This is a genomic window from Spirochaetaceae bacterium (genome assembly GCA_009784515.1).
Lineage (GTDB): Bacteria > Spirochaetota > Spirochaetia > WRBN01 > WRBN01 > WRBN01.
The window spans coordinates 1-40,754 of record WRBN01000004.1 but is presented as its reverse complement, the minus strand read 5'-3'; the positions used below and the strand labels follow the sequence as shown (position 1 = coordinate 40,754).

Annotated in this window: 36 protein-coding genes; 13 read left to right on the top strand and 23 right to left on the bottom strand. The window is 41.7% G+C overall.

Annotated features, from left to right (window positions below; translation table 11 throughout):
• The 3 genes from FWE37_01065 to FWE37_01055 all read left to right on the top strand — a co-directional run.
• The coding region (locus FWE37_01065; GenBank protein MCL2519582.1) for a hypothetical protein at nucleotides 1–376 on the top strand (376 nt) is incomplete at its 5' end.
• A 109-nt stretch (nucleotides 377–485) separates the two neighbouring features.
• The gene (locus tag FWE37_01060) at nucleotides 486–1,505 is read left to right on the top strand and encodes a cyclic nucleotide-binding domain-containing protein (GenBank protein ID MCL2519581.1); all 1,020 of its coding nucleotides are present in this window, start codon (nucleotides 486–488) and stop codon (nucleotides 1,503–1,505) included.
• The gene (locus FWE37_01055) at nucleotides 1,505–2,143 is read left to right on the top strand and encodes a Crp/Fnr family transcriptional regulator (protein ID MCL2519580.1); all 639 of its coding nucleotides are present in this window, start codon (nucleotides 1,505–1,507) and stop codon (nucleotides 2,141–2,143) included. Before FWE37_01060 ends, FWE37_01055 begins: the two co-directional genes overlap by 1 nt.
• A gap of 97 nt (nucleotides 2,144–2,240) precedes the next feature.
• Here the strand turns inward: FWE37_01055 and FWE37_01050 are convergent, their stop codons facing one another.
• From FWE37_01050 to FWE37_01030, 5 genes are all read right to left on the bottom strand, one after another.
• Nucleotides 2,241–3,848 (bottom strand): hypothetical protein, encoded by a 1,608-nt coding sequence (locus tag FWE37_01050; GenBank protein ID MCL2519579.1) that lies wholly within the window; start codon nucleotides 3,846–3,848, stop codon nucleotides 2,241–2,243.
• A 97-nt stretch (nucleotides 3,849–3,945) separates the two neighbouring features.
• Nucleotides 3,946–4,821, bottom strand: a complete 876-nt coding sequence (locus FWE37_01045) for a glycosyltransferase family 2 protein (GenBank protein ID MCL2519578.1) — start codon at nucleotides 4,819–4,821, stop codon at nucleotides 3,946–3,948.
• Nucleotides 4,788–6,545 (bottom strand): aminopeptidase P family N-terminal domain-containing protein, encoded by a 1,758-nt coding sequence (locus FWE37_01040; protein MCL2519577.1) that lies wholly within the window; start codon nucleotides 6,543–6,545, stop codon nucleotides 4,788–4,790. Before FWE37_01040 ends, FWE37_01045 begins: the two co-directional genes overlap by 34 nt.
• Nucleotides 6,546–6,686: 141 nt before the next feature.
• Nucleotides 6,687–6,968, bottom strand: a complete 282-nt coding sequence (locus FWE37_01035) for a CopG family antitoxin (protein ID MCL2519576.1) — start codon at nucleotides 6,966–6,968, stop codon at nucleotides 6,687–6,689.
• Nucleotides 6,965–7,228, bottom strand: a complete 264-nt coding sequence (locus FWE37_01030) for a hypothetical protein (protein ID MCL2519575.1) — start codon at nucleotides 7,226–7,228, stop codon at nucleotides 6,965–6,967. Before FWE37_01030 ends, FWE37_01035 begins: the two co-directional genes overlap by 4 nt.
• Nucleotides 7,229–7,417: 189 nt before the next feature.
• On the opposite strand from FWE37_01030, the gene FWE37_01025 reads away from it, so the two are divergent.
• The 6 genes from FWE37_01025 (at nucleotide 7,418) to FWE37_01000 (ending at nucleotide 12,456) form a co-directional block, all read left to right on the top strand.
• Nucleotides 7,418–8,404: a hypothetical protein gene (locus FWE37_01025; GenBank protein MCL2519574.1), complete on the top strand. Its 987-nt coding sequence runs from the start codon at nucleotides 7,418–7,420 to the stop codon at nucleotides 8,402–8,404.
• 175 nt (nucleotides 8,405–8,579) lie between these two features.
• Nucleotides 8,580–8,993, top strand: a complete 414-nt coding sequence (locus FWE37_01020) for an EamA family transporter (protein MCL2519573.1) — start codon at nucleotides 8,580–8,582, stop codon at nucleotides 8,991–8,993.
• A gap of 86 nt (nucleotides 8,994–9,079) precedes the next feature.
• Nucleotides 9,080–9,430, top strand: a complete 351-nt coding sequence (locus FWE37_01015; GenBank protein MCL2519572.1) for a hypothetical protein — start codon at nucleotides 9,080–9,082, stop codon at nucleotides 9,428–9,430.
• 69 nt (nucleotides 9,431–9,499) lie between these two features.
• On the top strand, nucleotides 9,500–10,171 hold the full coding sequence (locus FWE37_01010; GenBank protein MCL2519571.1) for a hypothetical protein: 672 nt from the start codon (nucleotides 9,500–9,502) through the stop codon (nucleotides 10,169–10,171).
• On the top strand, nucleotides 10,164–11,306 hold the full coding sequence (locus FWE37_01005) for a RelA/SpoT domain-containing protein (GenBank protein ID MCL2519570.1): 1,143 nt from the start codon (nucleotides 10,164–10,166) through the stop codon (nucleotides 11,304–11,306). The genes FWE37_01010 and FWE37_01005 overlap by 8 nt, the downstream gene beginning before the upstream one ends.
• 16 nt (nucleotides 11,307–11,322) lie before the next feature.
• Entirely contained in the window at nucleotides 11,323–12,456 is a 1,134-nt protein-coding gene (locus FWE37_01000; GenBank protein ID MCL2519569.1) for an aminotransferase class V-fold PLP-dependent enzyme, read from the top strand.
• Nucleotides 12,457–12,476: 20 nt separating this feature from the next.
• Here FWE37_01000 and FWE37_00995 read toward each other — a convergent pair whose 3' ends face one another.
• The 4 genes from FWE37_00995 to FWE37_00980 form a co-directional block, all read right to left on the bottom strand.
• Complete coding sequence (locus FWE37_00995) at nucleotides 12,477–13,319, bottom strand: UTP--glucose-1-phosphate uridylyltransferase (GenBank protein MCL2519568.1); 843 nt, start codon at nucleotides 13,317–13,319, stop codon at nucleotides 12,477–12,479.
• A 1-nt stretch (nucleotide 13,320) separates the two neighbouring features.
• The gene (locus tag FWE37_00990; protein MCL2519567.1) at nucleotides 13,321–14,355 is read right to left on the bottom strand and encodes a hypothetical protein; all 1,035 of its coding nucleotides are present in this window, start codon (nucleotides 14,353–14,355) and stop codon (nucleotides 13,321–13,323) included.
• A 10-nt stretch (nucleotides 14,356–14,365) separates the two neighbouring features.
• Nucleotides 14,366–16,732, bottom strand: a complete 2,367-nt coding sequence (gene pheT / locus FWE37_00985; protein MCL2519566.1) for a phenylalanine--tRNA ligase subunit beta — start codon at nucleotides 16,730–16,732, stop codon at nucleotides 14,366–14,368.
• Nucleotides 16,733–16,810: 78 nt separating this feature from the next.
• Nucleotides 16,811–17,392, bottom strand: a complete 582-nt coding sequence (locus FWE37_00980; GenBank protein MCL2519565.1) for a Maf family protein — start codon at nucleotides 17,390–17,392, stop codon at nucleotides 16,811–16,813.
• A 248-nt stretch (nucleotides 17,393–17,640) separates the two neighbouring features.
• Between FWE37_00980 and FWE37_00975 the strand changes: the two genes are divergently transcribed.
• The 3 genes from FWE37_00975 to FWE37_00965 are packed head-to-tail and all read left to right on the top strand — an operon-like array spanning nucleotide 17,641 to nucleotide 19,966.
• Nucleotides 17,641–18,570, top strand: coding sequence for a LysM peptidoglycan-binding domain-containing protein (locus FWE37_00975; protein MCL2519564.1), 930 nt, complete (start codon nucleotides 17,641–17,643; stop codon nucleotides 18,568–18,570).
• Between the two features lie 37 nt (nucleotides 18,571–18,607).
• Nucleotides 18,608–19,201 carry a TetR/AcrR family transcriptional regulator gene (locus FWE37_00970; protein ID MCL2519563.1) on the top strand — a complete coding sequence of 198 codons (594 nt, stop codon included), beginning with the start codon at nucleotides 18,608–18,610 and terminating at the stop codon, nucleotides 19,199–19,201.
• Nucleotides 19,202–19,204: 3 nt separating this feature from the next.
• Entirely contained in the window at nucleotides 19,205–19,966 is a 762-nt protein-coding gene (locus FWE37_00965) for a hypothetical protein (protein MCL2519562.1), read from the top strand.
• 172 nt (nucleotides 19,967–20,138) lie between these two features.
• Here the strand turns inward: FWE37_00965 and FWE37_00960 are convergent, their stop codons facing one another.
• From FWE37_00960 to FWE37_00910, 11 genes are all read right to left on the bottom strand, one after another.
• On the bottom strand, nucleotides 20,139–22,559 hold the full coding sequence (locus FWE37_00960; GenBank protein MCL2519561.1) for a glycogen/starch/alpha-glucan phosphorylase: 2,421 nt from the start codon (nucleotides 22,557–22,559) through the stop codon (nucleotides 20,139–20,141).
• 16 nt (nucleotides 22,560–22,575) lie between these two features.
• Entirely contained in the window at nucleotides 22,576–23,571 is a 996-nt protein-coding gene (gene trpS / locus FWE37_00955; GenBank protein ID MCL2519560.1) for a tryptophan--tRNA ligase, read from the bottom strand.
• A 100-nt stretch (nucleotides 23,572–23,671) separates the two neighbouring features.
• Nucleotides 23,672–25,858 (bottom strand): patatin-like phospholipase family protein, encoded by a 2,187-nt coding sequence (locus tag FWE37_00950; protein MCL2519559.1) that lies wholly within the window; start codon nucleotides 25,856–25,858, stop codon nucleotides 23,672–23,674.
• Nucleotides 25,859–25,881: 23 nt separating this feature from the next.
• Nucleotides 25,882–26,298: a hypothetical protein gene (locus tag FWE37_00945; GenBank protein MCL2519558.1), complete on the bottom strand. Its 417-nt coding sequence runs from the start codon at nucleotides 26,296–26,298 to the stop codon at nucleotides 25,882–25,884.
• On the bottom strand, nucleotides 26,288–26,719 hold the full coding sequence (gene fliS, locus FWE37_00940) for a flagellar export chaperone FliS (GenBank protein ID MCL2519557.1): 432 nt from the start codon (nucleotides 26,717–26,719) through the stop codon (nucleotides 26,288–26,290). Before fliS ends, FWE37_00945 begins: the two co-directional genes overlap by 11 nt.
• 65 nt (nucleotides 26,720–26,784) lie before the next feature.
• Nucleotides 26,785–27,213 (bottom strand): response regulator, encoded by a 429-nt coding sequence (locus tag FWE37_00935; GenBank protein MCL2519556.1) that lies wholly within the window; start codon nucleotides 27,211–27,213, stop codon nucleotides 26,785–26,787.
• Nucleotides 27,214–27,218: 5 nt separating this feature from the next.
• Nucleotides 27,219–27,683 carry a chemotaxis protein CheX gene (locus tag FWE37_00930; GenBank protein MCL2519555.1) on the bottom strand — a complete coding sequence of 155 codons (465 nt, stop codon included), beginning with the start codon at nucleotides 27,681–27,683 and terminating at the stop codon, nucleotides 27,219–27,221.
• Nucleotides 27,684–27,709: 26 nt separating this feature from the next.
• On the bottom strand, nucleotides 27,710–29,401 hold the full coding sequence (locus FWE37_00925) for a chemotaxis protein CheW (protein ID MCL2519554.1): 1,692 nt from the start codon (nucleotides 29,399–29,401) through the stop codon (nucleotides 27,710–27,712).
• Between the two features lie 13 nt (nucleotides 29,402–29,414).
• Nucleotides 29,415–31,862, bottom strand: coding sequence for a chemotaxis protein CheA (locus FWE37_00920; GenBank protein MCL2519553.1), 2,448 nt, complete (start codon nucleotides 31,860–31,862; stop codon nucleotides 29,415–29,417).
• Between the two features lie 75 nt (nucleotides 31,863–31,937).
• Nucleotides 31,938–34,088, bottom strand: a complete 2,151-nt coding sequence (locus FWE37_00915) for a methyl-accepting chemotaxis protein (protein MCL2519552.1) — start codon at nucleotides 34,086–34,088, stop codon at nucleotides 31,938–31,940.
• A 57-nt stretch (nucleotides 34,089–34,145) separates the two neighbouring features.
• Nucleotides 34,146–34,751: a thiamine diphosphokinase gene (locus tag FWE37_00910; GenBank protein ID MCL2519551.1), complete on the bottom strand. Its 606-nt coding sequence runs from the start codon at nucleotides 34,749–34,751 to the stop codon at nucleotides 34,146–34,148.
• A 25-nt stretch (nucleotides 34,752–34,776) separates the two neighbouring features.
• Here FWE37_00910 and FWE37_00905 point away from each other — a divergent pair, with 25 nt between their 5' ends.
• Nucleotides 34,777–35,973 carry a hypothetical protein gene (locus tag FWE37_00905; GenBank protein MCL2519550.1) on the top strand — a complete coding sequence of 399 codons (1,197 nt, stop codon included), beginning with the start codon at nucleotides 34,777–34,779 and terminating at the stop codon, nucleotides 35,971–35,973.
• Between the two features lie 56 nt (nucleotides 35,974–36,029).
• Here the strand turns inward: FWE37_00905 and FWE37_00900 are convergent, their stop codons facing one another.
• The 3 genes from FWE37_00900 to FWE37_00890 form a co-directional block, all read right to left on the bottom strand.
• On the bottom strand, nucleotides 36,030–36,314 hold the full coding sequence (locus tag FWE37_00900; protein ID MCL2519549.1) for a hypothetical protein: 285 nt from the start codon (nucleotides 36,312–36,314) through the stop codon (nucleotides 36,030–36,032).
• 66 nt (nucleotides 36,315–36,380) lie between these two features.
• Nucleotides 36,381–38,519 carry a hypothetical protein gene (locus FWE37_00895; GenBank protein ID MCL2519548.1) on the bottom strand — a complete coding sequence of 713 codons (2,139 nt, stop codon included), beginning with the start codon at nucleotides 38,517–38,519 and terminating at the stop codon, nucleotides 36,381–36,383.
• Complete coding sequence (locus tag FWE37_00890) at nucleotides 38,503–40,302, bottom strand: DUF5312 domain-containing protein (protein ID MCL2519547.1); 1,800 nt, start codon at nucleotides 40,300–40,302, stop codon at nucleotides 38,503–38,505. Before FWE37_00890 ends, FWE37_00895 begins: the two co-directional genes overlap by 17 nt.
• Nucleotides 40,303–40,754 lie beyond the last annotated feature (452 nt).

Genomic DNA, 40,754 nt, shown 5'->3' with positions numbered 1-40,754 from the left:
ATTAGAAGAAGCTTACAATAACCGGCATGGTAAAGCTTTAAGATTTTTGTTTGATTACTTAGCCAAAGAAGAAGCCGATGATGAGGAAGAAGAGGACGAAATGAAGTTACCTCCGGTCAAAGTGAATAACAAAGCTAAACCCGCCCCAAGCTCTGCTAAAACTAAGCCGGAGGATAAGAACAATCATCAAGATAGGCCGGAGAGTAAAGATAAGCAGCCGGCCAAGCCGGTTAATGATGACGACGAAGATTGGCTTAATATGGATTATTTAACTGGGGCTTTTAAACAGATGTTAGACGGCGAAGAACCTCCGGCCGGCTTTAGAGAGAAAGTAGCTAAAAGGATAGAGGCGGCCGAATTAAAAAGTAATAATTAAGAATTTTTGCCTTCCCAATTATTAATTTTTTACCCTCCGTTTTTAGCGATTGCTAAAAGATAATTTTTGTGTTATACTTACGCTATCTAAAAGGGCGGGAAAATAAAACGTGTCCAAAAGTCTTTTATATAAAACAAATAGTGTTATTTACTTTAAGGGCGACCGTACTTCGTCTTTTTATGTAGTAAAGTCGGGTAAGGTGGCTATTACCTTTCAAGATGATATTTCTTCGTTAAATGATGATAACTCATCGGGGGATAAGCGTACTTTAGGAGTTGGCGATTTTTTTGGTGTGCGCAGCGCTTTAGGCAATTTGCCGCAAGACGAAACGGCGATGGCTTTAATCCCCAGCGAAATTGTTTTGCTTAATTATGGCGAATTTGAAGAAATAATTAAAAAACACAGCGATATTACGTTAAAATTGCTGCGTAATTATAGCAAGCAATTAAGTGATGTGCATCAACAAATTCAAAGTTATATGCGCCAAAAAGACGAGCGTAATGCCGTTGATACCGAAACCGGTCTTTATAGCGTGGGGCTTTATTTTTTAAAAAACCGTCTTTACCGCCAAAGTAACGAAAGTTTTAAACGTTACCTAAAGGCTTATCCGGCCGGTAAATACGCCGGCGATGCCAAAGCTAAAATAGAATATTCGCAAAGCCGTATCGGCGGCAACGAAGATGCCGAAGAACGTTTTTACTCTAAAATTAAAGGGGTGGTAGCTGCCGGCAGCGCCGTTATTAGCGAGGCCGAGTCTTTATTTAATGAGGCAAAGGTTTTGTTTGACCAAAAAAAATATGCGCCGAGTATCTTAAAGTTTGGCCGTATTGTGCGTGAAACCGATAAAAGCTTCGAGCCATATTTGGCCCAGAGCGAATATTATATGAGTGAGGCCTTTTTTAATTTAAAAAAATATCAAGATGTTATCGAGCACTTGTCGGCGTTTTTTCCTAAATATCCCGAATCCCCCCTGATTAACAATGCCTTATTATTGATGGCGCGCAGTTACGAAGCTTTAAACGATAAAAAGCTGGCCGTAATTTTTTATAAAAAACTTTACGATTTACTGGCAGAAGGTTCGCCGCTTAAGACTAAAATAGGGCCGATTATTAAGGCTTACGGAGGATAATGATGGAAAGTAACTCGTTAAATAGGTTTGCAATAACCTACAAAGCCGGCGATATTATTTTTTGCGAGCACGAAATAGGCGATAAATTTTTTATGCTCAAGGGCGGCCGCATTAAACTGATGCGGGTAATTGGTGATACCGAAAAAACGATAGCCATTTTACAAGCCGGTGATTTTTTTGGCGAAATGTCTATCCTTAACGATAACCCGCGTAACAGTACAGCTATAGCTTTAGAAGAAAGTACCGTGCTTTCTTTTACCAAAGAAAACCTTGGCCTTTTGGTTAAAAATAACCCTACTATGTGTATAGCTTTGCTTAAATTATTTTCTAAACGTATTTACGACCAAAGACGGCAGCTGCAAATATTACAGCTAGACGATGATGTATCTAAGGTGGTAGATGTTTTATTAATGTTAATAGACGGTTTACCGCCGCAATCTGCCAACGAAAATGCACGGGCTATCCCTGTTAATGTAGAGACGGTGGCCAACTGGGCTGGTCTTTCGGTAGATTCTGCACGCCATGTGCTTAATGCTTATGTAAGCCAGCGTAAAATGATTGTTTCGCCCGAGCAAATTATTGTTAATAACATTAGCGAACTGCAAAGGTTTATTAATAATAAAAGAAAGGTTAATTAGGTAATAACTAACAGTTAATAGCTAAGAGGTTGCTTACGGCAACCTCTATAACGGCAAAAAAGTTACGCTTTTGCTAACACTAATTTTTAGTTATTCACTAATAATGAAGTTCTAAGCCAAAAAACATCTCAAATTGCGAGCCGCCTACACCGCGCGGCGGGTTAGCCTCTGGCCGGTAAATTTCGCCGAAGATATTAGAGTTATTAATTATCCCTTCAATATCGGCGGCTATGCTGGCTCTAATCCTAAAGTTGTTAGAAAAAGCGGGGTAGTACACCAGCTCTAGCCCTAAAGCGTTGTAAGGTTTTTGCCAATCGGCCCTATAGTTACGCACCAGCATACCATCGTAGGTAATATGGCCGTGCAGCTCGCCAATACCGCTAAACTGCCATAAAAAAACATTATTAATTAAGGTTAAGTTCCAAAAAAAGAGCATATCGCCGATAATACGGTCGTCTCTAATACCGCGGGCAAAACGCCCCAAATTTTCATCACCATCTTGACGGTCGCGGAAGATACTGTAATTAAAACCGATGCGGCCGCTTATCCCTAATTGCTCGCTTAGCCTAGTAAATCCGGTAAAGGTGGCGTCAATAACAACGTTCCACGCATATTGTTCGGGGCTGCCATCACGTTCTTCGCCCCACAGGCCAAACCGCCGGGCCTTTGAGGAATCGACGCTGGTATTGATACCGGCATTGGCATGAAAGCCATGCCTAAAGTTACCCATGTTCTGTACATTCCAGATGGAAAGGCGGTTATTTGCCCAAGGCACATAACCGGCCCGGCTGTCCTGAATACTGTCTTCCAGCCGGTAGTTCATATTTAACCCGCTATTAAAGGTATACCAAATATGGCCGATAGGTGTTTGCCACAGCGGTACTGGTATGGTAAGCCCAACGGTAGTGGTTAAAAAGTAGGGGTCGGTGGCTTCCGGAAAACTGTCATCAATGGCGGTAGCATTTACCCTTACCTGTTGGCGGACAAAAGTATTTAAACGGATATTTTGGCTAAGCTGCCACCAAGTATCAAGGCCGATACCGCCGGCAGCGATACGGCTATCGTGTTTTAAATCGTTGCTGCCGGTTTCGGGATTTTCGGGATAAAAATTACCGCCGGCGTTAAAACTTAAGGTAAAAAGGCGGTTAAAGGCAATAATAGGAATGTGGTAACGAATATCGCTGTTAAATTGGCGGCCATCACTATTGTTTACGTAGTTAAAATCCCACTCTAAGCTGCGCAGGAGGCCCAAAAAGTTAAAGTGCCTAAGCCTTAGGCCAAAGGTAAGGCCGGTGTTAGAATCGATACGCGGGTAAGGCAAAAGCAGCATATTACCGTCTTCGATGGCCATAATAGTTATTTGCACCATAATGCGGCCTTGGCTATCGGTTTGCCCGGTAATTTGAGACGTAATAGCGGCGCTGCGAAAGGCGTTAAGGCCGTTAAGCACCCACTGCCAATGGTTTATGCGCCCGTTTAAATCGTTAAGGCTGGTAAAGGTACGGCCTACATAAAGTTGGTTGGCGGCATCTTGCCGTCCTTCGGTACGGGCTAACCGTGCTAAAAGCGCTTGCTCGCTGGTGTTACCGCCCATTAAACCGCCTTCGATAACAAAATTAATCTGACTAACAATATATTGTTGTTGCTGGCCGTAAAGCCAACTCATATTAAGCAAAAATAACACCAAAACAATTTGTTTAAACATACTCTCTACCTTGCCTACACTATAGTAGAAACAAGGTAAACAATCAAGAGCAACGAGCTATTTTTAATTATTATAAATCTTTCGATTGCAAAGTATCTTATTGTATATTTAATGCTAATTCATTAAGTTTAGCTAAATTTTGTTTAGCTTTATCATATAAACCACGTTTAAAACAGCCGGCTATGTAGATGGCTAATTTTCGGCATAATTCATTATATAACAATGTTTTGTGTAAGTAATTAAAATCAAAGTGATAATAAAGGCGAGATAAAGCCTCTATTCTAAAACTTTCTATCTCGTTATATTTTTCGCTTAAGTGGTCGCCAAAGCCGGCCCGCTTAATAACCAGCGGTTCATCGATATAAGCCGCCGGGCCGTAACTTAACAGCTTTAAACATAGCTCGTAATCTTCGGCTACCTCCAGCTGACTAAAGCCGCCGGCCCTCCGAAATAGCTCGGTCTTAACTACCATTGTGGAAGGGCCAACGATACATTTTATTAAGGCATCGGCAAAAATATCACCCGCATGCCGATGTTTTTGGCTGGCTTGGCTTATCACTTTATCGCTCCGCCGCCATTCTTCGCGGCAATGAAAGATGGCCGTATTGTCATCACTTTGTTGTATTTGTTTATATTGTTTCTCTAGTTTATTGGGCAGCCACAGGTCGTCGCTGTCTAAAAAGGCAAGGTAGCTGCCGCCGGCTAAGTTAGCCCCAGCATTACGGACAACGCCGGCTAACCCACAGTGCTCTCTTTTTTGATAGCTGACGGGCAGTCCATCAAAGCTTGGCTGCTCCTCTGTACTGCCGTCATCAATAATAATTATTTCGTAATCGTTAAAAGATTGCGCCAGCGCCGACTCTACCGCCTGCGTAAGCAAAACCCGGCGGTTATAAGCAGGGATAATAACCGAAAAAAAAGGCTTAGCTTTGTTTATAATCATAAAGATGGCCGGCAAAGCTCTTTTAGCCACTCTTGTACTTTAGGCTCCACAAAGTTAGCCAACTTAGCGTAAACATTTTGGTGGTAACTAGCCAGCCACTCCAGCTCGGCTTTGCTTAACATATCTTTGTTAATTAGCTTTTCCTCGAAGGGGCAAAGAGTTAAATTAATAAATTGTAAAAAATTGCCGGCGGCGCTCTCTTTAAATTTAGCGCTGTAAACCACATTTTCCAGCCGTATACCATATTGGTTAGCTTTATAAATACCGGGCTCGATACTCATAACGGCGCCGGCTTTAACGGCGTAACTTTTTTTACCATTAATACCTACCGGCCCTTCGTGCACCGCTAAAGCGCTGCCTAAACCGTGCCCGGTACCGTGATTGTAATTTTGGCTAGCTTGCCACATACTGTAACGGGCAATACCATCTAGCTGGGCGCCGGTTGCGCCTTCAAAAAAAGCGGCGCTGTTTAACATAATTAAACTTTTTAATACTAAGGTGTAATCGTAAATTTCGGCGGCGGTAGGTTCGCCCAAATGTAAAGTACGGGTAATATCGGTCGTGCCGCTGCTATATTGGCCGCCGCTATCTACCACGATTAAGCCGGCAGTTAAAGGAGCGCCGTTGTCTTTGCCGGCGCTATAATGAACTATCGCTCCGTTGGCCCCCATACCGGTAATGCTGGCAAAACTCATACCGATAAAGCAATCACTTTGGGCTCTAAATTGTTCTAATTTAAGCACTAAGTCGTATTCGGTCAGGCCGGTTATATCGGTGTGGTTAAGCCAATATAAAAAATTAACCATAGCCAGCCCATCATCTAAATGCGCCTCTTTAAAGCCTTCCAGCTCGGCTTCGTTTTTCCATACTTTAAGTTCGGCAATAATTTCATCGCCTTGCACCAAAATATTTTGCTCTAAAAGTTTGTGGGCAAAATACGCCGAAGTGCGGCTGCCGTCAATAAAAACCGCGCCGTAAAGCCGGCCGGCCGCTTCTTCTGCCTGCTCGTAGCTATTTAACTTAAAGCCGTTATCTTGTAAATAGTTAGCGGCCTCCGCCGTCAGTGGGTTATTGGTAAAAAGGGCAGCGCTTTCTTGAGTAATGAGGGCATAACTATAAAAGAAAGGGTTATAGGTAATATCGCTGCCACGCAAGTTGGTAAGCCATGCTATATCGTCTAGGCTGCTAATAAAATAAGCGTCGGCGTTGGCTTTAACCATAGCGGCACGTACTTGACCGAGTTTTTGGCCGGCGCTAAAGCCTACATAATTTAAATTATGTAAATAAATTTGATTATTAACTAAAGCGGGGCGGGTAGGCCAAGCGGCCGTTAAATCGGCATCGATTAGTTCAATTTTCTTTAGCTCTAATGCCGTCTTAAGCTGATTAAAACCGGTGTAACTATGCACTTTACTATCTAACCCTAAACGGCCGGCGGCCGGGAGGTTAGCCAATAAATAGTGGGCAATGGTAGGGGTATCGGGTAACCCATCTTTCATTAAAGTGATGCCGCTGCCGGCAATTTGGGCTTCGGCCTGCAAATAATAACGGCCATCGGCCCAAAGGGCGGCGCTGTCTTTTAGCACCACTAAAGTGCCGGCGCTGCCGGTAAAGCCCGAAAAATAAGCGCGCGCCTGAAAGTGCTCGGCGGTGTATTCGCTTTGGTGGCTATCGTCTGTAGGGATAAGATAGCCGGCCAAATTATGGTTAGCCATAACTTCTCTTAATAAAGCTAAACGGTTAGGAACGGTCATAAAAACCACCTCTTTGCGGTAATATAATATTAACCCAAACCGGCTAAATGGCCGGTAAGGCTAAGCTTGTTAAATTATAGCACAGCTTTTTTAAATTGGCTATTAAATAAACGGCAAATTTAGCGGTTTTTAGGTACTTGGCTAAAGTAACGGCTCGTTAAGGGTGATACGGCCATCTAAGTAACGTTTTAACACCACGCCTATTAAAGTTTGGTAGGGCATATTGTTTTGGGCGGCAACTTTTTTATAACCGTCTACCACATCGTTAGGCAATTTAATGTTAATGGCTTTGCGTTCAGCTTTTAATCGTTTGTTAAACCTTTTAAAAGCTTCATCAAAATGGCCGTTATCTTCAAGCTCTTGTAACTCTTTTTCTTCTTCTTCAAGTTCTTTAATTAACTCGGCTCTTCTTTCTGCTGTCATCTTTTTCCTCTAGCTTTACTTAATTTACGTGACTCATAAGCTGTTTTTAAAAAATAGCCGTTAGCGGTTGGCACAGCAGGGGCGCCTATTAAGTTTTTTATGTTAGGTAACGTAACAATAAATAAAACTTGACCATCTCTGCTAGGATTAGGTTCTATATCGTACCTGCCGGCGTTAATTTCTTTAGAAATTAACGTTAAAGAAATGCCTCGTAACTCCATTAAAACGGCTTCTTTTTCTTCGCTCCACTCAATTACCATACACTAAGTGTATACCATAGTATCTACTTTGTCAATAATTATATGGTAAATTTTTGTACCGGCACATTAAAGCGGGATATTTTATTAATGCCGCTAAATTACCCAGCTACGTAAAAACATTGGCAACCCTAAATAAAAAGCCGCTAAAAACCGATTACTATAGTAGTTAATTAACAAGCGAGAACCATAATGCCAAAAATTGCTCTCTTTATATTTATCTTTAGCTGCTTTACTGTGGCGGCGCAAAGCGCTAATAATATTGAATTTAGCGTACGTTTTCAGGATAAACAAGTTTATTACCCGCATTCCGATATTAAACTTAGGTTAGCTATCCGTAATTTGTCGGCCGAAGATTTTCTCTTCCAGCTGGCCGATGAACCATTTTTTAATGTCGATATTATGGTACTTACCCTTACCAATCAGCAGCTTAGGCCCTCCGAAATTTTTATGAGGCGCACCCGCTCTAACGAAACGCGGCCGGTGCTGTACCGCCTAAAGAGCTTGCGCAGCGGCGAGGAACATAGCTTTGAGGTTAGCTTGCGCGATTTTGTTGATATTAGCCAGCCCGGTAATTATATTATCAGGGTTAGTTTTAGGCCGCAAGCCGGCTTAGCTGCGGCCGCAGTAGCTAACCCTATAGTTAATTATACCTTGCAGGCCGATGCTTTACAGGCTAATAGTTTATCTTTAACCATCCGCCCGTTTATGCCGGGGCGTACATTTATTGATAGTTTAGATAGCGAAATACCCGAAATACTCCAGCAGCAAAACTTACCGCCCGATGAAATTATGAACTTTACTTTACAGGCAAGGCAGCTGGAACAATGGGACAGGTTCTTTTTATACATTGATTTAGAGCAGCTATTTTTACGTAATATCGATAGAGCACGCCGTTACCAATTTGCCGCCGTCGAGGTAAGGGCGCAAATGTTAGCCGATTTTAGGGCCGAGCTTATGGCCGTTACTACCGAAATGGATTTATCGACCATTCCTTACGAATTTACTATTTTATCTACCTTTTTTACCCCGACTAATGCCGTAGTTACCACGCGCCAAGTTTACCGCCAGCGGCAATTTAACGAAGTACGCGAGTTTAGATGGTTTTTAAGGCGCGGCGATAATGGTATTTGGCTTATTTACGACTACGAGGTTACCAACTTGGGCACCGAGCGTTAGGGCAAGCGCGTACGGCATTTAATATTTTTAAATTTAGTTATTATAGATTTTGCCCGTAATGCTCACGAAGGGGAGTTAGTAAATTGTTTTTATTTTTGGTGTCTATCAAGGGATAGTTACCTTATAAATTTTCCTCTTGACACTGCTTAACTTAACATTGTATTATCTATTTATTATGTGGTTACCTTTCGCTCTGCTGGCTGCTCTTTTTGCAGCTTTAACCTCTATCTTGGCTAAAATCGGCCTTGAAGGTGTCAATAGTAATTTAGCTACCGCTATTCGTACCGCCGTCGTACTCGTGATGGCATGGGGTATGGTCTTTATTACCGGCAGCGTTAAGGGCATTAACGATATATCCAGCCGTTCGTGGTTATTTTTGGGCCTATCGGGGCTAGCTACCGGGCTGTCATGGCTTTTTTATTTTAGGGCTTTGCAGCTTGGCCCGGTAAGCCGTGTTGTGCCTATCGATAAACTAAGCGTCGTTATCACCATTGTGCTGGCTTTAGTTATTTTTGGCGAAACCGTTAGCTTAAAAGTGGTGCTGGGGGCTTTACTCATTACCGTCGGCACTTTACTGATGGTACTATAAAAACTATTAAGTAACTTATTAAATAAAAATTTCCGCCGGCCTTGTCAAAAAATTATTATTAGGCCATACTAGTAGTTATGCCTGCTATGCTGATAGATAATTTAAATTTTAGCTACCAAGAGCTGCTAAGCCTGTTTGAAAAACGTTACCAAAAAGGGGCTTACCATAGTAAAGCCTTTTTTAAAGGACTTTATAGCTTAGCGCACTCTAAAGTGAGCGCTTATCCCGGCTTTGAGGCCAACCAAAGTTTTGCCCGGCAGCTGGAGGGCGATTTGCCTTTTGCCTTGCCCAAGCCCGATAAAATTTTTGGTGATAAAACACATATTAAGTTTAGCTTATTATTTGAAGATAATGTATTTAGCGAAAGTGTGATTATCGCTATGCACGGTTACTATACGTTGTGTCTATCCAGCCAAAGCGGCTGTAAATGGGGCTGAACCTTTTGCGCTACCGGCCAGTTAGGCTTTAAAGCTAATTTAACTACTGCTCAAATTGTAACACAACTGATGGTTGCTAAATTTATTTTAAAAAAAGATATTAAAAATATTGTGTTTATGGGTATGGGCGAGCCGCTTGATAACTTTGATAATGTGATTAAAGCTATAGATATATTTACTCACCCTTATGGGCCAAACATAGCCGCCAGCAACATTACCATCAGCAGTGTGGGCAGTGTTGATAACATTAATAAATTTGCTAATTTAATTAAAATGGATATAGAGCGCGCCAAAACTCCCCCAAAAGATGTAGTAAGCCCTACAGCTTACCGGGCTATTCGTTTTGCCGTTAGTTTAACTGCCAGCAATAATGATATTCGTAGTAAATTAATGCCGGTTAATCATAAGTGGAATTTGCAGGCGCTTAAAGGGGCGTTACAAGAATTGCCTTTAAAACGTAAATCGCATAATTTATTTATAGAATACATTTTAATCGCCGGTCTTACCGCTAGTACTGACAATGCCCGCGAGCTGGCCGCTTACCTTAGCGATTTACCCAGCGTAGTTAACTTAATTAATTATAACCCTTTAGCTAACTCGCCCTATCGGCCGGCAAGCCGAGATGAACAAATTGATTTTGTTAAAAATTTAACTACCGATGGACAAGTTTGCCGCTGGCGTGACGAACGCGGGGCCGACATTGGCGCTGCTTGCGGCCAGTTAGGAGCTATGTATGCTTAGTTTTGAACAACTAGAAGACCTTTACAGCAAATATTATTTAGAGTTAGAGATAACTTTGCAGGCCTTTATCGAGCATTTAAAAGGGCAGTTATCACTTTTTGCCAGCCCCATTACCTATAAAGGACGCGTTAAAGAACTAAATAGTCTTTATAGTAAATTGTGTCAAAAAGGAAATTATAATAATAAAGCTATTATGCCGGTTAGCAGCGATTTATTAGCGGTGCGTCTTATTGTTCCCTTTTCGGGAGAAGCTTTACTGCTGGAAGAATTTATCGAAAAACGTTATCAAACCCTTGAAGTAGAGCGAAAAGCTATGAATTTAACTTTTAAAGAATTTGGTTATGACAGTACTCATTTACTTATTAAATTACCGGAAGAATATCAAATAATTGATTTTACCGATTTATGCATAGAAATACAAATACGTACTATCCTGCAAGATGCTTGGGCCGAGGTAGAGCACCAACTTGTTTACAGCGATAGCTATGCGCCGCAAGACCAAAACTTGCGCCGTAAAATGGCTGCTATTAATGCCAGCTTAACTTTGGCCGATATTATTTTTCAGGAGACACGCAACGAGCAAAAAGAGGTAAAAAACCAAAGTAATTTGCGCCAAAGCCGCCTTGATGCTCATATCGAAGAGCTGTTCACGGTAAATTTTGAAGTTTTACCAAATAATTTATCTGCCGGTAATTATTTACTGCTGGGGCTAAAAGCTCATAACGCGGGCCACTATCAAGCGGCCATTAATTTTTACAGTAAGTTACTTAACGATAAAAATATTTCGGCTAAAACAAGCGGTTTAGTGTTAAGTCATCGAGCAGCAGCTTATCTTAGCTGTAATAAAATAGAGGAAGCCTGTGCCGATTATCAAGCAGCTGTAAACATTGAAGCCGGCGCCGAAAATTTTTACTATTTAGCCATTTGTTTGCTATTAAAGCAAAACTATCAAAAAGCCGTTGATAATTTTAACCATAGTATTAATTTAAAGATTAGCGCTCATAGTTATTTAGGCCGTGCTCGTGCTTATTACCAATTAAACGACCATTTAAATGCTTTAGCCGATTGCGAGCGAGCTTTAGCCCTAGAGAAGCTACCGGGAGCCCAAAGCTTAAAAGAGCTTTTAACAACTTAACATAGGTTAAAAAATTATGCATTATTTTGATTACGCTGCCACTGCTAAACCCGATGAAGCTATCTTTAAAGAGGCCGGCCGGTTAGCTTTAAGCCACTTTGCTAATCCTTCCAGCAGCCACCAGCTGGGGCGGCAAGCCAAAATTCTTATTGAAGAGCTGCGTAATCGTGCAGCAATGGCGCTAGGTGTGGCCGGCCACACCATCACCTTTAACAGCGGCGCTACCGAAGGGAATGGGGCCGTAATGTTATCTTTTATTAATAATTTAAGTAAAGGTGAAATACTGCTTAATGCCGGCGAGCATGCCGCCGTCTACGAAAACTTTAAATTATTAAAAAACTTTGGTTACACCGTTAAAGAATTAGTTGCCGCCGGCGGTTTAATTACTCCCGAGCTTTTACAAAAAAAATTGACTAAACAAACTAAACTGGTAGCTATTATGCTGCTTAATAACGAAACCGGGTTAATTAATAATATAACCCAGCTGGCCGCCACCATTAGGGATTACGAAGCCGCCGAAGGCTGCCGTATCCACCTGCATGTAGATGCTACACAAGCGTTAGGTAAAATTAACTTTGACATAACCAAATTAGATACCGATAGTTTAGTGCTGGCCGCTCATAAAGCCGGTGGCCCGCGCGGCAGCGGCCTGCTTTATCAAAAAAAATGGCGTGAACCTTTTTTAGGCGGCGGCGGCCAAGAGTTAGGCAATCGCAGCGGCACCGAAAATTTACTAGCCATCGCCGGTATGGTTTTAACTTTAGAAAAATACTATAATGTAAAAGAAAGCCGCCATAACGAAAATTTACTCATAAACGGGCTGCAAGATTTAGGGGCTACCGTCCTACCTAACTTGCGTTTAATTAAACCTGAAAATTTTTGTCCTTATATTGTTAGCTGCGCTTTTAGCCCGCTTCCCGGCGAAGTAGTGGTACGCATGGCGAGCGAGCACGGCCTTTATATCTCCACCGGCAGCGCTTGCAGCAGCAACAAAAAAACCGATTTGCGTGCCTTAACTACCGCCGGAGTAAGCGAACAGCTGGCTAAACAAGCCGTGCGTTTTTCGTACAGCCCAGCTACCGGCAAAGAGGAAGTAAAAGTTATGCTGGCGGTACTAAAAGAGGTATTAGAAAAGTTAAGAATTAAATAAATAAAAATTAAGAACCGTCCTTAATTTTTATTTATTACTTTATCAATAACAGCTTTATAATTAGGTTGCTGTATAGCATAATACAGCACGGCCTCTAGGTAACCTTCCGGCTCGCCGGTGTCTAAGCGTTTACCGGTAAAACTCACGGCATCAACTTTACCGGCTTTAATTAAAGGGGTAAGGCCGTACACATGGTAAAACTCGCCATCACTTGGTTTGTAATTTTTAAAAGCGGCCTCTAATTCTTTAAAATATTCGGCGGTAAATAAATACCGTCCTATCGATACCTCATGGCTGGGCTCTGTACCTACCGCCGGTTTTTCTACTAAAGCTGTTACTAAATTATCTTTAGTAACATCGATGCCTAGCACCCCATAGCGGCTCACATCACCGGGCACATGCATAGCGGCGCATACGCTGCGGCCGGTTTTATTGTGCTGCTGGATAAGTTGTTTAGCCAGCGGCACTTCGCCAAAATGTAAATCATCGGGGTAAGCCACTACGGCGCTATCGCCGCCCAGCCACGGCATAGCCGTTAGCAACGCATCGCCGCTGCCAATACTTTGTTGCTGGCGCACAAAACAAATATTAGCCTTGTAAGGTTTTATTTTATCCAGCTTTTTGCCGGCCCCTTCACGGCTAAAAATAGCCTCCAGCTCGGCCTCGCTGTCAAAGTAATCGTCCATTACTTTTTTACGGCGGCTGGTTACAATAATAATATCGTTAATACCGCTGTTAATAAACTCTTCGACAATAAAAGCAATGGCCGGCTTGTCAATTAACGGCAGCATTTCTTTGGCCAACGTTTTGGTGGCCGGTAAAAAGCGCGTGCCATAGCCGGCGGCAACAATTATCCCCTTCATTTTATTCCTCTCTTATGGGTGCGTCATCATCGGCCGCCGTTACTTCCGGCTGCGGAGCCGCAACCGGTGCCGGAGCAGGCGGAGGAGCCGTAAAGGTAAGATTAATATTACTGGCCGGCACAAAACCAAAATTGGCATCGCGCACCCAGATATTGCCCTGAAAATCGGCCAGCTCTTCTACCAAATTAAGATTGGCTAAACTGGTAGGCAAAATGGGGGTAAAGATGGTGGCCAGCTGCAAGCTGTACGGGTTAGGCTCGGCAAAAAAAGTGGTAGCGCTTCTTTCGCGTAAGCTGGCGGTATTGGCGGCAATAGGGTTAAAGACAGGCCTTTGTAAAAACTCGTGGAAGGCAAAAATATACGCCGCACTAAAAAGATTTTCGTTAGCCAGCGCCAAAGCCTCGTTCATATAACGGTCTCTTAAAGTTGGGTTACGTTCGTTTAAAGCCAAATAATAAAGAGTAGCTAAAGTAATGTCGGTAGGGTTTAAACTAACATCGTTTAAATTGATGAAGTGATTTTGCACCCGCAGCCAAAAGTGCGACATATATTTAACCTCGACAAACCCGTTACGTTCGCTGTTTGGTACAATACCCACAATGGCCATAGCCGGTATGGTTGCATCGGCGATACGGATATTATCGGGATTTTGCCTTAAGGCAACATTAGGGATATTGACTACTGCTAGTACGCCATGTCTTAAAATGGCGTGCGGGCTGATAAATCCCGATTCGCCGCTGGCTAAATCGCTGGCGCGCACGTGGCCGTTACTATGCGGCGGGGTTTCTTCGTCTAAAATGACGGTACTGCCGATAGGCAAAGCAAGGCCGTTAATCAGGCCGCCGTTGGCGTTTACCCCTCTAAACAAAAGAGTATCTTGCTGAATAACCACCGCAGCCGGTATCTCGGCGATAGGGGTAACCGGCGTAACAAAACTTTCATCGGCGGCCGGCGGCACATAAACCTCTACGGTATTATCGTTACCGCAACTTACAATAAACAAGGCGGCCGCTAATAATAAAATAATTTTTTTCATTTTCATACCTCTAAATTTTAAGCTTATATCCTGCTTTGTCAAGTAAGTTGACAATTAAATCTTCGCTTTTTTTAATTTCATCGCTATTTAAAGTTTTATTGTCGCTAGCTAAAGTAGTGCGAATGGTAACGGCCCGGTTACCATCGGCCAAATTAAAAACACTTTCTATTAAACTTTGCTGCCAATAAGGTACCGTTTCTTGATTAAGTACGGCTAATACCAAGTTGGCTTCGTGCCCGCTGACAATAACTGTACAATCGAAAGTGCTGTGCGGAAATTTGCTCAGCGGTTTAAATTGCACTTTAGGTTTAGCTTGCTGGCGGTAATTAGTTAAATTTAACTCGGCCAGCGCTAAGTTGCCCTTAATTTTATAGCTATTTAATAATGATGGGTGAACGGTGCTGACAAAGCCTAAATTTTGCCCCCCGGCTTGGATTGTAAAGTTTTCGTAGGGGTGCAGCCCATTCCAATTTAAGTAAGGTAAATTAACCAAAGTAAAATTAAGATTAAAAGTTTTATAAAAGGTTTTTAATAAATTAACGGCTTCTATAAACCTGTTGTCTTTACGGCTAAACAAAGCTAAAGCCAATTTGTAATGGTCTTCGGCAAAGTTAGTTTCGTTAGCGGCAAAGGCACGGCCGTATTCGTATAAGGCAAAACTTTCGTAATTACTTTGGTTGTATTTAGTTATCTTTAATATAGAGGGCGTTAAGGCCGGCCGCATTAAGCCGTGCTCCGGCGAGATAGAGTTAGCTAGCTTAAGCGGCTCACCTTCGCTGGGCCACTGCGCCTCGTTAAGTAAAGCGCTGCCGATAAGCGGGTTGGTATAAACTTCGTACAAATTTTTACTACTAAAAAAATCCTTTAAATTTCGTTCAAAAGTAAAAGTTAACGGGGTATCTTCTATTTGCAGCGGCCACAAAGCCGGTTCGGGTTTTATGTTGTGGTACCCCAGCATACGGCCTAATTCTTCGTAAATATCGGCCTCCAGCAGCCGGTGTTTGGCGCTTCTAAAACTAGGTGGATACACTTGCAAAGTATTATCAGCGTTTAAATCAACTTTAAAAGCTAACCGCTCTAAAATAGCCGTCGCTTCGTTAGCCGCTACGTTAAAACCTAAAAGTTTATTAAATCTGCTTAAATTAACTTTAACCGAGTACGGTTCAAAGTTACCTTTTAGGCCATAACTTATAGCATTAAAGTTAGCCTGCGGAAAGATTTGTTTAATTAACTGCGCACAGCGCAACAAGCTGCGCTCTACCCTTGTTACATCAAGGGCTTTTTCGTACCTAATCGAGGCATCGGTGCGCAGCCCCAGCCGCAAGCTGGTCTTACGAATGGCTTCCCCTTTCCACACCGCTACCTCTACAAAAAGGTTGGTGGTAGCGTTATTAACCATACTGTTTTGGCCGCCCATAATACCGGCAATAACCAGCGGTTTTTCCTCATCGGCAATAACGGTATCACCGGCGGTAAGTTTACGCTCTTTGCCGTCTAGCGTGGTAAAGAGTTTGTCTTTATCCAACTGGTAAACCTTAAGGCTGCCTTTAATAGCGGTTTCATCAAAAAAGTGAGTGGGGATACCCAGTTCCAGCATCACAAAGTTAGATATATCTACCAAAGCATTAATGGGCCTAATACCGGCGGCCATTAAATTATCGGCCAGCCATGCGGGGCTAGGTACAGCTGCCACCCCGCTTACATTAAAGCCGGCATAAGTTAAGGCGGCGCTTTCGTTTACTTTAATATCAAACGAGTTTTGCTTAGTAAAAAGCTGCCGCTGTTGCTCCGTCCAGTCTTGATTAAAATTATTTTGATAAGGAATATTTAACAAAGCCGCTATCTCGCGGGCCAGTCCCTCAAGGCTCCATAAATCGCAGCGATGAGTGATTGATTTATTATCGATAATTAAAATGTCATCTTCGGGTAATAACTGGCTTAAGCTTTGGCCAATTACCGCAGCGGACGGCAGTACCATCAGGCCTTCGTGGTTATCGCTTAAACCCAGCTCGGCTTCGCTGCATAGCATACCGCTGCTAACAATGCCCCTAATCTCTTTAGCTTGCAAAGTTATACCATTGGCTAAAGTAGCCCCTACTGGGGCATAAGGCACAATTAGGCCAATGGCCGCATTGGGCGCGCCGCAAACTACTTGCTGTTCGTTTTGACCGGCGCTAAAACTTACCAGTTTTAGGTTATCGGCCTGCGGGTGCGCCTGAATGGCGGTAATTTTAACGGCAATAATTTTATTTAAGTGCCGGTAACTTACATGTTCTACTTCGCACTCACAAACGGCTTCGGTAAGTTGTGCCGCTAATTGTTGGGCGCTAACGGGGATTTTTACATAATTTTTTAAGGTATTTAACGAAATATCCATAACTAAGTATAGCTTACTAAGGTAAATGTTGCAAGAGCGGCTTAACTACTTTAAAAGCAAAAGCCGCTTTATTTTAGCTTAAAATTTATAGTTTAATTCTTTTAAAATAGCGTATAATCTATGCAAAGGCAAGCCCATAACGTTACTTACGCTGCCATGCACGGCTTTAATAAAAACTTGCGCTTTGCCTTGTATTTTGTAGCTGCCAGCAGCATCTTGCCACTCGCCGCTATCTAAATACCAATCTATATCTTCTGGGGTTAAACGCAAAAACTCTACTTCGGTAACCTCTACCGTCGTTACCGTACGGCCTTCGCCGCGATTATAAACGGCAAGACCGGTATAAACCTGATGCCGGCGCATAGATAGTTTTTTTAAAAGCTGCTCGGCATCATCACGGCTATTAGCTTTACCATAAATGGCGCCGTCTAAATAAATAAAAGTATCGGCCGCTATTACCCAATGGCAGCCAATACTGCGTTCGTTTTGTAAAAAAGCGTTAATTTTACCGCCGGCTAACCTAAGAGCGGCCTCTTTGGGGCCTTCGCCTTCATTAATAGTTTCATCAATATTACTGGGTGCAGCCCTAAACGGGATACCTACCGTTTTTAAGAGCTCTTGCCTGCGCGGCGATGCCGAAGCTAAAATTAATGTTTCCATAAGTTAAACTATTCCTTGCTGTAAGCCATATTATACCATAATTTAAATTGCTATGTAAATAACAAGCTGCAATTATTACACAAATTTAATAATTTTATAAAGCATAATGTTTAATTAAAGACTTTTTTAAGCTAAAGCCAATAATCAAAACTTGCCGCTTTAAAAAAAAGTAAAAAAAATACTAAACTTTTTACTTAAGATGACGATAAAGGTTAAATTTTATGGTTTTTACAGACGAAAAATTAATTATGAAATTGCTATTACTTTTTGCCCTTATTTGTATGGCTAGTTTTAATGCACAGGCTCAATTACAGCACCGTTTAGAGAGGGGAGAAACTTTATTTAGCTTATCCCGCCGTTTTAATGTCTCTGTAGCCGATATAATGCAAAGCAATAATCTTACTAGGGTAGATAATTTACCTGTGGGTTTATTATTAACTATTCCACAAAATCAAAATAATAACAATCAGACTGTACCCGGTAACTCTACCTTGCCGGCTACTTACTTAGTTAATAGGGGCGATACCTACTTTAGCATAGCCCGTAACTTTAACATTACAGTAACCGAGCTACTGGCTTTACTTGGCCGTACGGCCAGTACTCCTTTACGTGCCGGTGAGGTATTACATTTTAACCGGCAAAATAACCAACCTCATAATACCGCCGCTTTATCACCGCCGATAACTCCGCCGGTTACCCCTAACCAACAACCGGCCGTACCACCGGTTACCACCGCCGTGCCGCCGCCCATTACGGTAACGCCACCGCCTAATAATAATAATAATAATAATAATACTCCGGCTACTACTAGGCCCAATGCCACTTTGCCGGTAGTTAATGGCTTAACTTGGCCGGCCAGCGGGCCGGTTTCGCCCAATAACGGCGTGCAAGGCGGGGTGCGCATTGCCGTTAACGGCCAAAGCCCTATCCTGTCTTTGGTGGCGGGTACGGTTATGTACACCGGCATTTACCGCGAACTAGGCCATGTAGTGCTTATTTTACACCATGACACCAATTATTTTTATGTTTACAGCGGTTTTGATACCGTACTTGTTAGCATAGGCGATAACGTACAAAGCGGCACCATACTTGGTAATACCTCGCGTAGCAGAGATATATTTTTTTCGGTCTTTAACAACGGGGTTTTTATCGACCCGCATTTAGCCCCTCGCGCTTAGTTGACATTTTTAGAAAAAAAATGTAACAATACTAAAAATGCCGCGAATTATTGACCACAGCGAAAGAAGAGAGCTTATCTTAAAAGAGGCTCTTAATATCTTTAACGAATTAGGTGTAAAAGACACCACCTTAGCCCTTATTGCCGAACGTTCGGGCATTAATCGTCCTATTTTGTACCAATATTTTACCGATAAAGGTGATATTTTTCATTATGCCGTTAAAAATGTAACCGATAAAATGTACGAAGATTATAAACAAATTGTCGCCGGCCCTGCCGCTAAAGAAGAGCAGCTGCTTACCATTTTAGATAGCTTGTTTACCACGATGCTTAACGAAAAATCGCTGCTGGGGGCTATTGTACATTATTATTTTGAGCTATGTAGCAGCGGTAACGAAAAAAAATTTAAATATTACGCCAAACGCCGTACCATTAAATTTAAACGCTTAATTTACTCTGTTTTAATTAACGGTGAAAAGCAAGGCGAATTTGTTAAAAACGCCAGCAAGCAGCTTAACTTTTTATTTACCATCGGGCAAACCAGCCTTTTGCAGATAGCCCTTTTTAAAACCAACGCCGAAGAATGTCAAAATATTATCCGGTTAGCCATTAAAAATATAAAGGTAAATTAACTAATGCAGAGCGCTCAAGAACCATCTAATATAGAACAAGAATGGCCGCTTAACAGCTTGCAAGATATTATAAAAATAATGCAAGCCGTTTTAAGCCGCGAGCTTAAAGTGGTACCGCTGGATAACGCTCGGCCCATTAAAACCAGTATTCACTCTCAAATTCATATTCCGCCCGACGATGAACGGGCTGCCATTTTGCGGATAGGCGAAGAAGGTTTTAACGCCGCCAGCGAACACCTATGGACCATCGGCTTTAACGAAAACTTTGAATTATGTTTTTTAGATTTAATTGCCACCGGTGATAAACTTTCGGTAAAGTTCCCCATCTTAAAAGCTTTTAGAGGTTTTGTTTATTACAAAGCCTACTATGCCGTATTTGTGCACAATCACCCGGCCGGTGAACCGCTACCCTTTAGTAAAACCGATAAAGATACCACCACTAAACTGATACGTGCCGGTAACATGCTGGATATTATAGTGTATGACCACATGGTGATAGACCCGCAATTAAAAACCATTAGTATGTTAGATGAAGGTATATTTGAAGCCTTAGAAAAAGATGCCATATGGGCCGACCTAGAGGCCGAAGAAGTTGCCGAAGTTATTAGGCTAAAAGACGAAATTATTGCTAAACGTGAAGAAGAGTTAAAGAAACAAGCCGAAAAGATGGGCCGGTTAGCAACCATAGCTCAAAATCAAGACCAGCTGCTTACCAAGCAAGCGGAAGAGATAGCAAAACTTAGGGAAGAACTGGCCAAAAAATAATCTACTCAATCCTTTTCGCCGGCGAAGAGGATTGAGAGTGATATGTATAAATAATTAACTTTTGGTTAATTGTTAAGCTTAAAGTACCGCTCGATGCTTATAAAAGGCTGGTTCAATTAATAAATCGTTTTAAAAAAGCCTCTGCTAAAACACAGAGGCTGCCTATAAACACTTACTTAAATGGTTTTATATTCCAAATTTCGCTGGCATATTCCTTAACTGTACGGTCGCTACTAAATTTACCGGCGCTAGCCACATTTAAAAAGGCCCGGCGCGCCCATTCGTCTTGGTTACGGAACAGGCTATCCACCGTTTTTTGGGCGCTAACATAGCTTCTAAAATCTTTTAATATCATATAATAGTCGGCCGGGCTGCCATTAACGCCATGCACTAAGCTGTTGTAAAGCTCCCTAAAATCGCCATTAACGGTTAAAGGGCCGCTCACCAGCATATCAAGGATTTGCGCCAGCTCGGCATCTTTAGCCAGCAGCTCGCCTACCGAGTAGCTGGCTCGTACCGCCGTTACTTCATCGGACGAAAGGCCAAAGATAAAGGCATTTTCGGCGCCGGCTTCTTCCACAATTTCTACATTAGCGCCGTCCATTGTGCCTAAAGTAATGGCGCCGTTTAGCATAAACTTCATGTTACCGGTACCGCTGGCCTCATAGCCAGCGGTGGAGATTTGCTCGCTAATATCGCTGGCGGGGAAGATTTTTTCGGCCAAACTCACTCGGTAATTAGCCAAAAAGACAACTTTAAGTTTATCATTCAAGCTGGTATCATTATTAATAACCGCACCTAAAGTGTTAATTAATTTAATAATAAGTTTAGCTTGTTTGTAGGTACTGGCTGCCTTCCCGCTAAAAATAAAGGTGCGCGGCACTATATCTAGGTTAGGGTTAGCCTTTAGCTCGCGGTACAGATAAATAACATACAAAGCCGCTAATAATTGACGTTTATATTCGTGTATACGTTTAACTTGTACATCAAAGATAGAATCTAGTCTAACACTTACACCGTTATTAGCTAAAATATAATTAGCTAATTTTTGTTTGTTACGGCGTTTTATTTGCATAAATTCGCTTAGCACATCATCTTTAGCGGCTAAAGGTTTTAATTTGGTTAATTCGTCAAGGTTGGTTATCCAGCCTTCACCTATTTTACTGCTAATAAAACTTGCCAGCTCGGGGTTGGCTTTAAGCAGCCAGCGGCGTTGGGTAACGCCATTGGTTTTGTTATTAAATTTATCGGGGAAAAGCTGATACCAATCGCGCAAAACTTTATCTTTTAAAATTTGAGTGTGCAAAGCCGCTACGCCATTAACGCTATGGCTGCCCACAATGGCTAAAAAAGCCATTTTAACTTTACCATCACCAATGATGGACATACTGCCTTGCTTGTGCCAATTATTAGGGTATTCGCTGCGCAAATAACCTAAAAAGCGGCGGTTAATTTCTTCGATAATTTGATAGTGGTGCGGCATTAAAGCGGCAAAAATATCGATAGGCCACATCTCTAAGGCTTCGGCCAACACGGTGTGGTTGGTGTAGGCGCAGCATTTAATGGTTATTTGCCACGCTTCGTCCCAGCCTAAGCCTTCTTCATCTACGAGCAAACGCATAAGCTCGGCTACGGCGATGGCGGGGTGCGTATCGTTCATTTGTACGCTAACGGCTTCGGGTAGTTTTTTAATATCGTTACCCCATATTTCTTTGTAACGTACAATTATATCTTGAAGCGAGGCCGAAACAAAAAAGTATTGCTGTCTTAAGCGCAAAGTTTTGCCGCTGGGGCCGCTATCGCCGGGATAAAGCACGCGACTAATATCTTCGGCTCGGTTTTCTTTTTCTACAGCCTTGGTGTAATGTTCGTTCTGAAACAAATTTAAATCGAAGCCATCGGGGCTGCTGGCTTGCCATAACCTTAAGGTGAGCACGGTATCGGTTTTGTAGCCAATTACAGGTATATCGTAGGGAGTGGCTACCACTTCTTCGGCCCCTTCAATACTGTATATATTGTCGCCGTTTTTATTTTGACTAACTTTTACATGGCCGCCAAATTTAACTTTAACGGCTTTGTCATCGCGTTTAACACCAACGGGGTCGCCGTTTCTTAGCCAATTATCGGGCAATTCTATCTGCTCGTTATTAACAATTTTTTGCTCAAACATACCAAAACGGTAACGTATACCGTAACCCATTACCGGTAAGTTGTGGGTGGCCATACTATCTAAAAAACAGGCAGCCAAACGGCCAAGCCCGCCGTTACCTAACCCGGCATCGGCCTCTACTTCTTCTAGGGTGTTATAATCGATGTTAATAGTCTTTAAGGATTCACTTAAAACCTTTTCTTCGCCCAAGTTAATGAGGGTGTTACCTAACCAGCGGCCCATTAAAAATTCGGCAGAAAAATAGTAGGCCATCTTTACTTTATTACGGTAAAGCAAGTTTTTAGTAGCTAACCATTTACGCCATAATTCGCTTAAAGCTTTGCGGCTTATAGCAAATTGTAGCTGTTCGTTAGTAGCTTTACCTAAAGTTTTAAAGTAGTCGTACTCAATGCGATTTTCAAGGTCTTTTATCCATTTATTCATCGTTGTTGCCTCCTTTTTAATCTATGCCAATGGCTTTGCGTAGCTGTTTTAGTTTATTTGTAGCTAAAGAGCGCGCTTTAACGGCCCCTTGCTGTAAGTGTGTTTCTACTAAGTGAGGGTTTTGTATATAATTATTAAAAAGCTCGCGCTTAGCGGCAAATTCGCGCTCTATAACTTCGTATAAAGCCGCTTTAGCCTCGCCCCAACCCATACCGCCGGCCCGGTAACGGCTAGCCAAGCCGGCTACCTCACTTTCACCGGCAAATAGACGGTACAAAGTAAAGATGGTACAGCCTTCCGGTTCTTTAGGTTCGTGCACCTCTTGACTGTTGGTTTTAATACTGTTAATAATTTTTTTAAGACGTTTACTTTCGGCAAATAACGGGATTACATTATTATAACTTTTGCTCATTTTGCGGCCGTCTAACCCTACAATAGTTTGCCCTTCCGGCGTTAAGTAAGGTTCTGGGACGGTAAATAACTCTTTACCATAAAGGTGATTAATACTTTGCGCAATATCGGCAGCAATTTCTACATGCTGCTGTTGGTCGTGGCCAACCGGTACCAAGTTGCTGTCAAAAAGTAAAATATCGGCGGCCATTAAAACCGGATAACTATACAGCCCCATATTAATGTGGTGGTCATCGGCTTCGTGGTTGGCCCGGTTGTTATCAACGGCGGCTTTATAAGCATGCGCACGGTTTAACAGGCCTTTGGCCGTAAAGTTAGTTAAGATGGTGTTAAGCTCAAAGGTTTCCGGCACATCACTTTGGCGGTAAAAAATAACCTCATCGGGGTTAAGGCCGCAGGCCAGCCAAGTGGCGGCCACGTTAAGCGATTGCCGGCGCAAATTCTCTGCGTTGTGTTCTGTATTAAGGGCGTGATAATCGGCCACAAAATAGCTGGCCTTGTACTTTTTGGCCAGCTCTATGGCTGGTTTAATGGCCCCTAAGTAGTTGCCAATGTGCACTTCGCCGGTAGGTTTTATGCCGGTAATAACTGTTTTGTTCATTTAAATTGACACCTTACTTAAATAACTTTAGTATAACATAAAAAAACTAACTTTAGCAAGAGGTGCATTAATTTTTTTATAGCTTAATTTAGCCAATAATTTAAAAAGAGCTGCCGATAACGATAGTTATATAGGGGCGGTTACGGTTAATGTTCCAGTAAAGCCCTTGCTCAAGGCGAACTATGGTAAAATCTATAGCTATTTTTAGGCCGGCGGTTTGGTACAAATTTTGCTCGTTAAACAAATTATAATCGGGGCTGTTTAAACTGATAAAAGCGGCATTCCATTTAGCTATAATATGCAGGCGCGAGAGCATAGTATACATTAAGCCGGCGTTAAAACTTAAAGCCGATAGCCCGTAAGCGGTGCCTATCTCAAAACCCGGCATAGTTAGCAGGTTATTACGGCCGGTCATACCGCCCAGTACAAAAATTAAAGGCAAAGCGGCTGCCTCATCGCCAAACAGCATACCGCCGCTGCTGCCCAAAGTAAACGAAAGCTCGCCGTGCAGCGGTAAACGGCGGTTAAGGGCTGCAAAAGGAATGTTATAACGCATTAAATAATCTAGCCGGATAAACTCGCCGCTTTCGTTAAAGGGAGCTAACCCGATGTAACTATGAGCGCTAAACTTTAAGCCCGAGCGCGGGTAGTGAGCATTGTTTTCGGTATCGATATGAAAACTAAAGATAAGGGCCGAAAGATTACCTTGTACATCAAAAAAATTTTTTTCGATAAACGGTGTTTGTACGTGGCCGGTAGAAAAATGTCCTAAACGATAGGCGGCCTCTAAACGGCTGATAGAAGAAATATTAACGGCTAGCCCTAAATTAATATGGTAATCATTAAGTTCGCTTCTTAAGGGGACAATATCGTTGGCCGGCCTAACCGGCAGCGGCCTAAGACTATCGTTTATATACCACGTGCTAAAAAGCTCCAGCCAATGCAGCTGGCCATACACAAGGCCGAAGTAGCCCACATTTTTAAAACCGTTTTGATAAAGCAAGCTGGTTTGGCCGTTCATTAGCCAGCTGCCGGCAGATAACCAACCAAGCGAAAAGCCGGCGCTTAAACTAAAATCGGAATCGTAACGTAAATTTATGCCTACACGATAAGGTAAATTTTCTTCTAAAGTAATAATTAAGGTGGTACCGCTATAGTTAAAGCGAGCGCGTTTAAAGTGGCCGTTAAAGCTAAGGCGGCGCATAGCCGGCCATAAGGTATCTAACTCTATATAAGCTGGGGCGCTAATATTTAAGTAGCTTAAAACTAAGGCGGTAGCCGTTGTGCCGTCTATCTCGATGTTTTCTATTAAAACCGGTTCATTGTATATGCGCGGCGCAAGGACAAATTGATTATCCGGCTGCGCCAACGGTAGCAGTTGCTCGATGGCCAGCAAAGCGGCGCGTTCGCCCTCAAAGATAAGTTCGCGTGCCCGGCCAAAACTGTATAACTCAAAATCGCTTAAATCGGGCATAATAACCACATTAGCTAAGGCACGCTGGGCTAAATTTATTTCGTTAGCTTGGCTTAACAGCAACTCGGCTAAACTGGTAAAAATGCTGGGGTTGCCGGTATCGGGAAAGCGCGGGTTTAAATCGATGGCAATTACAATATCGGCCCCTAAAGCAAAGGCGTCTTCTACCGGTAAGTTACGGGTAAGGCCGCCATCGCTTAAAATTATACCGTTGTGCCTAACCGGTGTAAAGATGGTAGGGAAGGCCATACTGGCACGCAAAGCCACGCTTAACGGGCCGTCGGTTAAGCGCACCGCCTCGCCGGTTTGTAAATTGGTGGTGATGGCGGCAAAAGCGCGTGGAAATTCGGTAAAACTATTAAAACGGCCGCTGGGCCAACTGTAATAATCGAAGAGACTCTCCAGCTCGATAGCTTCCGAAAGGCCGCTGAATCTTTGGCCGGCTCGATTATAGCCAAAAGAGAGAGACAGCGGCGAGTTAAAGTTGTAAAGTTTGGTGGCCATATCCTGAAAACGGCGGTGCAAAGTGTCATCTAAAATACGGGTAAAATCTATTTCGTTTACCACAATGTGTTCTATTTCGGCGGCGGTATAGCCTAAAGCATACAAAGCCCCAATTAACGAGCCAATACTGGTACCGGTTACAATATCGATGGGGATATTGTAAGCTTCCAGCACTTTAAGTACACCAATATGGCTTAAACCCAAAGCCGCCCCGCCACCCAAAGCTAGGCCAATACGCGGCCTATCTTGCGCTAAAATATTAAGCGGCAATAAAAATAGAAGAGATATAACTATTATTAGCTTTTTCATGGCTATTATTAATAATAATTAATTTAGCCTTCAATGTCTAGTATAAAGGGGGTGTTATGTTTTAAATTTTTTTTATAAGCCTTATTGCCTTGCGTTTTGCTGTTATTAAGTAAGGCTTTTACTTCGGCTGCCCGCCCTTTAAAAAGAGCCGCAAGCTCTTCGCATAATTTAAGATTAAGCCGGTAAAGGCTATCGCTTTCTTTAATTAAATTTTGGTAATGGGGGCTAAAAGGGCCGTTAAATTGCCCTTCGGCAGTGTCGATAAGTTTTTTAAGGTTTAGTACATCATCTAACAACACGCTGTGGTTATCCAGCAGTTCCTCGCTTAACTGGCCGTTAATGATAAGCCGGTTAAGCTCTTCATTGATAGCCTTAAAATTAATTAATTGCTTATTAAGTTTAAGGCGATATTTAACTAAGGTAGCGGTGCTAACCGGCAATATTAATGGCCTCTTGTTTAGGGTCGCTCTTGTTGCTGTCTATAGCGTTCCAAGCTTCACGCAAATCGTTTACCATTTGGCGTACATCTACTAAATTGCCAACTTTTTTAGCCAAGTTAGCTTCGGTAAGCTCTACATTAAAATATTGATAGATATGAAAGAGGTTTGGGGCAATATCGCCGCCTTTTTCAAAATCTAGGCTCGACATAAGTTCGCCGATAATGCTCTGAGCTTTGTTAATAGCCGTGTTAATAACTTCGTAATCTTTTACATTAACGCCTTGCTCGCAGCACTCAATTACTAAATCGATTTGCTTAAGCATTTCATCGTAAAGCATTACAATTAAACGAGCCTGACTAGCTGTTTTAACCCTAGTTTCTTTATAGGCATTAAAGGCCCCTGCATTCAGTTTATTGTACATTGTTAAAAATAGTTCTCCCGTTTTTAAATTATCGGTGCTTTATGCTAAGGCATTAGCTTTATTTTTTAGTTACGTACTACGCTTACCACGCGCTCCAATACCTTTTTACGGTCTAGCGGTTTAACAATATAGTTTTTGGCCCCTAACATTAACGATTTTTTTACCAAATCTTGCCGCCCTAAAGCGCTTATCATAACAATTTTAGCGTTAGGGTCAAACTCGATAATTTTTTCTAGGGCGGTAACGCCGTCCATTTTAGGCATGGTAATGTCCATCGTTACTAAATCTATTTTAGATTGCAGTATTTTATATTGCTCTACGGCAGCTTCGCCATCACCTACGGTGGCCACTACCTCAAAACCTTCACTGCTTAAAATTTGGCCAATTTGTTTGGCTACAAACATAGAGTCGTCAACTATCATTACCCGATAAGATGAACCATCAGATTTAAGCCCTTGCGGCTCTTTTGTTGCTATTCCCGGTATTTCATTCATTTAAATTACCCCCTTTCCTTTATGGCCACATTAACTTCAACTTTACCCAGCGGCATTTCCAGCGGTACAATTAAAGCTTCTATCCCGGCATCATGAATTTTAGTACCTTCGCCTGTAATAATAGCAGGCGGTGTAATATCAAATTTAAAGCCCATTTCGTGCAGGCGTGATACAGCTCGGCCGGTAATAATATTAGCCAGCTCGGTAATGGTGGCTTGTACTAAATCGTCCACTACCGTTAGCTCTTCAAAGTTCATGGCGCTGGCAATAGCTAAGGCTGTACTCGTTTTCATATCTAAAATAACCCGCCCCTCTACGCTGCCGGCTAAGCCGACGATGGTAGCTACCCCTAAAATGCTTTGCGTTTTACCTTTTAAGTATAAATCACCTCGCTTTATTTCGCAACCTAATATTTCGTGCATTACCGAAAAGGCCGATTCTACAAAAGGGTTGATATAGTCAATTCGCATAATTTCTCCTGTTAAATTGTGTTAGGTTATATTTTTTGGTAAGCCGATAGGCTGCTGTCTAACCGCTGCCAGCTATCGCTATTTATAACTTCGTTATCGCCAACAATTAAAATAACACCTTTAGCTGCCAGCCGGGTTATTTCGTCCAATAATTTTTGTTGCTGCTCAGCCTCTAAGAACGAGAGCACATCACGCACCACTACTAAGTTAAGACCGGGTGGTTTGTGAGCATGGTTAATATCGTGGTACTCAAAAATAATCATATTTTTGAGTTCGTTACTAAATTGCCAGCTGCCGCCGGCTTCGCTTAAATAAGGCCGGTAAAGAGGTGATATATCGGTGGGTTCTGGTACCGTTAAGCTGGTAGCCGAGGCCACTTTGAGTAAATCTTTATCTTGGGCTACCACTTTTATTTTATCGTTTTTTTGCAAAGCCGCTACCGCCACCGAATAACTTTCGTAACCACCGGCACAGCCGATATTCCAAATATAAAAGATATTACCTTTATTGTTAGGGTTGACGGAAGATATATCAAAAACATCGGCCGCTTCATCGGGCAGCAGGCTAATTAATTCGTTAAGCAAAAGGTCGTCCCATAAACTTTCGCTACAGCGCGAATAAAAAGTATTTAAAAAATCGGCAGCCTCTTCGCTGCTGCTCATATTTAAAGCTGCCGCTCCCAGCTGATGGTTGTACTCGGCCACACGTTCGGTAAACCAGTTTTCATTAACATCATTAATATAAATTCCGCTTAGATTATGAAGCTGCTCTTTTAATTGCTCAGTATTAAGCTGCGCCGCCGCCGCCATCGGGTCTATGCCTTCTGTGTTTAAAGCTAAAAGGCGGCTTTTATCGGCCTCATCGGGTAAATCTTGGTTAGGCAATGGCTCTAACAGTTCGGCCAGCTCATCTTTAGAGAGCGGGGTAGGTACTTCTTCTTCTATAACTTCGGCGGCGGCCGGCGGCTGATAGGGCACTATCTCCTCGTAAACCGGCGGTGCGCTAATTACCTGCTGACGCTGGACAGCGGCTGTGGTTTGCGGGGCTACGGCGGCGGCCGGTGTGCCTTCGGCGGTTTTTTCGCTATCGTATTTACCAAAGATTTTATCAATATCTAAAATAATGTAAAGTTTTTCTTCTTTTTCGACAATCCCATAAATATATTGAATATTAACATCGGCAAAAAGCGGGTGAGCCTGTTGAATAGTGCCCGAATCGACATTGATTACTTTACTAATACTATCCACAATAATACCTAAAGTAGTTTCGCCGATACGCGCGATTAAAATATTTTCCAGCTGGGCATTGCCCGCATTTTCTTTGCGCCGCCAGCCGGCGTTATTAATTTTTTCATTTTTGGCTAATTCATTGAGGGCCTTTTCTTTTTCTAATTCGCTTTGGGCAAAAGCTACCGGGCAGGTTTCGCATTGTTTTTCTTCGACGGGGCAATTCCGGCAAATTAATTCTTCGGCCGGTTTTTCGGCCTTACTTTTAACGGCAATACCAAAAAAAGTGCGTAAATCTACCACGCTAATAATTTCGCCGCGCAAGTTGTAAACGCCGCGTACATAATCGGGGGCATTAGGGATATAAGTAAAGCGGTTTCCTTTTTGAATTTCTTTAATACTTAAAATATTAATGCCGTAATCTCTGTCGCCCAGCGAAAAAGTTACCATTTTATAATCAAGGTTTATTAAGTTTTCTTTGTTATTTGCCATTATACCGCTCATATTATACCTCATTTAAAGCTAAACTTTGGCGGTTATCAGTACGCATTTCTAGCTCTTTTTGATAGCCTAAAGTCAACAGCTCGGCCACATCGATGATTAGGCTTACCGTACCATCACCTAAGATGGTAGCGCCGGCTATGCCTTTACTGGCGGCATACTGGTCTTTTAAGGGTTTAATAACCACATCTTCTTCGCCAATAAGCGAATCTACCATTAAGCCAACTTTTTTATCTTCTGTGCCTACTACTACAATAAAATTATGTTCTTGGTCGGGGTCGGCCGTAATACCAAAAATTTTACTTAAACGCAAGATAGATACCACATCTTCGCGCACATTAAATACCTCAAAGTTATCCAGCTGGTTAATCTCGCTGGGTTTAATCCTAAAACTCTCCAGCACGTTGACAATAGGGATAGCAAAAATGTTTTTGGCTACCCGCACCATTAAGCCCTGAATAATAGCTAAAGTTAAAGGCAGTTTAATAGTAAAAGTGGTGCCGTGCCCCAGCTCGCTCCAAATACTAATCTCGCCGTTTAAGCCCTCTATCGAGCGCTTTACTACATCAAGCCCCACACCGCGCCCCGAAACATTGGTAATTTGTTTGGCGGTGCTAAAACCGGGCTCCATCATTAAGTTAAAGGCCTCTTGGTTACTTAAAACTTTATCTTCTTTAATAATGCCGCGCTCAATGGCTTTGGCTTTAATGGCATTAACATCGATGCCATTACCATCATCGGTAATTTCGATGATAACGGTATTACCCTGATTACTGGCCTTTAAAATTAAATTGCCTTCGCGGCTTTTGCCGCGCCGCTCGCGCACATCGGGCAGCTCGATACCGTGGTCCATACTGTTGCGTACGCAGTGCATTAAAGGGTCGGTTAATTTTTCGGCTACGGTTTTGTCCATTTCGGTTTCACCGCCAATAATTTCGAGGTGCACCTCTTTATTGAGGCTACGCGAAAGGTCGCGCACCAATTTAGGAAAACGTTTAAAGGTTTTATCTACCGGCACCATGCGCACTTTAAGCACACTTTCGTGCAGTTCGTTGGTGGTGCGGCCTAAATCGGTGGCCACTCCTTTAATTTTACCCTCTACGCCGCGCAATTCGGCTTCAAACCCTAACAGGGCAAAGAAAATATCCTGAAAAGAGTTGGTTACCGATTTACGCACATCTTTAATGGTAAATTCGCCGCTGTTCATATTGGTAATTAAATCGGGCAAATTATCGATAAATTTCTTTAAAGCCATATTATAGGTGCTTTTTACATATTGAAAGCTGGCTACATTATTGTTTAATTGCCCTAAAACTTGGTTAAACGCTCCTTTGGTAATAACAATTTCGGAGACCAAATTTAAAAGCACATCGATACGTTTAGAATCCACATTAAGCATTTGCGTGGTTTCTACTTTAGTAGAGCCGGCGGCCGGAGCCCGCCGGGCCAACTGCTCTTCTTCGTTAAGCGGCAGGTTGGCTATACCAGAGTCGTTTACTTCGTTCGTTACGGCCGGAGCGGCAGCTATCGGTTGCGGCGGCGGTGTTGCTGCCGGTGGTTCACTGATGGCCGGCGGAGCAGCTACAGCGGGTTGAGCGGGAACAGCCGAGCCTACTATTTGAAGTTGGCTGACATTACTTACCGCTATTGATAGGGTAGCATCGGAGATAGAGCCTTTAGCCTCAATCTCGTTAAGCGGGTTGCTGCTGGCGATATAATAATCGACAAAAGGAAAAAAGTTATCTTCGTAAAGTTTATCAAAATCGGGGAAGGTCCGCAGCACTTGGCTTATCGTTTTAAGACTGGCAAATACTTGGATACCGCCTACCGAGTTCATGGGGTTAGCTTCGTCAAATTCTACACGCACACGATATAAAGTAGCGCCGGAGGGAAGGGCCGCCTGCATTTCTTCTATATCATCTTGGGTAAGCTCGGCCGAAGGGCCGTTGTTGGCCACTAAACTGCCGTCAATTTGACTTTCATCGGCGGGTTGCGGAACGGCGGCGGCGGTTTGAGCAGGAGCAACGGGGGCTGCTGCCGGCGGCGCGGAAGGCACGGTGCTGCCGGCGGTAAGGCCTTTTAAGATAGTTTTAAGGTCGCTAACATCTTGGTTATAAATGCTGCCGTTTTTACGCTCTTCCAGCATTGCCTTAATAACATCGAGGGCCTCGAGCAACGCATCGATAGTAGCGGTAATAATGGTAACTTTGTTGGCCCTTATGGCATCGAGTAAATCTTCTACTATATGGGTAAACTCGGCCAGTTCGGTCATTTGTACCGTAGCTGCTCCGCCCTTTAGCGTATGGGCAGCCCTAAATATTTCGTCGATAGCATCGCTGTCGCTTTTATCATTTTCAATAGCTAAAATATTATGTTCTAAAATTTCAACTTGTTGCTCTGCTTCAAGATAAAAATCTTTTAAAAGCTCATCACTATCAAAATAATCGCTCATTTTTTACCTTACTTACCATTACCTTTTTAAATTGCCGCCGCTTTTTAAGGCCGCGCAATCGCTAACTTATAAGGGTTAAACCTTAAATCCATTAAGTTCTTCGTTAATTTGTTTAATCAAATTTCTGTTTTGCTGCACTTGGGCGTGGTTTTCGCTAAAGAGGCTGCTTAAGGTAACCGTTTCGTCGGCTACCGTATTAATAGCGGCATTAATAGCTACGGCAGTTTCTTTTAAAGAAGCCATACTGTCTTTAATTATATCTTGATTGCCGCTAATATCGCCCGAAGTTTCTTTTACATCGATAGATAATTTATTCATTTCTTCTATGGCTACCAACACTTCTTTACTGCCTTCGTTTTGTTCGGTCATCGCCGCTCCAATTTGCAGCTGTATATCGTTAAGGTTGTTAATGCGGCCTAAAACAATACTAAAAGAGTTTTGGGCTTCTTCATTACCGTTGGTTACCCTATCTACACTTTCTTTAATGCGTAATAAATTTGTGCCGGTATCGATGGCACGCTCGGCACTTTCTTCGGCTAAGCGGCGAATTTCTTCGGCAACTACGGCAAAACCTTTACCAGCCTCGCCGGCATGGGCAGCTTCGATAGCGGCGTTCATGGCCAGCAAGTTGGTTTGGCTGGCAATACTTTGGATAGCCTCGTTGGCTTCTTGCAACGATTCCGATTGGGTAGATACTTCGTGAATTTGCTCACTCATTGCTAGTAGCAGGTCACGGCCTAAGCTGCTGGCCTCTTTTAGATGGTTAAAGCCATCGTTAAGTTTTTTAATATTACCGGTTATCGAGCCAATGTTGGCAATCATTTCTTTAACGGCGGCCGAACTTTGGGTAAGGCTGGTTACTTGGCTTTCTATTTGCTCGGTAAGTTTATCGCTTAAACCGTTTAGCTCGGTAATACTGATTTCTACGGTTTCAATTCCCTTTTGGGCATCTACCATAATGCGTTTTTCTTCATTAATGCTGTCATTAATGTTGTTTTTACTATCAAGCATACTATTAAAACCATCTTCCATCACGTTACTGCCGGAGGTTAAGTGGTCCGACACTTCCTTAAGGTGTTTAATTGTGCCGGCTAAATCGTTGTTCATCTTTATTAAAGAGCGTAAAATACCTTTAGGGTTTTTAGGAAAAGATTCTTCTTGTTCGGAGGTAATAACTAAATTCTTATCGATTATTTCATCGATAGCTCCTAAAATAAAAGTTGGTTCGCCGCCCAGTACTCTGTCTATGTTTAAAAAATAACCCACAAAGAGTAAGGCCAGCAGGACTAAAACCATAACAATACCAACCCTTATCACATCAAAAATACCAGCCATAGCGGGCTCTAAAATTTCGTTGCGGTCTTGTATTACAATGGTGCGCCATAAAGGTAGGTTAATACCAAAGTTAGCCGAGCTAGTCATGGGGTTGATGTTGGCGGTATAGTAACTAAATAAAATACCATTGCCATCAAAGGCATTGGTAACCACGCCGCTGCCGGTCATTTCGGTTAAATAAGGCAGTAAAAAGCTATGGTTAGGGTTGCCGATTAAATCAAAATCGCGGTTGACAACTACAATATTGGTACGGGCATTTTCTACCATTATGTAGCCAGTTTGGCCAATACTGATATTTTCAAAGTTTTGCCGTAAAAAGTTATGCCAATTTACTTCTATATAGAGTACTCCGCTGCCGGTAGCGCCTTGACCCTGCCCGGTGCGTACCGGAATGGCAAACGCCGTAACAACTCGGCCTGTAAAGGCCGAAGTAAACGGTACATCGCTCATATACATATTAAAACCCATAGCGCTTTGAAACCAAGCGGCAGAAGAAACATTATTATTAAGCCCCATACCGCTGGAGGAAAGAACTACCGTACCGCTAGAGTTTACATAGTGGATAATATCTATATCGGTATAAATACCTTTGGTGGCGCTTAATAAAGCCGTTAAGTTAGCGGCGGCGGCGGGGCTGCCGGGATTTTCCATAAAGCCGCGCAGCTCGGCGCTGCGGCTTAGCTGTAACATAACGTTGGTGTAAGTGGTGGTAAAATTTTGTAAAATAGCATGGGTTGTCGCTGCCGTAGAAGCCAAACTTTTTTGCATATTTTCTTGCGAAAGGCTAATTAAACGGCCTGTCATAATAAGGACAATACAGGTGATGATGGCAATAGAGCCAATCCCTGTAGTTAGTAAGAAAGACATTTTGGTAGATATTCTTTTGGCCATACTTGTTACTCCGGCTAGCTTTTTAATACAAATTACTTTACTTTTCGACTTTTTTAGTTATAAAATTAACGGTATATTGTAAGGGCGTATTACAATTAATTTACCTTTAGCCATTTTTAGGCTAAAACGCCCGGTAGTTTGGTTGCTAATACTGCTTTGTTTAGCAAAATTAAGCCCGTTAAGAGGCCACTTTAAACCTGTACATTCGGCAATTTGGCTCTCCTCATTCCCTATCAAAGAGACAACCTCTTGGCTTTGCCAAGTAAGTTCATCGCTTACCACATTTATATGCTCGTGCGCCGTTAGCCACTGGGTAATAGGGTAGCTGTAAAGCAGCCGGTAGTTAGCCATTAAATGGTCTAGCCTGCCGCCGCTACCGCCAATTAAATATATTTGGCTAAAACCTTTACTAACGGCCAGCTGCACCGCCAGTTCGGTATCGGTATAATCTTTATTAGGCGGGTAGCTAATTATTTGTTTAGCTTTAGCGGCCGGCGCACTGTCAAAATCGCCAATGGCGTAATCAAAGGTTAAACCGTCTTCGTAGTAAAGGTAACCGCTATCGGCTGCTATTAACAAACTATTTATAGTTAATAACGGCCGGTAATGCTGCGGTAAAACCCGCTCGCCCCCTGTAAAAATTAACACATTTGTAGACATCATTTTTATTTTATCTTATAATTTAGCCATGTATAATAATATTAACGATTTTACCTTTGGTAAAGCACTCAAACCCATTAATTTAAATGGATTAACTTTAGGTTATGGCAAAATACACTTTGAGTATAACATAACTTTGGATAATTTTGAAGACGGCAACAAAAATTATTTAATTTTTGTCAAAGACGAAATGCTTAAGGTTTTAGCCCACTTACAAAATTATGATGACGGCGTTATCTTTAATTTTATATTTAAAGATATTATAATAAACAGCGATGGGCTGGTTTACTTTTTAGATTATTTAAATAACTTTAAAGCCACTTATAAGCTAAAATTTAGATTAACTTTTACAGATAATCACGATATTACCCAAAGCAGCTGGCACGAAGAGTTGTATTATTTATTTACCGAGCAGCTTTTTTTATGCAACCAAGCGGGGATAAGTTTTGTTTCTATAAACAGCTATGCTTTAAATAAACTTATTGCCGAGTCTCAAAACGAACATAGTTTAAGCAAACTTTTTTATGCCTGTGTGGTAGTTGGTTATGCCGAGAACATTTACCGTTACAATGTTTTGTTAAATTATAGTAAATTAGCCGATATGCTGGCCGGTACCAACTACCTATTGCCCAATAATTACAAAGATAACAGCATTTTTAATGCCTTAGTTATTTTGTTAATTAGTTATACCAGCTTTGGCGGTTATGTAATGGGCTGCGAAGCCCCTTTAAGCGGCGGGCTAGGCGAAGGGCTTTTAATTAAGGCCTTAACCGGTTTGCCGGCCGCTGCCGGCCCATTGAGTAACCTTAACAGCCAGTTAGCTATAACCGATTTTTTAAGCTGCCATAATTTACAGCAATTAGAAGCTAACTTACCTCATTTGTTACTGCTTAACAACACTTTAAACGAAAGTTATTTAACCAACAAAATTTTAAGCGATTTACTTACCAATAGTGATAAATTTTTAAACCCTGCCAGCTTTTTAATGTCGCGCACAATGTTATATAACTATTGTAAATTAATTAATAAACAGGATAACGGCTTTTTAATGGCTAAAAAATTGCTGGGAAAAGCTTTGCTTAGCCTTAAAAGTTGTAATTTAGCAGGTAGTCTGAAGTTAGAAGCTGGCGAAAGCCAGCTTCTTGAGCAATATTTAGACGAGTTAAAATACATGGGCGACCATAGCGAACTATTTGCTAAACGTTTTACCACTAAGAGCAAATAAACTGAAAAAGAACAAATAAACTCCCCTTACCGGTGGAGTTGTTTTTTAATATAAAACTATTGCGTTTTATCCGCCAATTTTTGTAATAAATCGTGGCCGGCTTTTTTAAGCTGTCCGGTTTTTTCGGCGCTAAAATGTTTAAGTTTGGTTAGCTCTTCGCCGCTTACATCTTTAAGCTCGGCCAGTTGTTTTTGGTTAAACGCATCAAGTTTTTGTAAAATTTCGTCTGTTTTTTGCTCTATATCGGCTTTATTTTTGCTAACACAAGCTTTTAATTGGTCTAACCCTTCTTTATAGGCTACGGTAATTTCTTCTTTAGCTTTTTTTAGGTGCTCGTTCATTAGGTTCTCCTTTATCTTTTAAAGATAAGTAAATAAAGGTTAAAGGGCAACTGTCTTTTTAGCCCGCTAATGGCTGATAACAACCGGCAAAGTTTGGCTAACTTGATGCTCTTTAGTTAAATTAAAACGCGGCGGGGCCTCTACAAAAGTATCGGCAAAAAAGGCGGTAATTTGTAAAGTAAAGTTAAGGCCGCGCTCGTGGATTAAATTTAGCTGCAAAGGCATAGGCGGGTTTTTACCAATAAAGATGGTGGCCATATTGGGGGTTTCGGCTAAGCTGCCGATAGCAATGGGGTAGTTGGCATCGATAGAGCCTAAAGCCCGGTCGGCAATTAACTCCAGCTCGATACGTGTGGGTGTACGGTTGCTATATAAATTAATTTGCGTTTGGTTACGGCCAAGTATAGGGGCGCTACTGGCCTGTAAGCTAAAGTTGGTGCTGGGAGTTAAGTTAATTAAGGCGCTGCGGCCTAAATTTACCAGTGGAAGGTGGGTGTCTTCTATGGTTATATCGATGTTGCCCAGCGGTTCGGGGCTTAATAAACGCAGGGTAGCGCGGTTAATATTTACCTCTTCTTCTAAAATAACTAAGATAGGCTGCGGCTCGCCGCGGGAGTAAGGAACATAATTATAAATTAACAAAAAAGTTACTATAACTACTAATGGTAAAAAAACAAAAGAAAAAAAGTTTTGGTAAGCCTGCCGCTTCTGCAAACTGCGCTGCTTATGATAAATACTTAAAGCCATAAGTAAATTAGGAAAAATAACTAAAGATATAAATAAATTACCCCAAATAGGCGAAAACAACAGCGGCTCGGCGATATTAAAAAACGGGGTAATAAAAAAAACGATAAAAACATAAGTTAAAGGTAAATAAGAAACAACTATTAGCAGTTCGGCTAAATTAGAGTGTTTTACACGGTTAAAAATGGCCAAAGTTACCACCATCCATAACCAAACAAGGCCGAAAGTAATGTTCCATAAGGTAAAGATAATTAAATTAATGATAACCAATAACGAAGCCGCCGAATTATAAAGACGTGGCGAGTTGGCTAAGCCTAAAAAACGTACCACCCTAAAGCTGGTGTTGGTAAAGAAAACGGCAAACCCAAGCTTAACCACCATAAACAATAAAGGCTGATGCCGCCAAAACTCGTCGCTTTGTTTAAGTAATAATAAATTTTTAATGAAAAAAGTGGCCAAAAATAAAAAGATAAATAAAAGCAAAAACAGTAATAAAAACTCGCCGCCATACTTAATGGTAGCTTTGAGGTACGAACCTACCTTAAAATGGCTAGGTTTTAATAAAGTAAGCATAATAAAAATAATGGCTAAATAAATAAAGATATAAACGGTTTCACTAATAAAAAAGTTAGCGGCTAATAGGTAGTTAATATCGCGCCGGGTGTTTACTTCGTTTAGGCTTAAATGCTGCCGGTATAAAGCTAAAGCTAAATTGGCGGCCCATTCTTCTTCATGGGCTGCTTCGGTTATATTTGCATTAAGGGCGGTGCTTAAGAGTACCGCACTATAATTTAAATTATGGTAGTTATCAATTATATGGTTATCGGTAAAAAAATTGCTGCGGATAGCAGCTAACCGGTTATTGGGTAAGGTAAAATTTAGGCCGGCATTACTTAAGGCTTGGCGGGCTAAATATAAAGCCCATAAAGGGGTAATATAGTTGCCTTGAGCGGCTAAATTAATAGGCAAGCTGGGGCTTAATAAATCGAGATAGATGACGGCACTTGTACCAAAGGGGGCATAACTTTGTAAAAATTGCCGGCTGCCTATGGGGTAAGCTGCTTGATCGCCTTTTTCAGCCCCTAAAAATAAAAAGCGTGCCCCTACCACAGGTGTTTCGCCGCCGGCCATCTCTTGCAATAAAATAAGCGCCGGCGCCAGCGAGGCCGTAGGATTGTTGAGCGGTACGGCATAAATAACTTCGTCGGCCGATAGACCGGTAATATAAATTTCGAGGTTAGCCGAGTAAGAAAAAAAGTTATCCAGCTCGGTAAAACGGCGTTCATTTACATGCAGGTTAAGGCGGTTAGCCACCGCCCTAATGACGGCCAGCGTGTAAACTTCGCCGGGAGAGCCTTCGGCACGGTTTTCGTGCGCCCTTAAACTTTGCCACTCATCTGCTGTAAGGCCATAAGCAAAAGACGATAAGATTAATAAAAATAAACTAAGAAGCTTTTTCATCGATACTTTCGTAGGCAATAAGCTCTTTACACATTTGCGTAAAATTATTTATGGTAGTTAAGTTGTTGTTAATAACCTCGCCTAACGGAAACTCGCGCGACAAGCCGGCATAAAAGCCGGTTAAGGCCATACGCACCGATTCTGTGGGCGATTTAGTTACCTTAGCAACGGTAAACCTACTAAATTCATCAAAAATAGCTAAGGCCTCTAGAAATAGTTCGTAGGCTTCGGTATCGCGCTGGTTAATAAAGGCTCTAAATAATTTGGGCGAGGCCGTTCCTTCGTTTATATCTCTTTTAAAGGTAGTTAAGCTTTGGCCGGCTTCGGTTTCGGGGGCTAAGCTGTTATCAAACCGTTTAATTTTATCCTCTACCGCACTAAATTTAATTTTAAATTCGTTTATTTTACCTTGTAAAGCTGGGGCTTTAGCTAAAACTGTGGCGCTAATTAAGTTGGTTACAATTAATAAGTTACTTTTGTACCAATCTTTTAAAAAATTGTACATAAGCATTAAACTTTTGCCATGTTTAAATTGAGGGTATTTATCTTTAGGCCAATTTTCGTCATTTAAAGATACATAGTAATTAAGGGTCGTCAACGGTTTGTTTTTAAAGATGGTTACCACCTCTTGGTCGATAAAAGCTAGCCTTAGTTCCTGTATTATATCGTTAAAATTATCAAACACCATTAACTTTAGCGAATTATTATAAAACTGTTTTAAATCGAGCCGTACGGGTTCAATCACGGTTTTATAAAGAGGATTACTTTGGTAGTAAGCAATTATATCGTTAAGGTAAACCCGGCCGTTAAATTTAGCGATACCTTTACTAAGCGTATCCAATTGCTTTATTTTTTCTTCTATTAAAGTGTGCAGTTCGTCTTCGGGATAACCTTCGCTTACGAAATAAGCCCTAAAAAGGGTAGAGGCTATCTCTTTAGTAAATTGTAAGTTGGTAGCCATAACTAAATAGTAGTTAAATTTGATGACATTATTAAAAGCCATACTGATAGGGGCGGGGTTAAAATGCGGGTGTTCGTTTTCGTTTATGCCGCTAACTTTTGTGCCGAATAAAGCAAAAATATCGTTGTAATTAAAGGTAATTAACCTTTGAACATAATAAAAAGGCAGAATATTTTTACGGATAGTTTTAAAATGCGATTCGGGTATACTATCGGTATAATTTTTAATACCGCGTAAAATAACTTTGCGTACATCGTTAATATCGTTGCTTTTAGAATAAGCCTCTAATAGCTGTTCGTTGGTGGCAAAGGTGTAAACGGTAAAACGGTTAAGGCTTTCTTCTTTGCTGCTTTGTAAAAAATTGCTTAGCACTAAATTAAGGGTGGCGTTATCGCGCCAAATTTTAATAAAGGCGGCCCTAAGCGGCCGACAAAGGTTAGATAGCTGATAAAGTTCTTTGGCAAATTTAGCGGTAAAGTTATTACTATCAAAATCGACAAAATAACCGCCTTCTTCTATATGCCGGCGTAAATTATCTAAAACGGCCTGCATAATCATTAATTGTTTATCTTTTTTTAAAAAAGTAACCTGAAAACCAATGGCTAAACGTTTAAAGAAGCGAAACTTAGCATATTCTTGCCGTAAAAACCGGTTTATTTCGGCGGCTTGGCTGGTGTTACTTACGATAGCTTTATCGCAATAAAAAGCCTTAGGGATAACCGGCTCGCTTAAACTAAGGCTTTCGCCGATTTTCTCCGAAAGGTCTTTGCGTTCTTCAACTGATATATCTTTAACTAGGTTATCAAACGAGTTTTCGTCCATAATTACTCCTACAACTACTTTAATAAATCGGCTTAAAGAGCTATTTATAGCGACCTTAGCCTATTAATTAGGTAATAACTTATTTAAGCGTCTTTGGTTTTGTTTGTTAAAACATCTTTAATATAAGCTATTTAGCCACAAAAGTAAAGATAGGTGATAAGTAGGGTAACTATCCCTTTATAGTCTCAACAGTATTTATAGATGGCTAGCTAGTCTAGCAATTTTATCCTATCAAACCAACCTTAAAAAATATCAAAAAAATTAAACTTTCTCCTCAAGTGAAAAAACAGTAACCCATAATTGAGTAGTGGTAACTGAAAGATGAAAGGTGAAAGGTGAAAGGTGAAAGATGAAAATTAAGAATTAAAAAGCTATCCACTTTCAGTTTTCACCTTTCAGTTATCAATTATTTACATTTAAGGAGTAAAAAATGTTAGATACCACAGGGTTAT

What these genes read in the sequence shown, in the direction of transcription:
- FWE37_00925 (MCL2519554.1), bottom strand. Translation starts at nt 29,401, where the DNA reads ATGGCAAATAACAAAGAAAACTTAATAAACCTTGATTATAAAATGGTA.
- FWE37_01015 (MCL2519572.1), top strand. Translation starts at nt 9,080, where the DNA reads ATGCTGATAGATAATTTAAATTTTAGCTACCAAGAGCTGCTAAGCCTG.
- FWE37_01055 (MCL2519580.1), top strand. Translation starts at nt 1,505, where the DNA reads ATGATGGAAAGTAACTCGTTAAATAGGTTTGCAATAACCTACAAAGCC.
- FWE37_00930 (MCL2519555.1), bottom strand. Translation starts at nt 27,683, where the DNA reads ATGCGAATTGACTATATCAACCCTTTTGTAGAATCGGCCTTTTCGGTA.
- FWE37_00975 (MCL2519564.1), top strand. Translation starts at nt 17,641, where the DNA reads ATGAAATTGCTATTACTTTTTGCCCTTATTTGTATGGCTAGTTTTAAT.
- FWE37_01050 (MCL2519579.1), bottom strand. Translation starts at nt 3,848, where the DNA reads ATGTTTAAACAAATTGTTTTGGTGTTATTTTTGCTTAATATGAGTTGG.
- FWE37_00895 (MCL2519548.1), bottom strand. Translation starts at nt 38,519, where the DNA reads ATGAAAAAGCTTCTTAGTTTATTTTTATTAATCTTATCGTCTTTTGCT.
- FWE37_00990 (MCL2519567.1), bottom strand. Translation starts at nt 14,355, where the DNA reads ATGAAAAAAATTATTTTATTATTAGCGGCCGCCTTGTTTATTGTAAGT.
- FWE37_00950 (MCL2519559.1), bottom strand. Translation starts at nt 25,858, where the DNA reads ATGAAAAAGCTAATAATAGTTATATCTCTTCTATTTTTATTGCCGCTT.
- FWE37_00900 (MCL2519549.1), bottom strand. Translation starts at nt 36,314, where the DNA reads ATGAACGAGCACCTAAAAAAAGCTAAAGAAGAAATTACCGTAGCCTAT.
- FWE37_00905 (MCL2519550.1), top strand. Translation starts at nt 34,777, where the DNA reads ATGTATAATAATATTAACGATTTTACCTTTGGTAAAGCACTCAAACCC.
- fliS (MCL2519557.1), bottom strand. Translation starts at nt 26,719, where the DNA reads ATGTACAATAAACTGAATGCAGGGGCCTTTAATGCCTATAAAGAAACT.
- FWE37_00980 (MCL2519565.1), bottom strand. Translation starts at nt 17,392, where the DNA reads ATGGAAACATTAATTTTAGCTTCGGCATCGCCGCGCAGGCAAGAGCTC.
- FWE37_01005 (MCL2519570.1), top strand. Translation starts at nt 10,164, where the DNA reads ATGCTTAGTTTTGAACAACTAGAAGACCTTTACAGCAAATATTATTTA.
- FWE37_00970 (MCL2519563.1), top strand. Translation starts at nt 18,608, where the DNA reads ATGCCGCGAATTATTGACCACAGCGAAAGAAGAGAGCTTATCTTAAAA.
- pheT (MCL2519566.1), bottom strand. Translation starts at nt 16,732, where the DNA reads ATGGATATTTCGTTAAATACCTTAAAAAATTATGTAAAAATCCCCGTT.
- FWE37_00935 (MCL2519556.1), bottom strand. Translation starts at nt 27,213, where the DNA reads ATGAATGAAATACCGGGAATAGCAACAAAAGAGCCGCAAGGGCTTAAA.
- FWE37_01035 (MCL2519576.1), bottom strand. Translation starts at nt 6,968, where the DNA reads ATGACAGCAGAAAGAAGAGCCGAGTTAATTAAAGAACTTGAAGAAGAA.
- FWE37_00960 (MCL2519561.1), bottom strand. Translation starts at nt 22,559, where the DNA reads ATGAATAAATGGATAAAAGACCTTGAAAATCGCATTGAGTACGACTAC.
- FWE37_01020 (MCL2519573.1), top strand. Translation starts at nt 8,580, where the DNA reads ATGTGGTTACCTTTCGCTCTGCTGGCTGCTCTTTTTGCAGCTTTAACC.
- trpS (MCL2519560.1), bottom strand. Translation starts at nt 23,571, where the DNA reads ATGAACAAAACAGTTATTACCGGCATAAAACCTACCGGCGAAGTGCAC.
- FWE37_00915 (MCL2519552.1), bottom strand. Translation starts at nt 34,088, where the DNA reads ATGGCCAAAAGAATATCTACCAAAATGTCTTTCTTACTAACTACAGGG.
- FWE37_00910 (MCL2519551.1), bottom strand. Translation starts at nt 34,751, where the DNA reads ATGATGTCTACAAATGTGTTAATTTTTACAGGGGGCGAGCGGGTTTTA.
- FWE37_00890 (MCL2519547.1), bottom strand. Translation starts at nt 40,302, where the DNA reads ATGGACGAAAACTCGTTTGATAACCTAGTTAAAGATATATCAGTTGAA.
- FWE37_01000 (MCL2519569.1), top strand. Translation starts at nt 11,323, where the DNA reads ATGCATTATTTTGATTACGCTGCCACTGCTAAACCCGATGAAGCTATC.
- FWE37_00920 (MCL2519553.1), bottom strand. Translation starts at nt 31,862, where the DNA reads ATGAGCGATTATTTTGATAGTGATGAGCTTTTAAAAGATTTTTATCTT.
- FWE37_01025 (MCL2519574.1), top strand. Translation starts at nt 7,418, where the DNA reads ATGCCAAAAATTGCTCTCTTTATATTTATCTTTAGCTGCTTTACTGTG.
- FWE37_00965 (MCL2519562.1), top strand. Translation starts at nt 19,205, where the DNA reads ATGCAGAGCGCTCAAGAACCATCTAATATAGAACAAGAATGGCCGCTT.
- FWE37_01040 (MCL2519577.1), bottom strand. Translation starts at nt 6,545, where the DNA reads ATGACCGTTCCTAACCGTTTAGCTTTATTAAGAGAAGTTATGGCTAAC.
- FWE37_00995 (MCL2519568.1), bottom strand. Translation starts at nt 13,319, where the DNA reads ATGAAGGGGATAATTGTTGCCGCCGGCTATGGCACGCGCTTTTTACCG.
- FWE37_01030 (MCL2519575.1), bottom strand. Translation starts at nt 7,228, where the DNA reads ATGGTAATTGAGTGGAGCGAAGAAAAAGAAGCCGTTTTAATGGAGTTA.
- FWE37_01010 (MCL2519571.1), top strand. Translation starts at nt 9,500, where the DNA reads ATGGTTGCTAAATTTATTTTAAAAAAAGATATTAAAAATATTGTGTTT.